This window comes from Serratia ureilytica (assembly GCF_013375155.1).
In the GTDB taxonomy this organism is placed as follows: Bacteria; Pseudomonadota; Gammaproteobacteria; order Enterobacterales; family Enterobacteriaceae; genus Serratia; species Serratia ureilytica.
This window is the reverse complement of sequence record NZ_JABXOF010000008.1, coordinates 1-54624: the sequence shown is the minus strand read 5'-3', so window position 1 is coordinate 54624 and position 54624 is coordinate 1. Positions and strand designations below refer to the sequence as shown.

Annotated in this window: 56 protein-coding genes, 5 tRNA genes and 1 riboswitch (1 of these 62 only partly in view); of the genes, 15 read left to right on the top strand and 46 right to left on the bottom strand. The window is 59.5% G+C overall.

All coding sequences use genetic code 11. The features are described from left to right. From purK to ppiB, 4 genes are all read right to left on the bottom strand, one after another. Nucleotides 1-1052 carry the 5' portion of a 5-(carboxyamino)imidazole ribonucleotide synthase gene (gene purK, locus HWW83_RS15485; RefSeq protein WP_069100256.1) on the bottom strand. The gene continues 16 nt to the left of window position 1, outside the view, so 1052 of the gene's 1068 nt are visible here — the first part of the coding sequence; the start codon lies at nucleotides 1050-1052; the stop codon falls past the left edge of the window. Continuing rightward, on the bottom strand, nucleotides 1049-1573 hold the full coding sequence (purE, locus tag HWW83_RS15480) for a 5-(carboxyamino)imidazole ribonucleotide mutase (protein ID WP_004940188.1): 525 nt from the start codon (nucleotides 1571-1573) through the stop codon (nucleotides 1049-1051). Before purE ends, purK begins: the two co-directional genes overlap by 4 nt. A gap of 149 nt (nucleotides 1574-1722) precedes the next feature. Continuing rightward, on the bottom strand, nucleotides 1723-2445 hold the full coding sequence (locus HWW83_RS15475; RefSeq protein WP_033642139.1) for a UDP-2,3-diacylglucosamine diphosphatase: 723 nt from the start codon (nucleotides 2443-2445) through the stop codon (nucleotides 1723-1725). A gap of 10 nt (nucleotides 2446-2455) precedes the next feature. Continuing rightward, nucleotides 2456-2950: a peptidylprolyl isomerase B gene (gene ppiB, locus HWW83_RS15470; RefSeq protein WP_016928800.1), complete on the bottom strand. Its 495-nt coding sequence runs from the start codon at nucleotides 2948-2950 to the stop codon at nucleotides 2456-2458. A gap of 309 nt (nucleotides 2951-3259) precedes the next feature. Between ppiB and cysS the strand changes: the two genes are divergently transcribed. Next, complete coding sequence (cysS, locus tag HWW83_RS15465; RefSeq protein ID WP_033642140.1) at nucleotides 3260-4645, top strand: cysteine--tRNA ligase; 1386 nt, start codon at nucleotides 3260-3262, stop codon at nucleotides 4643-4645. Nucleotides 4646-4703: 58 nt separating this feature from the next. On the opposite strand, the gene ybcJ is transcribed toward cysS, so the two are convergent. Together ybcJ and folD are read right to left on the bottom strand one after the other, a co-directional pair. Continuing rightward, complete coding sequence (ybcJ, locus tag HWW83_RS15460) at nucleotides 4704-4916, bottom strand: ribosome-associated protein YbcJ (RefSeq protein WP_033642141.1); 213 nt, start codon at nucleotides 4914-4916, stop codon at nucleotides 4704-4706. A gap of 10 nt (nucleotides 4917-4926) precedes the next feature. Beyond that, nucleotides 4927-5793 (bottom strand): bifunctional methylenetetrahydrofolate dehydrogenase/methenyltetrahydrofolate cyclohydrolase FolD, encoded by an 867-nt coding sequence (folD, locus tag HWW83_RS15455; RefSeq protein WP_004940177.1) that lies wholly within the window; start codon nucleotides 5791-5793, stop codon nucleotides 4927-4929. A 205-nt stretch (nucleotides 5794-5998) separates the two neighbouring features. Between folD and HWW83_RS15450 the strand changes: the two genes are divergently transcribed. The 8 genes from HWW83_RS15450 (at nucleotide 5999) to HWW83_RS15415 (ending at nucleotide 14290) form a co-directional block, all read left to right on the top strand. Beyond that, entirely contained in the window at nucleotides 5999-6208 is a 210-nt protein-coding gene (locus HWW83_RS15450; RefSeq protein WP_033642142.1) for a hypothetical protein, read from the top strand. Beyond that, entirely contained in the window at nucleotides 6205-6513 is a 309-nt protein-coding gene (locus HWW83_RS15445) for a hypothetical protein (protein WP_050594405.1), read from the top strand. The genes HWW83_RS15450 and HWW83_RS15445 overlap by 4 nt, the downstream gene beginning before the upstream one ends. A gap of 96 nt (nucleotides 6514-6609) precedes the next feature. Further along, a tRNA-Arg gene (locus HWW83_RS15440) sits at nucleotides 6610-6686 on the top strand. 381 nt (nucleotides 6687-7067) lie between these two features. Next, on the top strand, nucleotides 7068-9026 hold the full coding sequence (locus tag HWW83_RS15435) for an acyltransferase family protein (protein WP_069100254.1): 1959 nt from the start codon (nucleotides 7068-7070) through the stop codon (nucleotides 9024-9026). A 533-nt stretch (nucleotides 9027-9559) separates the two neighbouring features. Beyond that, nucleotides 9560-9703 carry a hypothetical protein gene (locus HWW83_RS15430; protein WP_162837200.1) on the top strand — a complete coding sequence of 48 codons (144 nt, stop codon included), beginning with the start codon at nucleotides 9560-9562 and terminating at the stop codon, nucleotides 9701-9703. A 125-nt stretch (nucleotides 9704-9828) separates the two neighbouring features. Next, nucleotides 9829-11361 carry a glycosyltransferase family 39 protein gene (locus HWW83_RS15425; protein ID WP_046686560.1) on the top strand — a complete coding sequence of 511 codons (1533 nt, stop codon included), beginning with the start codon at nucleotides 9829-9831 and terminating at the stop codon, nucleotides 11359-11361. Nucleotides 11362-11686: 325 nt separating this feature from the next. Next, entirely contained in the window at nucleotides 11687-12238 is a 552-nt protein-coding gene (locus HWW83_RS15420) for a flavodoxin family protein (protein WP_033642149.1), read from the top strand. 603 nt (nucleotides 12239-12841) lie between these two features. Beyond that, complete coding sequence (locus tag HWW83_RS15415; protein ID WP_033644213.1) at nucleotides 12842-14290, top strand: GGDEF domain-containing protein; 1449 nt, start codon at nucleotides 12842-12844, stop codon at nucleotides 14288-14290. 24 nt (nucleotides 14291-14314) lie between these two features. On the opposite strand, the gene HWW83_RS15410 is transcribed toward HWW83_RS15415, so the two are convergent. Then, nucleotides 14315-14794 carry a cold-shock protein gene (locus HWW83_RS15410; RefSeq protein WP_004940042.1) on the bottom strand — a complete coding sequence of 160 codons (480 nt, stop codon included), beginning with the start codon at nucleotides 14792-14794 and terminating at the stop codon, nucleotides 14315-14317. 167 nt (nucleotides 14795-14961) lie between these two features. Here HWW83_RS15410 and HWW83_RS15405 point away from each other — a divergent pair, with 167 nt between their 5' ends. Continuing rightward, nucleotides 14962-15471 (top strand): VOC family protein, encoded by a 510-nt coding sequence (locus tag HWW83_RS15405; protein WP_015376923.1) that lies wholly within the window; start codon nucleotides 14962-14964, stop codon nucleotides 15469-15471. Between the two features lie 36 nt (nucleotides 15472-15507). Here the strand turns inward: HWW83_RS15405 and HWW83_RS15400 are convergent, their stop codons facing one another. The 6 genes from HWW83_RS15400 to HWW83_RS15375 all read right to left on the bottom strand — a co-directional run bounded on the left by HWW83_RS15400 (nucleotide 15508) and on the right by HWW83_RS15375 (nucleotide 21424). After that, a complete protein-coding gene (locus tag HWW83_RS15400) occupies nucleotides 15508-16335 on the bottom strand; it encodes an amino acid ABC transporter ATP-binding protein (RefSeq protein ID WP_015376924.1) in 828 nt (275 codons plus the stop codon). Nucleotides 16336-16344: 9 nt separating this feature from the next. Next, nucleotides 16345-17232: an amino acid ABC transporter permease gene (locus HWW83_RS15395; RefSeq protein WP_176589404.1), complete on the bottom strand. Its 888-nt coding sequence runs from the start codon at nucleotides 17230-17232 to the stop codon at nucleotides 16345-16347. A gap of 30 nt (nucleotides 17233-17262) precedes the next feature. Next, the gene (locus HWW83_RS15390) at nucleotides 17263-17790 is read right to left on the bottom strand and encodes a GNAT family N-acetyltransferase (RefSeq protein WP_060659841.1); all 528 of its coding nucleotides are present in this window, start codon (nucleotides 17788-17790) and stop codon (nucleotides 17263-17265) included. 9 nt (nucleotides 17791-17799) lie between these two features. Next, nucleotides 17800-18720 carry an ABC transporter substrate-binding protein gene (locus tag HWW83_RS15385; protein ID WP_046686561.1) on the bottom strand — a complete coding sequence of 307 codons (921 nt, stop codon included), beginning with the start codon at nucleotides 18718-18720 and terminating at the stop codon, nucleotides 17800-17802. Between the two features lie 26 nt (nucleotides 18721-18746). Next, nucleotides 18747-20072 (bottom strand): LLM class flavin-dependent oxidoreductase, encoded by a 1326-nt coding sequence (locus HWW83_RS15380; protein WP_042783837.1) that lies wholly within the window; start codon nucleotides 20070-20072, stop codon nucleotides 18747-18749. 188 nt (nucleotides 20073-20260) lie between these two features. Beyond that, a complete protein-coding gene (locus tag HWW83_RS15375) occupies nucleotides 20261-21424 on the bottom strand; it encodes a M20 peptidase aminoacylase family protein (RefSeq protein ID WP_033651144.1) in 1164 nt (387 codons plus the stop codon). Nucleotides 21425-21769: 345 nt separating this feature from the next. Between HWW83_RS15375 and cspE the strand changes: the two genes are divergently transcribed. Next, on the top strand, nucleotides 21770-21979 hold the full coding sequence (gene cspE, locus HWW83_RS15370) for a transcription antiterminator/RNA stability regulator CspE (RefSeq protein WP_004940030.1): 210 nt from the start codon (nucleotides 21770-21772) through the stop codon (nucleotides 21977-21979). Between the two features lie 57 nt (nucleotides 21980-22036). On the opposite strand, the gene HWW83_RS15365 is transcribed toward cspE, so the two are convergent. From HWW83_RS15365 to crcB, 3 genes are all read right to left on the bottom strand, one after another. Beyond that, nucleotides 22037-23227, bottom strand: coding sequence for a multidrug effflux MFS transporter (locus HWW83_RS15365; RefSeq protein ID WP_089194379.1), 1191 nt, complete (start codon nucleotides 23225-23227; stop codon nucleotides 22037-22039). 6 nt (nucleotides 23228-23233) lie between these two features. Then, nucleotides 23234-23830 (bottom strand): TetR/AcrR family transcriptional regulator, encoded by a 597-nt coding sequence (locus HWW83_RS15360; RefSeq protein ID WP_033642155.1) that lies wholly within the window; start codon nucleotides 23828-23830, stop codon nucleotides 23234-23236. A 289-nt stretch (nucleotides 23831-24119) separates the two neighbouring features. Beyond that, complete coding sequence (gene crcB, locus HWW83_RS15355) at nucleotides 24120-24503, bottom strand: fluoride efflux transporter CrcB (RefSeq protein WP_016928782.1); 384 nt, start codon at nucleotides 24501-24503, stop codon at nucleotides 24120-24122. A 78-nt stretch (nucleotides 24504-24581) separates the two neighbouring features. After that, nucleotides 24582-24644, bottom strand: a riboswitch (Fluoride riboswitch). Between the two features lie 83 nt (nucleotides 24645-24727). Between crcB and HWW83_RS15350 the strand changes: the two genes are divergently transcribed. Continuing rightward, nucleotides 24728-25156 carry a GNAT family N-acetyltransferase gene (locus HWW83_RS15350; RefSeq protein WP_033651145.1) on the top strand — a complete coding sequence of 143 codons (429 nt, stop codon included), beginning with the start codon at nucleotides 24728-24730 and terminating at the stop codon, nucleotides 25154-25156. 1 nt (nucleotide 25157) lies between these two features. Here the strand turns inward: HWW83_RS15350 and HWW83_RS15345 are convergent, their stop codons facing one another. After that, nucleotides 25158-26225 carry a diguanylate cyclase gene (locus HWW83_RS15345; RefSeq protein ID WP_176589403.1) on the bottom strand — a complete coding sequence of 356 codons (1068 nt, stop codon included), beginning with the start codon at nucleotides 26223-26225 and terminating at the stop codon, nucleotides 25158-25160. Nucleotides 26226-26443: 218 nt separating this feature from the next. On the opposite strand from HWW83_RS15345, the gene tatA reads away from it, so the two are divergent. Beyond that, a complete protein-coding gene (gene tatA, locus HWW83_RS15340) occupies nucleotides 26444-26659 on the top strand; it encodes a Sec-independent protein translocase subunit TatA (protein ID WP_004940019.1) in 216 nt (71 codons plus the stop codon). A 93-nt stretch (nucleotides 26660-26752) separates the two neighbouring features. On the opposite strand, the gene lipA is transcribed toward tatA, so the two are convergent. The 13 genes from lipA to leuS form a co-directional block, all read right to left on the bottom strand. Then, nucleotides 26753-27718: a lipoyl synthase gene (gene lipA / locus HWW83_RS15335; protein WP_004940018.1), complete on the bottom strand. Its 966-nt coding sequence runs from the start codon at nucleotides 27716-27718 to the stop codon at nucleotides 26753-26755. After that, nucleotides 27711-28379, bottom strand: a complete 669-nt coding sequence (gene lipB / locus HWW83_RS15330) for a lipoyl(octanoyl) transferase LipB (protein WP_015376934.1) — start codon at nucleotides 28377-28379, stop codon at nucleotides 27711-27713. Before lipB ends, lipA begins: the two co-directional genes overlap by 8 nt. A gap of 134 nt (nucleotides 28380-28513) precedes the next feature. Beyond that, nucleotides 28514-28780: a DUF493 family protein YbeD gene (ybeD, locus tag HWW83_RS15325; protein WP_004940012.1), complete on the bottom strand. Its 267-nt coding sequence runs from the start codon at nucleotides 28778-28780 to the stop codon at nucleotides 28514-28516. A 104-nt stretch (nucleotides 28781-28884) separates the two neighbouring features. Then, complete coding sequence (gene dacA, locus HWW83_RS15320) at nucleotides 28885-30096, bottom strand: D-alanyl-D-alanine carboxypeptidase DacA (protein ID WP_004940010.1); 1212 nt, start codon at nucleotides 30094-30096, stop codon at nucleotides 28885-28887. Between the two features lie 180 nt (nucleotides 30097-30276). Next, nucleotides 30277-31362, bottom strand: a complete 1086-nt coding sequence (rlpA, locus tag HWW83_RS15315) for an endolytic peptidoglycan transglycosylase RlpA (RefSeq protein WP_033642159.1) — start codon at nucleotides 31360-31362, stop codon at nucleotides 30277-30279. Nucleotides 31363-31372: 10 nt separating this feature from the next. Continuing rightward, on the bottom strand, nucleotides 31373-32485 hold the full coding sequence (gene mrdB, locus HWW83_RS15310; protein ID WP_004940006.1) for a peptidoglycan glycosyltransferase MrdB: 1113 nt from the start codon (nucleotides 32483-32485) through the stop codon (nucleotides 31373-31375). Between the two features lie 8 nt (nucleotides 32486-32493). Continuing rightward, on the bottom strand, nucleotides 32494-34389 hold the full coding sequence (gene mrdA / locus HWW83_RS15305; protein WP_089196717.1) for a peptidoglycan DD-transpeptidase MrdA: 1896 nt from the start codon (nucleotides 34387-34389) through the stop codon (nucleotides 32494-32496). A gap of 38 nt (nucleotides 34390-34427) precedes the next feature. After that, nucleotides 34428-34898: a 23S rRNA (pseudouridine(1915)-N(3))-methyltransferase RlmH gene (rlmH, locus tag HWW83_RS15300; RefSeq protein WP_004940002.1), complete on the bottom strand. Its 471-nt coding sequence runs from the start codon at nucleotides 34896-34898 to the stop codon at nucleotides 34428-34430. 3 nt (nucleotides 34899-34901) lie between these two features. Continuing rightward, nucleotides 34902-35219: a ribosome silencing factor gene (rsfS, locus tag HWW83_RS15295; RefSeq protein ID WP_004940001.1), complete on the bottom strand. Its 318-nt coding sequence runs from the start codon at nucleotides 35217-35219 to the stop codon at nucleotides 34902-34904. Between the two features lie 194 nt (nucleotides 35220-35413). Further along, complete coding sequence (nadD, locus tag HWW83_RS15290; RefSeq protein ID WP_015376938.1) at nucleotides 35414-36076, bottom strand: nicotinate-nucleotide adenylyltransferase; 663 nt, start codon at nucleotides 36074-36076, stop codon at nucleotides 35414-35416. Next, nucleotides 36066-37100, bottom strand: a complete 1035-nt coding sequence (holA, locus tag HWW83_RS15285) for a DNA polymerase III subunit delta (protein WP_129993239.1) — start codon at nucleotides 37098-37100, stop codon at nucleotides 36066-36068. The genes nadD and holA overlap by 11 nt, the downstream gene beginning before the upstream one ends. Continuing rightward, entirely contained in the window at nucleotides 37097-37657 is a 561-nt protein-coding gene (gene lptE / locus HWW83_RS15280) for an LPS assembly lipoprotein LptE (protein ID WP_033633932.1), read from the bottom strand. Before lptE ends, holA begins: the two co-directional genes overlap by 4 nt. Before the next feature lie 14 nt (nucleotides 37658-37671). After that, nucleotides 37672-40254, bottom strand: coding sequence for a leucine--tRNA ligase (gene leuS, locus HWW83_RS15275; protein WP_089194383.1), 2583 nt, complete (start codon nucleotides 40252-40254; stop codon nucleotides 37672-37674). 285 nt (nucleotides 40255-40539) lie between these two features. Between leuS and HWW83_RS15270 the strand changes: the two genes are divergently transcribed. After that, nucleotides 40540-41022 carry a zinc ribbon-containing protein gene (locus HWW83_RS15270; protein WP_025301844.1) on the top strand — a complete coding sequence of 161 codons (483 nt, stop codon included), beginning with the start codon at nucleotides 40540-40542 and terminating at the stop codon, nucleotides 41020-41022. Nucleotides 41023-41062: 40 nt separating this feature from the next. Here the strand turns inward: HWW83_RS15270 and HWW83_RS15265 are convergent, their stop codons facing one another. The 12 genes from HWW83_RS15265 to miaB form a co-directional block, all read right to left on the bottom strand. Further along, entirely contained in the window at nucleotides 41063-41767 is a 705-nt protein-coding gene (locus HWW83_RS15265) for an FMN-dependent NADH-azoreductase (protein ID WP_123061443.1), read from the bottom strand. 147 nt (nucleotides 41768-41914) lie between these two features. After that, complete coding sequence (gene rihA / locus HWW83_RS15260) at nucleotides 41915-42847, bottom strand: pyrimidine-specific ribonucleoside hydrolase RihA (RefSeq protein WP_176589402.1); 933 nt, start codon at nucleotides 42845-42847, stop codon at nucleotides 41915-41917. 113 nt (nucleotides 42848-42960) lie between these two features. Beyond that, a complete protein-coding gene (locus tag HWW83_RS15255) occupies nucleotides 42961-43686 on the bottom strand; it encodes an amino acid ABC transporter ATP-binding protein (RefSeq protein ID WP_004939983.1) in 726 nt (241 codons plus the stop codon). After that, nucleotides 43686-44360, bottom strand: a complete 675-nt coding sequence (gene gltK, locus HWW83_RS15250; protein ID WP_015376945.1) for a glutamate/aspartate ABC transporter permease GltK — start codon at nucleotides 44358-44360, stop codon at nucleotides 43686-43688. The genes HWW83_RS15255 and gltK overlap by 1 nt, the downstream gene beginning before the upstream one ends. Further along, entirely contained in the window at nucleotides 44360-45100 is a 741-nt protein-coding gene (locus tag HWW83_RS15245) for an amino acid ABC transporter permease (RefSeq protein WP_004939979.1), read from the bottom strand. Before HWW83_RS15245 ends, gltK begins: the two co-directional genes overlap by 1 nt. Nucleotides 45101-45316: 216 nt before the next feature. After that, complete coding sequence (locus HWW83_RS15240) at nucleotides 45317-46213, bottom strand: amino acid ABC transporter substrate-binding protein (RefSeq protein ID WP_033642166.1); 897 nt, start codon at nucleotides 46211-46213, stop codon at nucleotides 45317-45319. 395 nt (nucleotides 46214-46608) lie between these two features. Next, complete coding sequence (gene lnt / locus HWW83_RS15235) at nucleotides 46609-48138, bottom strand: apolipoprotein N-acyltransferase (RefSeq protein WP_176589401.1); 1530 nt, start codon at nucleotides 48136-48138, stop codon at nucleotides 46609-46611. A 7-nt stretch (nucleotides 48139-48145) separates the two neighbouring features. After that, nucleotides 48146-49024 carry a CNNM family magnesium/cobalt transport protein CorC gene (gene corC, locus HWW83_RS15230; protein WP_004939973.1) on the bottom strand — a complete coding sequence of 293 codons (879 nt, stop codon included), beginning with the start codon at nucleotides 49022-49024 and terminating at the stop codon, nucleotides 48146-48148. Nucleotides 49025-49108: 84 nt separating this feature from the next. Beyond that, on the bottom strand, nucleotides 49109-49582 hold the full coding sequence (ybeY, locus tag HWW83_RS15225; RefSeq protein ID WP_004939970.1) for an rRNA maturation RNase YbeY: 474 nt from the start codon (nucleotides 49580-49582) through the stop codon (nucleotides 49109-49111). Beyond that, complete coding sequence (locus HWW83_RS15220; protein ID WP_170853105.1) at nucleotides 49579-50610, bottom strand: PhoH family protein; 1032 nt, start codon at nucleotides 50608-50610, stop codon at nucleotides 49579-49581. Before HWW83_RS15220 ends, ybeY begins: the two co-directional genes overlap by 4 nt. A gap of 258 nt (nucleotides 50611-50868) precedes the next feature. After that, nucleotides 50869-51204, bottom strand: coding sequence for a zinc ribbon domain-containing protein YjdM (locus HWW83_RS15215; RefSeq protein WP_004939967.1), 336 nt, complete (start codon nucleotides 51202-51204; stop codon nucleotides 50869-50871). A gap of 119 nt (nucleotides 51205-51323) precedes the next feature. Further along, entirely contained in the window at nucleotides 51324-52748 is a 1425-nt protein-coding gene (gene miaB / locus HWW83_RS15210) for a tRNA (N6-isopentenyl adenosine(37)-C2)-methylthiotransferase MiaB (RefSeq protein WP_047025704.1), read from the bottom strand. Nucleotides 52749-52945: 197 nt separating this feature from the next. Between miaB and ubiF the strand changes: the two genes are divergently transcribed. Next, complete coding sequence (gene ubiF, locus HWW83_RS15205; protein ID WP_047025703.1) at nucleotides 52946-54127, top strand: 3-demethoxyubiquinol 3-hydroxylase; 1182 nt, start codon at nucleotides 52946-52948, stop codon at nucleotides 54125-54127. 88 nt (nucleotides 54128-54215) lie between these two features. Here ubiF and HWW83_RS15200 read toward each other — a convergent pair. The 4 genes from HWW83_RS15200 to HWW83_RS15185 all read right to left on the bottom strand — a co-directional run bounded on the left by HWW83_RS15200 (nucleotide 54216) and on the right by HWW83_RS15185 (nucleotide 54606). Further along, nucleotides 54216-54290: transfer RNA gene (locus tag HWW83_RS15200), tRNA-Gln, on the bottom strand. A 4-nt stretch (nucleotides 54291-54294) separates the two neighbouring features. Next, nucleotides 54295-54371: transfer RNA gene (locus HWW83_RS15195), tRNA-Met, on the bottom strand. 41 nt (nucleotides 54372-54412) lie between these two features. Continuing rightward, nucleotides 54413-54487: transfer RNA gene (locus HWW83_RS15190), tRNA-Gln, on the bottom strand. 44 nt (nucleotides 54488-54531) lie between these two features. Beyond that, nucleotides 54532-54606 (bottom strand) — tRNA-Gln (locus tag HWW83_RS15185). Nucleotides 54607-54624: the final 18 nt, after the last annotated feature.

The following is a 54624-nucleotide window of genomic DNA, read 5'->3' as shown; positions in this document are numbered from 1 at the left end:
TGTGCCCAGGCCAGCCCGCTTTGGTATTCGCCCGGCAGCAGCGGCGCCAGCGCCTGCAGCGCCTGATGCAGATCGGCGGCGCTCGGGTCGTTCAGATTGAGGTGGCCGACCTTGCGGCCCGGGCGCACCTCTTTCTCATACCAGTGCAGATGCACCAGCGGCAGCGACAGCCACTGTTCGTTGACGGCGGTGCCGATCAGGTTGACCATCACCGACGGTGTGCTCACCACCGGCTGCGGCAGCGGCAGGCCGAGGATGGCGCGCAGGTGCAGCTCGAACTGGCTGATGGATGCGCCGTTTTGCGTCCAGTGGCCGCTGTTGTGCACGCGCGGCGCCAGTTCGTTGATCAACAGCCGATCGCCGACGATAAAGCATTCCATCGCCATCACGCCGACGTAGTTCAGCTCGTTCAGGATCGCCGCCAGCATCTGCTCGGCCTGTTGCTGCAGCGCCGGATTGGGCTGCGGCAGCGCCACGCTGGCGCGCAGGATGCCGTCTTCATGCAGGTTGTGGGTCAGCGGGTAGAAGACCGAACGGCCGTCGTGGCCGCGCGCGCCCACCAGCGACACTTCGCCGGAGAAATTGATGCCTTGCTCGACGATGCACTCGCCATAGGCATCGGCCGGCAGTTCGGCTTCCTGCCCCGGACGCAAGCGCCACTGGCCGCGGCCGTCATAGCCGCCGACCCGGCGTTTGACGATCGCCAGCTCGCCCAGCGCAGCGAACACCTGCGGCCATTCGGCGGCGCTCGCCAGCAGCTGCCACGGCGCGGTCGCCAGGCCGAGTTGATCGAGCAGCTGCTTTTGCGTCAGGCGATCCGCCAAACGCGGGAAGATGTCACGGTTGACGAAGGCGCTGTGAGTCGCCAGTTCGCGCGTCAGCGCGGTTTCCGGCCAGCGTTCAATCTCGGCGGTAATGACGCTGTTCTGATACGGCACCGCCTCGGGTTCAGCATCGATGCCGACAGGGTAGACGGCGATGCCCAGCGGTTCGCCGGCCTGGCGCAGCATGCGCCCCAGTTGGCCGTTGCCCAGTACGCAAACCGGCTTCATGCGTCCTCCCGCGGATCGGGGTGGTTCAAAACGTCTTCAGTCTGCGCCTGACGCCAGTCCGCCAAACGCTGCGCCAGCGCGGCGTCGTGCAGCGCCAGGATCTGCATCGCCAGCAGCCCGGCGTTGGCGGCGCCGGCTTTGCCGATCGCCAGCGTCCCCACCGGAATGCCGCGCGGCATCTGCACGATGGAGTAGAGGCTGTCCACGCCGCTCAGCGCGGCGCTTTGCACCGGCACACCCAGCACCGGCACCAGCGTTTTCGCCGCCAGCATGCCCGGCAGATGCGCGGCACCGCCGGCGCCGGCGATGATCACGTCAAAGCCGTTGGCGGCAGCCTGCTCGGCGAAGCTGAACAGCTTGTCCGGCGTGCGGTGAGCGGAAACGACTTCGACATGGAAGGGGACATCGAGCTGGGTCAGGACTTCGGCGGCGAACTGCATGGTGGCCCAGTCACTTTTCGATCCCATTACAATTGCGATTTTAGCCCCGGCATTGGCGGCTGAAGCGGCGTTGGCTCCCATGGGTGTAAGGCTCCTGTGATTTGTCTGGCGTCGGCTGAGGGCCGAATGAGGGCGTAGAGCATACCATGAGCGCACGGCGAGGAAAACGGTTGCGTCGCCGGTTTTCACCGGCGAAAGCGCGAATTTTCACCCGCGCGCCAGTGCGGAACTCAGAACGGGAATTGGATCAGCTCGACGGCGTCGGCGCTGACTTTGATCATCGATCCTTCGACGTGCCAGGCGCCCAGCACCGCGCGATGGGCTTCGCCGTTGCTCAACGCCAGCCGATGCACCGCCGGGCGATGGGTATGGCCGTGGATCATCCAGTGCACATCGTGGCGCAGCATCGTTTGCTCGACCGCCTGCGGGTTGACGTCCATGATGGCGTCCGACTTGTACTGGTTGGATTGCTGGCTGCGGGCGCGCATCTTGGCGGCGATCTTCAGTCGCCAGCGCAGCGGCAGCGCGAGGAATAGTTTTTGAATCAGCGGGTTGTGCACTTTACGGCGGAATTGCTGATAGGCTTGATCGTCGGTGCACAGGGTGTCGCCGTGCAGGATCAGGATCCTGCGGCCGTACAGCTCCAGCACTTTTTCTTCCGGCAGCAGCTGCATGCCGCTGGCGCGGGCGAAGCGCTTGCCGAGCAGAAAATCGCGGTTGCCGTGGATGAAATAGCAGGGCACGCCGGCCTGTTGCAGCGCTTTCAGCGCCGCGGCGATCTCCGCGTGCAGCGGCTCGGGATCGTCGTCGCCGATCCAGGCTTCAAACAGGTCGCCGAGGATGTACAGCGCGTCGGCATGCACCGCTTCGCGCCGTAAAAAACGCAGAAAACCGGCAGTGATTGCCGGTTCCTGTGCGCACAAGTGCAGATCTGCGATGAACAGCGTACTCATGCAGCCGCGATTACTCGCTGACGGTCACGCTGTTGATCACCACGTCTTCTACCGGTACGTCCTGGTGCATGCCGCTGCGGCCGGTTTTCACGCCTTTGATCTTGTTGACCACGTCCATGCCTTCAACCACTTCAGCAAACACGCAGTAGCCCCAGCCCTGCACGTTTTCGCCGCGGAAGTTCAGGAAGTCGTTGTCAGCCACGTTGATGAAGAACTGTGCGGTGGCGGAGTGCGGATCGTTGGTGCGCGCCATTGCCAGGGTGCCGATGGTGTTTTTCAAACCGTTGTTGGCTTCGTTCTTGATGGCCGCGTTGGTCGCTTTCTGGTTCATGCCCGGCTCGAAACCGCCGCCCTGGATCATGAAGCCGTTGATCACACGGTGGAAGATGGTGTTGTCGTAGAAACCGGCGCGGCAGTAGTTCAGGAAGTTTTCAACGGTAACCGGCGCTTTGTCAGCAAAGGTCTTGATAACGATATCGCCGTGATTGGTGTGGAAAGTAACCATAGTTTTAATCCTAACAAGGTGAAGTGAGACGTCACGTAAAGCGAGTGAACATTCAGACCGCCCTTATAACATATCCGCCCCAGCGAGTCAGCAGCGGGTCAACCGCGCACTGTCTGTGGTAATTGTATTTATGTTATATTATAACAATTGCGCCGGCCGGCGAATTTTGCGCTTTTTCTTCGCGTGAAGTCAGCAAAGCATGGCCTTAACCTTGCAATAGATCAGGCTTCAGGTTTCAATACGCTACCGGGCGTTAAACCTGAAGCCCGGTTATCTTTTTTGTTATCACGCACACCACGGAATCTCCCGATGCTAAAGATTTTTAATACCCTGAGTCGTCAAAAAGAGGAATTCAAACCCATTCATGCCGGGAAAGTGGGCATGTACGTGTGCGGGGTAACCATCTATGACCTGTGTCACATCGGCCACGGTCGTACCTTTGTCGCTTTCGACGTGGTGGCGCGTTACCTGCGCTATCTCGGCTATTCGCTGAACTACGTGCGCAACGTCACCGACGTGGACGACAAAATCATCCGCCGCGCGGCGGAAAATCATGAGACCTGCGACCAGCTGACCGAACGCATGCTGGCGGAAATGCATGCCGACTTCGACGCGTTGCTGATCGATCGCCCGGACAGCGAACCGCGCGCGACCCAACACATCGCCGAGATCATCGAGATCACCCAGCGCCTGATCGATCGCGATCACGCCTATGTGGCCAGCAACGGCGACGTGATGTTCTCCATCGACAGCGATCCGCAGTACGGGCTGCTGTCGCGCCAGGATCTGGAGCAGCTGCAGGCCGGCGCGCGCGTAGAGATCGACGACGTTAAGCGCAACCCGATGGACTTCGTGCTGTGGAAAATGTCCAAGCCGGGCGAGCCGAGCTGGCAGTCGCCGTGGGGGCCGGGCCGTCCGGGCTGGCACATCGAATGCTCCGCCATGAACTGCAAACAGCTGGGCACCCACTTCGACATCCACGGCGGCGGTTCCGATCTGATGTTCCCGCACCACGAGAACGAGATCGCGCAGTCGAGCTGCGCCCACGACGGCCCGTACGTCAATTATTGGATGCACTCCGGCATGGTGATGATCGACAAAGAGAAGATGTCCAAATCGCTGGATAACTTCTTTACCATTCGCGACGTGCTCGGCCATTACGATGCGGAGACGGTGCGTTACTTCCTGATGTCCGGCCACTATCGCAGCCAGCTGAACTACAGTGAAGAGAATCTCAAGCAGGCGCGCACCGCGCTGGAGCGCCTCTATACCGCGCTGCGTGGCACCGACGCCAATGCCGCGCCGGCCGGCGGCGAAGCGTTCGAAGCTCGCTTCCGCGAAGCGATGGACGACGACTTCAACACCCCGGAAGCCTACTCGGCGTTGTTCGATCTGGCGCGCGAGGTTAACCGCCTGAAGGGGGAAGACATGGCGGCGGCCAGCGGCATGGCGGCGGAACTGCGCAAGCTGGCGAACGTGCTTGGCCTGCTGCAGCAGGAGCCGGAGCAGTTCCTGCAAGGAGGCGCACAGGTTGACGACGGTGAAGTGGCGGAGATCGAAGCGCTGATCAAACAGCGTAACGAAGCGCGCGCCGCCAAGGACTGGGCGCTGGCGGATGCCGCGCGTGATCGCTTGAACGAGATGAACATCGTGCTGGAAGACGGCCCGCAGGGCACCACCTGGCGCCGTAAGTAATCCGGCAGAAGGAAATAAAAAAGGCGCTGAATTCAGCGCCTTTTTCTATGGCTGCGGGTTAGGGTTTAACCATGACCTTGCCGCCGCCGAACTCCACCACCTGATCGGCGACGATCTTGCAGCGCTTGCGGGTTTCGACCTTACCGTCGACTTTCACCTGCCCTTCGGCGATGACTTCTTTGGCGGCGCCGCCGCTTTCACACCAGCCCTGGAACTTCAGCAGATCGCACAGTTCGACATGGGGATGATTGTCCAGATTGAAAATTTCCATACTGCCTTACTTATTTAGGTTGAACGTCGTGATATTCCTCGCAGGCCTGCAAGGTATTTTGGATCAGTGTAGCCACGGTCATCGGGCCAACGCCACCCGGCACCGGGGTGATGTAAGCGGCGCGCTCGCTGGCGGCGTCGAAATCGACATCGCCCACCACTTTACCGCTTTCCAGGCGGTTGATGCCGACGTCCACTACGATGGCGCCCGGTTTGATCCAGTCGCCCGGAATGAAGCCCGGTTTGCCGACCGCCACCACCAGCAGATCGGCATTCTCGACGTGGTGGCGCAGGTTTTTGGTGAAGCGGTGGGTGACGGTGGTGGTGCAGCCGGCCAGCAGCAGCTCCATGCTCATCGGGCGGCCGACGATGTTGGACGCGCCGACCACCACGGCGTTCAGGCCGTAGGTATCGATGTTATAACGCTCCAGCAGGGTGACGATGCCGCGCGGCGTGCATGGGCGCAGCTTGGGCGCGCGCTGGCACAGGCGGCCGACGTTGTACGGGTGGAAGCCGTCGACGTCTTTGTCCGGATGGATGCGTTCCAGCACCTTGACGTTATCGATGCCGGCCGGCAACGGCAGCTGCACCAGAATACCGTCGATTTCCTCATCGGCGTTCAGCTGGTCGATCAACGCCAGCAGCTCGGCTTCACTGGTGGCAGCGGGCAGGTCGTAGGAGCGGGAGAGGAAGCCGACTTCATCGCAGGCGCGGCGCTTGCTGGCGACGTAAATTTGCGAAGCCGGATTCTCGCCGACCAGCACAACCGCCAGCCCTGGCGCGCGCTTGCCGGCCGCCAGACGTTGTTTCACTTGCTCAGCCACTTCGTTTCTAACCTGCTGCGCAATCGTTTTACCATCAATAATCTTTGCTGACATCAGTGTGGAAATCCATCAATTAAGAAAAGCGGGGATGCCGCTATTCTGGCAGAAGCTGAGCGCGCTGTCAGGCGCAGAATCACCCTCGCCGCCGTTGGCGAGACCGATTTACGCTTTTTTTATGCCGGCTTCAGGAACCTCTACGCCATTTTTACCGGCATTTGCATACGCTGGGGCCATACACAGGGCGAAAGAGGGCAGGATCATGAGAGCGATAACCCGGCTTTATCCGTTGCATCATCAGCCTGATCGGCAACCGGCGCAGCCTAAGCACGTTGGCGAGACGGTGTTCGATTCTTCGCTGCATCCGGCGGACAGTGAGCAACTCAACGCGCTGCATCAGCTTTGTCAGCACCAGGCGACGCCGTCGTGGCGGGCGCGCCTGAGCGCCCTGTGGCGGAAGCTGTGCGCATGAACGGCAGCGCATGGGTAGGGTGCGCGCTATTGCTGGCTTGGGCGCCGTGGAGCCAGGCTTCTTTAAACAGCGCACGCCCTGACTCCGCTCCGGGGAAAAGAGGGGAGGCGACCTGCAACATGCAGGTGGTTGAGCATGCCGATTGGGGCGACATTACGGCGGTCGTTCAGTCCGTGCGCCTTTGCCTGCGGCGGGGCGATGGGCGGCAAGGGGCCGGACGCACGCCAGGCGATACCGCTGTCGGCCTGGCGCAACGCAGCATAGCGCGGGCCGCCGCACGGGCGCTGGCGGAAAAAACGCCATAAAGCACCGTCGCCGCCGTAACGTCATGAAAAGGCATTGACTCGCTAACCTCTGACCGTATAATCGCAACCCGCAACCACAGGTTGCCGCATCTCAATGCGCCCTTAGCTCAGTTGGATAGAGCAACGGCCTTCTAAGCCGTAGGTCATAGGTTCGAATCCTATAGGGCGTGCCATTTTGAAGTCAACACATCTCTACGAAGCCTTCTTATCCTTATCTTTCCCTCAACTTATTGTATTTTCTGTTAGTAACCCTACTGGGAACTCGGTTATACCCAAATAAACTTATCGCTGATGTCTCTGAGGGAGGAGCACTTCGTCGAAGTCTTTTATGCAGCGCCATACGCGAGCAGAGAGAGAGTTAGGAGAAAACCTCACTAAGAGGATGCCCTTATTCTCAGACGAGGCTCCATTGCCATGCTGCCTCTATCAAAAGTGGTTCCCTGCGGAGTGGTAAAAATCCGATTAATGGAGGGCTACTATAGGTAAAATTCTACTCATGGTGCAAAATGCGACGTCTTCGCTATCTGCATAAATCTTCATTAATGAGTGTTGCTATGTCTTCTAATGCAAGGGTTTTCCGGCATGATATCAATGGGCTTCGCGCTTGGGCAGTAATCGCTGTCGTTCTGTTCCATTTTGGCGTTCCTGGCTTTGTTGGTGGTTTTGTAGGGGTGGATGTGTTTTTTGTGATCTCAGGTTTCCTGATGACGCAAATAATTGTTTCTGGTATAGAAAGTGGCAACTTCTCCCTTTGGCGTTTCTATCTGGCTCGCGCACGCAGAATCATTCCCGCATTGTTGGCTTTGAGTTTTACCCTACTGATTCTCGGTTGGTTTTTCCTCACCTCTGTAGACTACAATACCCTTTCAAAGCATGTGTTAGTTGCCGTACTGTTCATTTCAAACGTAAAGTTTTGGAAAGAATCTGGCTATTTTGATGCTGCATCGCATGAAAAGTGGTTGCTTCATACCTGGTCATTATCGGTTGAATGGCAATTCTATATTGCACTTCCCGTCGTTTTGTTGGTTGTGTGGCGTTTTTGGAAAACGTCAGGGGTGAAATTCACCCTGTTTGGTGGTTTTTTGCTCTCCTTTGCTCTCGCTTGCTATTTAGCTGTCACCTTACCCAGCGCCGCGTTCTTTTTGTTGCCGACAAGGGCGTGGGAGATGTTGGCTGGTGGAGCAGTATGGTGGTTGACTCGGAATAGTCACTTCTCGAAAATTAAAGCTCAAATAATGGAACTGGTGGGTTTCATCCTAATCGTTGTTGCAATCGTGTTTTTCACACCTAAGCTTGCGTGGCCGGGGGCTTATGCGATGGTTCCAGTAGCAGGGGCGATGCTGGTGCTCGCTGCGGCCAGACAGGGATCAATTTTTACATCTAACTATATTGCAGAGCGGGTGGGCGTTTCGTCGTACTCTATTTATCTTTGGCATTGGCCCATAGTGGTTTTTCTTGCTTACAACAACACCGCGGGAGATTGGCGATGGATGCTGGGGGGATTGCTGCTCAGTTTGGTTTTAGGTGAGCTTTCTCTGCGTTTTATTGAAAATCCGGCTCGTAAGAAATTAGCTAAGCAAAGCGATTGGGGGAATGTTTTCAGTATCGGTTCCTGTATGGTGATTATCTGCGCCGCTACTGTCGTCATGTTTAAACACCATTTTATCAACCGCGTACCGGAACAGATCGATCTTATCGCTAATGAAAGTCTCAATTCCAACCCCAAGCACGCCGACTGCTTCGCTACGACGGGCACGACCTCCCCGGGATGCATATTCGGCGGCAGTGAAATTAAGGCGGTAGTCGTCGGTGATAGCCATGGTAATGCTATGGTTACAGCCGTGGAAGCGGCATTGCCAAGCAAAGACGATGGCGTGTTGAATCTTACCTATGCGGGTTGTCCTACGCTCTACCGGGCAAAAACAGTACCTGGTGAAGCTGAGGATCATCAGGATTGTTATGGCTTCAATCAATGGCAACGGAAAAAACTGGCAAGCCTGGATAGTTCTATTCCTATCGTGATCATCAACAGAACCTCGGTATATGCCTTTGGACGGCATAATGTCGAAGAAAAAATGCGTACGCCGATCGTCTATTTCTCTGAGGTCAGCTCGAATCCGAAGCCTGAATTCCTCGCGGAATTCAAGTCATCTTTGGTTGAGTCTGCCTGTGAGTTAGCGGCCAAACATCCTGTTTTCATGATGCGGCCTATGCCGGAAATGATGTCTAATGTCCCTAAAACCCTGTCACGGGCCATGATGTTTGGGAAGGATGCTCCGCATATTTATCTGTCGGAGGCTGACTATATGAAACGTCATTCGTTCGTATGGCAAGCACAGGACGAAGCTGCAGAAAAATGTGGCGTGAAAATTCTGAATCCATTACCACTAATTTGTAGTGGTGGGAAATGTGAAAGCACATATAGCGGGCGCCCTATTTATTATGATGATAACCATGTAAGTGAATACGGGAATAAACTGTTGGTGCCGATGTTCAAAACGATTTTTGATTGATTCGTTGTCGTATGATACTGGCCGGAGATATCAGGTATACAAAGATGTCTCCGGCACAAGGTAGAGTGATGTTGTGTTCAAAGTCATTTTGACGAGGTAACTTAATCTTTCTTCACGAACGAGACGCGTTCGTTGTCATGTTGTGTTACTTCGCTAACTTTCAGTGAGTAGCGGAGAGAAAAATGCGTACATTATGGAAGCGATCGGCGGCTCGTTGCTTAACGAAGGTTGGAGCAACGAAATGGGCTCCCAGGCGTTGGGCTGGATAACAGCAACAATCGAGAGAACGGTTTTCTGTTCCGCTCTATGAACCTCGTGAAGCACTGACCGACTCTTGGTACGTTTGAAGACGATGGCTATGAACGGAGGGCTGCCAGCGTTACCATTGCCGGGGTGACGCCTTATCTACATGCTGAAGATATGGCGTGCTGCCGTCTCTCTGAATGAGCGTGAGGCAAACGACCCGCCGCCAATTGAACCTTCGTTTATTTTGCCGCGTTACAATAGGTGAAAATTTCCCCATGGAGCCTATCGTGCGCAAATCCAGATTCTTTCTCGTGACCTTGCTGTGCCTGTGCGGCGCCGCCGTGCTGTACGTCATGGCTTACCGGGCGTTGGGGCATTACCTCAGCGACGGGGAGAAGGCCTACCCGGACATCACCGTTGAAATCCGCTGAGGGCCGTGCGCCGCCGCGGTGATTGCGCCGATTTTTTCGCACTGATTTACCCGCCATTTACCCGCCGTCGGCAATGATGACGCCGCGTCTCCACACTGTGTGGTTCTCTTGGGCGGAATGCGGTTATGTCACTGCAACAGGTATCGAATGTTTCTTTGAGCAATAACGGCTTAAAAGGCATCGGTTACAAACATTACGCGTTGGCGATCGTGGCGTTTTCGGCGATCGTGCGGTTTATTTCCTTAACGGATCGGTATTTTTGGTGCGACGAGGCCTCCAGCGTGCTGACCAGCCGCTATGATGTGGGCGCTTTGCTGTACCATGCTTCCTTCGATGTTCACCCGCCGCTTTATTACCTGCTGCTGCATGGCTGGATGGTGCTGTTTGGCGACGGCATTATGGCGGCCCGCGCGCTGAGCCTGGTGTTCGGCGTGATGACGGTGGCGCTGGCGATGCGTTTTACCCGTTGGTTGGCCAACGAGCGGGCGGCGCTGACCGCGGGATGGCTGATGGCGATCATGCCGATGGCGGTGCGTTACAGCCAGGAGGCGCGCATGTACGCGCTGATGGGGCTGCTGGCGATCGCCGCCGCCATGGCGCTGGCGAAGTGGCTGAAAACGCCGGATAACCGCCGCTATCTGGCGCTGTATGCGCTGTTGATGACGCTGAGCTTTTATACTCACTACTTCACGATTTTCACGCTGATCGCGCACTGGCTGGTGGTGTTGGCGCTGTCGTGCCGCCGCGAAGGCGAGTGTTACATCAGGCTGCCGGCGTGGTGGGGGGCCAATGCGGCGATTGGAGTGGCCTATATTCCCTGGCTGCTGGTGCTGCTCAATCTGCTGGCGCATATTGCCGAACTGCGGGTCGGCGGCGACGTCGGTTGGATCCCTCAGGTTGCCTGGGGCGATCTGCCGGCGATGTATTGGCGTTTTCTCACCGGGCATGATGGCAGCAACTATCCCACGATCATTCTCTGGCTGCTGCCGGCGATGTTTGTCGCCTTATGTTCACTGCTGCTGTGGCGGCGCCAGATGCCGAGAAAATATGCGCTGCTGCTGCTCGGCGGCATGCTGATCCCGGTGACGTTGGTATTCGCCATTTCCTGGCGTTCGCCGCTGTTTGTCGATCGCTACCTTTATTCCGCCGCGCTCGGCATTCCGCTGGTATTGGGCGTGCTGATCGCCGGTACGAAAAGCCGGGTGCGCGGGATCTCTTTGCTGCTGTTCTTCAGCCTGCTGTTCGGCTGCGGCGTGCGCAACGACTATCCGGTCGAGAAAGATGAATTCAAGGTGATGGTGCACTACATCAACAGTAACTATCAGCCCAACGATGCGGTGGTGGTCAGCAACATGTTCAACTACCTGAGCTATGTGTATTACAACAAGAAGGGCTATCGCGCCTTGCTGTATACCCCCGCCAGGCCCAACGGCATTTCGGGCAAGCCCAATGCCTATGGTTTCGGCACCTTTTTCCACGATCGGGCGGCGCAGACCTACGTCGATAACCTCAGTGCGTTAGCGAAAGGCTATCGCCGGGTCTGGCTGGTCAGCGGCGGGGATTTCAATCAGGACTTCGGCCGTTCGCCGCCGGGGTGGGTCAATACCGGCACCTTCAAAAGCGGCGGTTTCGAGTCGAGGCTATTCGTGGTGCCTTGAGCGGAATGTCATATTTCCCATTCGGCGTTACATCTGGCCGAGCAAACTTACGCGGGGATGACAGTTCTATACATTGGGATTGGTACTGTAGCTCTACCCGATGATGTTGTGTGTTATCCATTCCCTGTAGTGTATTACCCCATCCCTGTTAAGTTTATCCCGCCTTGTGCGGGATTTTTTTATCTGCACATACCCGGCGGCGCGTAGCGCGATTTTTTTGAATAACACCGTCAGTTTTATTCAGTATTCAGCCGTTGCGCGCTTGATTAGATTGAACGCGAGATGGGCGTCGTCGGCGCCTCTGTGCAATGAGTGGAGAATTTCTATGGCGAAGACAGTAGTGGTGTTTCATTCCGGCTACGGCCATACCGAGCGTTTGGCGAAAGTGGTGGCGGAAGGCGCAGGGGCCGAACTGATCGCTATCGATCAGGAAGGCGATATCAGCGATGAAGCGTGGCAGAAGCTGGATGAGGCGGACGCCATCATCTTTGGCTCACCGACCTATATGGGCGGCCCGTCCTGGCAGTTCAAGAAATTCGCCGACGCCAGCTCCAAAGCCTGGTTCGGCCGCAAGTGGCAGGACAAAGTGTTCGGCGGCTTTACCAACAGCGCCAGCCTGAACGGCGACAAGCAGGTTACGCTGATTGCGCTGCAAACGCTGGCTTCTCAACATGGCGGCCTGTGGGTCAGCTTGGGGCTGCTGCCGGCCAACACCAAATCGGCGCAGCGTACCGATGTCAACAACCTGGGCGGGTCGGTGGGGCTGTTGGTGCAGACGCCGTCGGATGCCGGCGTGGACGAGATGCTGTCGGGCGATTTGGCGACCGCCAAGCTCTATGGCCAACGCGTGGCGGGCTTTGCCGCCAAACTGGCGTAAGGCCTTGCCGCGTGCAGCGTTCATTTTCTCTGCACATTTGGCGTGTAAGCTGCGAAATGTTATTAGCCTGCTTGGGCTAACGCTGCATTTCGTACAAATATTCCCGGTTCCTAGGCCGGGTTTTTTGTTGCTAAGGTCTGCTTAAGCTTTCGCCGCTACACTGCATGGCAGCACAGGCATGCAATGAATGGCTGTGTCGTAACTGTCGATTTGCTGTTGTTCAAGCAAGCCCGCTTTAGGCGGGCTTTTTTTGGGTTGTTATTGCACGGGCGGCCCAGTTGCAGGAAAATAATCGCGTAGTTATTCAAATATCATTCAACGAGCAATAACCACAATCTTATTAATGTAATTAACGTCGGTCGGCGGCCTATTACGCTTTGCGCTATGCTGTCAGCAGAGCTGAGCATTATTTTCCGACGGTATGCGGGGGAGTCCGCCGCCGCCACATTAGGTTAAGAAAAGTCTGTTAATTAATTGTTAATGCTTTTTATTATTGATTTGTCTGGCTTTTTTGGTTGAAATCCGGGTTGATTATCCCTCACTGGCCGGGCGAGAGAGTATGCACATTATTATTCTGGTTATTAGCAAAATATGGGCGAGGCGATGAACGCCAGAATAAACGCCAGGCATGGCCTGCCGCTTACGGTTCAGCTTATCAATCTTTTCATGCTGGCCTTTTTACTTTCCCTGGTGGGCATTCTTAGCCGGCCGATTGGCTCGCTTTCTTTATTTTGGCCGGTGAATGCGATTCTGCTCGGCCTGCTGCTGCGGAAACCCGCTTACGCCACGCCGCTCGGCTGGCTCACGACCTATCTGGGCATGGTTGCCGCCGATCTCAGCACCGGCGAGGGCTGGTCTTTGGCGCTGTGGCTGAACGCCTGCAACATGTCGCTGATCGTCGTCGGTTACGGCATCATGCTGATGCTGCCGCAATCTCAACGGCGCATGGGTAAACCCCAGGCGATACTCTATATGTTCAGCGCCAGCCTGGCCGGTGCGGCGGTGGCGTCGACGCTGTCCGTGCTGCGCAACGATAGCCTGTACAACAACACGGTGGTGGTCGCCTGGCTGGCCTGGTTCAGCGAACAGTTTTCGACGACCCTGCTGCTGTTGCCGGTGCTGATGGCGGCGCCGCGGTTGAAACAGCTGTTGCGCATGCAGGTGCGTTGGCGCTTGAAAGGCTGCCTGCCGCTGCTGGCGCTGCTGCTGTCACTGGCGTTCAGCGTCTATATCGGCGGGCCGGGCGCGATCGCCTTCCCGATCCCGGCGCTGCTGTGGTGCGCGGTGCGCTACCAGCTGTTCCCGGTGACGTTGCTGACGCTGTTGACCGGTATGTCTGAGATCAGCAGCATCTCCGCCAACCTGGTGCTGTATGAAACGCCGAACAACCATAATGCCTTCCTCGACACGCTGATGTCCGCCCGATTGGGTATCGCCATGCTGGTGATGGGGCCGCTGATCCTCGCCAGTTCCATCGCGGCCAACCGTAAGCTTATGCGGCGTCTGGAGCACAGCGCCAACCACGATTTCCTGACCGGCGTGCTGGCGCGCAGCGCGATGACGCGCAAAGCGGGCGAGCTGTTGGAGCACAAGCACCGTTCCAAAGAAGCGGTGTCGTTACTGCTGATCGATATCGATCATTTCAAGCAGATCAACGATACGCACGGCCACAGCGCCGGCGATCAGGTGCTGGCGTCGTTCGCGCACATCGTGCGGCGCGAGCTGCGGCACGATCAGCTGTTCGGCCGCTTGGGCGGGGAAGAGTTCGCCATCATGCTGCCGCGCGCGTTGGCGGCGCAGGGCGTGGCGCTGGGGGAGCATCTGCGCCGGTTGGTGGAGCAGACGGAGCTGCAGGCGGAAGGCAAGCAGACGTTGAAAATCACCATCAGCGTCGGCGTCGCCAGTTTGGCGATGAACGAGGTGAAATCGCTGGAGCAGTTGATGAACATGGCGGATATCGCGCTGTATCGTGCCAAATCGCAGGGGCGTAATCGGGTGGAGTCGTTCAACGTGGTGAACGGCAACAGCGTCGAGCATATCCTGTTCCGCTAGGGCTCGACGCTGGGCAACCGGCGCTTACAGGCTTTTCAGCGCCTTGATGGTCTCATCCATGTCGATCTCGTGCTCGGAGAAGGTATGGGTGGTGTTCTGGAAGGTGGTGATGGTCAGCATGCGCAGCGTTTGCATGGCCTGCGCCTGGTCTTCGGACTGCGGGCGAATGCGGTTCATCAGCAGGCCGACTGACAGCACGGTGTTCTCTTTATCCACGTCGGCTTTGACCGGCACTTCCTTGGTGAAGGTATTGAAAGACTTGATGCTGGTGATCTTGATTCTTTCATTGGCGATAATGATGTATTTGCTGGGCGCCAACACTTTGACCGCATAAGCCGACGGGCCTTTGGTGTTGTTGGTCGGTTCGAAGGTCACCGCCGCGTTTTTCTTAATCAGCTCCGGGTTTTGCACTTTAATCACGTGAAAATAACGATTTTCTCCGTTCTCGTCGGTAATAAAGCCGAAGCCTTTGTCTTCAAAAAAAGTCGTTATCTTGCCGTTCATCGCTATTCTCACAAAAAGGTTCAATACAGCGCTTATGATAGCGCGGAATGCCTTGCAGCGACAGATTGCGCGGGCGGCATTTAGTCATGCGATAACGGCATTTAGCGGCTTCCCAGCGACATGCTATGTTCATGCTGACTTTATTCAATGCGCAAAAAGGAATAGCGATGGGCATCAAACGTCTCAATCACGCCGTGCTGTACGTCAGCGACGTGCGGCAGAGCGCCGACTTTTATCATCAGGTATTGGGCTTCAAGCTGAAGCCGTCCGACAGCCCCGATCGGGCGGTATTTACCCAGGCCGCCGACTCGGACAACGATCACGATTTGGCGTTGTTCAGCAAGAACCTGGGCCAGCAGCGCGCCGGGGTGTTTCGCGCCAACGGCGAGCCGCCGGCGGAGCATGAGCCGCCGGCCGGGCTGTATCATCTGGCCTGGGAAGTGGACAGCCTGGAAGAGCTGGAGCGCATTCGCCATCAGCTGGCCGAACGCGGCATTCTCGGGTTGGAAGAGGATCACGGCGTGCACAAAAGCATTTATGGTCACGACCCGGACGGGCTGCTGTTTGAGGTGACCTGGTTTATTCCCCCGGCGTTGCTGACCGAAGAGGACAAAAACCAGCAGGGGATCCGCCCGTTGGATTTCGCCGCCGAGAAGCGGCGTTTCGCCGGCCTCTAACCTGCTCCTGCGCGGGGCGCATCGGCGCCCCGACGCTCACAGTACTTTGTTGAGGAAGTTGACGGTGCGCGGGTGCTGCGGCTGAGCCAGCACCTGTCTGGCATCGCCCTGCTCGACGATCTGCCCGTCGACCATAAACACCACCCGATCCGCCGCTTCGCGCGCAAAGCCGATTTCATGCGTCACCACCACCAGCGTGACGCCCAGATCCGCCAACCCTTTAATCACGTCCAGCACTTCGCCGACCAGCTCGGGATCGAGCGCGGAGGTCGGCTCATCGAACAGGATCACCTTCGGGTTCAGCGCCAGCGCGCGCGCGATGGCGATGCGCTGCTGTTGGCCGCCGGAGAGGTGGCGCGGGTAGGCGTCCGCCTTGTGGCGCAGCCCGACCGTATCCAGCAGCTCATAGGCCACCGCTTTCGCCCGTTCGCGGGAGTGGATCTTGTGCACCACCGGCGCTTCGATGATGTTTTCCAGCACCGTCAGATGCGGGAACAGGTTGAAGTTTTGGAACACGTAGCCGACGTTGATGCGCTGCCGGAGGATGGCCTTTTCCTTCAGCTCGTACAGCCGGTTGCCCTTGCGGCGGTAGCCGACGTAGTCGCCGTCGATGCGGATAAAACCCTCGTCGACGCGCTCCAGATGGTTGATCGCCCGCAGCAGCGTCGATTTTCCGGAGCCGGAAGGCCCGAGGATCACGGTCACGGTGCCCGGCTGCAGCGTCAGGCTGACGTCGTCCAACGCCTTGTGTTTGCCGAAGAATTTGCTGACGTTGCTGATTTCGATCAGGCCGCGCGCCGGCACCGGGGTGAGGTTGCGTGCCGGCTGTTCGGGCAAGGCGTAATAATCAATGGCTTCAGACATGCGGGTCTCCTAACGTTTTAGCCAGCCGGCCAGTTTCTGCCAGGGCGTCGGCGGCAGTTCGCGCACCGCACCCCGGGCGAAATAGCGTTCGATGTAGTATTGGATCACCGACAGGGCGGTGGTGATGAACAGATACCAGACGGTGGCCACCATCAGCAGCGGTATCACCTGCTGGGTGCGGTTATAGATCACCTGGATGGTGTAAAACAGCTCCGGCAGCGCCAGCACATAAACGATTGAGGTGCCTTTCGCCAGACTGATGATCTCGTTGAATCCGGTCGGAATAATGGATCGCAGCGCCTGCGGCAGAATGATGCGGAAGGTGCGGCGATAGCCCGGCAGGCCCAGCGCTGCCGCCGCTTCGTGCTGGCCGTAATCCACGCCCAGGATGCCGCCGCGGATGATCTCGGCGGTATAGGCGGACTGCACCAGCGTCAGGCCCAGCACCGCCACGGCGAACTGGCCGAGGATATCGATGGTCGGGTAGCTGGCGAACACCACCGAGGTAAAGGGAATGCCCAGCGAGATGGCGTCGTACAGATAGGAAAAGTTATACAGGATGATCAGCACCAGGATCAGCGGCAGCGAGCGAAACAGCCAGATATACCCCCAGGCCAGCGACGCCAGCAGGTAAGAGCGCGACAGCCGCGCCAGCGCCAGCAGGGTGCCGAACAGAATGCTGAACAGCGTGCCGAGCAGCGTCAGCAGCAGGGTCTGTCCCAGCCCCGCCAGCACCGCCGGGGCGAAGAACCACTCGGCGAACACGCCCCATTCCCAGCGCGCGTTGCCCGCCACCGATTGCACGATGGCGACCAGAATAAACAGCGAAAACAGCGCGCCGATCAGCCGCAGCGGATAGCGGGCGGGCACCACTTTCAAGACTTCTTGTTTGGACATGTCATGTCTCCTGATACAGATAAAGGGGCCTTAGGCGATTTTCCTTTCCGACGCGCAACAACAGGCGTCCTCTGCAATCAGGCTTTTGCGGAACGGCAGGCGGCCATCGTAGGGCGGGCGGCTGTAAACCTCGCTGTCGACGGTGGGATCGAACTGCGGCTGATAACCGTTGCTCAGGTACAGGCCCACCGCTTCGGGCTGGCGAAAGCCGGTGGTCAGATAGAGCCGGCGATAACCCTGCGCCAGCGCCAGCGCTTCCAATTGCTGCAACACCCGTTGCGCCAGGCCCTGGCGGCGCAGATCGCCCCGCGTCCAGATACGCTTCAGCTCGGCGGTTTGCCCGTCATAGCGCTTGAAGGCGCCCATGGCGATCGGCGCACCGGCGCGCAGCAGCACGATGAAGGCGCCCTGCGGCGGCGCGTACAGGTCCAGCGGTTCCGGTTCCTGGTCACCAAAATAGTCGCCGTAGCGCTGACGATATTCGCCGAACAGCCCCTCGATCACCGGGGCGATCAGCGGGTCGGTCGGCAGCGTCTGAATGAAAGTGTCTTGCGTCATCGCGCGCTCCTAATCGCCCAGACCGGGCGGGTTGATTTCCGACTGTGCAAGGCGTTCGACGCTCTCGCCCCAGCGGTTGAGCACCTGATCGTACTGTCCGCTGCGGATCGCGCCGTTCAGCGCTTCATTCACCGCCTGCACCAGCCCGTTGCCTTTACGGGTGGTGACGGCGATGTGCGCCGCCTTGGGCCAACCGCCTTCCACCGTGCCCGCCAGCCGGGTACGGCCATTCAGCGCCGCTTTATAGGCGCCCAGCACGTTGGGCCCGAAATAGGCGTCGGCCCGGCCGGACTGGATCGCCAGCGTGGCGGCCGCATCGTCGGTCACGTAGATCGGCTGGAAGGGTTTGAGCCCCTGCTGCCGATTCTGCTTGTCCCATGCCAGCAAGATGGCTTCCTGGTTGGTGCCGGAGCCGACGATGATCTTTAATCCGGCGATATCGGCAGGCTGTTTGATCGTCGCTATCTTGCCGCCGGTTTTGACATAAAAGCCGAGCGAGTCGATGCGATAGGTAGCGAAGTCGAAGCGGGTTTTGCGCTCTTTGGTGACGGTGACGTTGGTGATGGCCGCGTCATACTTGCCGGAAACCACCCCCAGCGGCCAGTCTTCCCACGAGGTTTGCACTACGTTCAGTTCCAGCCCCAGGCTGTCGGCCACCAACTGCGCGATATCCACTTCGCTGCCGATAAGCCGCCGGTTGTCGGCGGCGAACAGCGCCAGCGGCGGCGTGTTGAGCGCGGCGATCGCGACGGTGAACCGGCCCGGCTTCACGAAGCGGAAATCGGCCGGCAGCTTGGCGATCGCCTGCGGGTTTTTCGGCGCATGGATAGGGGTTTCATTGGCCTGCAAATCGATGCCGGTGCCCGCCTGCGCGGCGCCGGTCAGGCTCAGCAAGGCCGCCACGAGAGCGGCGGTAACGGTTTTCTGCATAGCGGGTATCCCTGAAAACGATCTTATTATTGGGTGAATCTGTTCAACGGACGCTTCAGGCCCAGGTGCTCGCGCAGCGTATCGCCGTGGTACGCCTGGCGGAACAGGCCGCGCCGTTGCAGGACGGGCACCACCCGATCGACGAAGTGCCCGAAGGCGTTGGGCGTACCGCCGCTGATGATGAAGCCGTCGGCGGCTTCGCCGTCGAACCAGCGTTGCAGGCCGTCCGCCACCGCTTCCGGCGTGCCGCTGAACACCGGGCGCGGCGAGGCGGCTTCCAGCGCCACCTGGCGCAGCGTGAGGTTACGCTCGCGGGCGTTGCGCTTGATGGCGTCGGTGGTGCTGCGGAAGCTGTTTTGCCCCAGATCGCCGATGTCCGGGAAGGGCGCGTCCAACGGATGGCGGGAAAAGTCGTAATGTTCGAAGTAGCGGCCCAGGTAGTTGAGGGCGTTCTCGATGCTGACCAGACGGGCGGTCTCCTGGTACTGGCGCTCGACGTCCGCATCGTCGTCGCCGACGATCACACTCACGCCCTGGAAGATGCGCAGGTCGTCCGGTTCGCGCCCCTGTTCCACCAGCTGCCGCTTCACGTCCTGGTAGAAATCCTGCGCCTGCTCCAGCGTGTCGTGATGGGTGAAGATCGCATCGGCGTGCTTGGCCGCCAGCCGTTTGCCGTCTTCGGAGGCGCCGGCCTGGAACAGGATCGGGCGGCCCTGCGGCGTGCGGCCGATGTTCAACGGCCCCTGCACCGAGAAGAACTCCCCCTGATGATTGAGGGTGTGCAGTTTCCCGGCGCGGAAAAATTCGCCGCTGGCCTTATTGCGCACGAAGGCATCGTCCTCCCAGGAGTCCCACAGTCCTTTGGCGACGTCGAGAAACTCGCCGGCGATGCGGTAACGCAGGCTGTGCTCCGGGTGTTCGGCGCGCGAGAAGTTTTTGGCCGAACCTTCCAGCGGCGACGTCACCACGTTCCAGCCCGCGCGGCCGTTGCTCAGGTGATCGAGGCTGGCGAACTGGCGGGCGACGGTGAACGGATCGCTGTAGGATGTGGAGAGCGTGCCCACCAGGCCAATTTTGTCGGTGGCGGCGGACAGCGCGGCCAATAAGGTCAACGGCTCGAAACGGTTAAGAAAATGCGGAATGGACTTTTCGTTGATATATAAGCCATCGGCGACGAAGACGAAATCGAATTTCCCCTGTTCGGCTTTTTTCGCCGAGGCGATATTAAATTCGAGGTTGATGCTGGCGTCGGCGGTGGCGTCCGGGTGGCGCCAGGCGGACATATTTCCCGATGCGCCGTGCAGAATGGCGCCCAGCCGTAATTGCCGTTGATTATTCGCGTTGTCGCTCATCGTGATTATCCTGTCATGCGCCGAAAGGCGCGCGGTGTCTGATGCGTCCACTATTGATGAGCGCTGGCGGGATGTAAAACAACAAAACAGCATATTCAAATGTTGAAAACTGCAAATATCACGGCGAGCGAAAATAATAATCCCCGGCGCGGCATCAGCGGCGTCGGGGAAATACTATTTCACGTTATTCAGGCGTTGCTGAGGGCTTTTTTCGCTGCGGGGGTTAATTGCTGCAGCGTGCGCTCCGCCAGCAGCGAAAAATAGTGGGCGGCAGGAAAGAGGGCGCGCTCATCGGGATTGAAACGCGGATGGTGCAGGCCGAATTCGCTGGCGGAGCCGATGCTGACGAACGCGCCCGGCACGTGATGCAGATACAGCGCGAAATCCTCGCCGCCCATTTGCAGCTCCGCCTCTTCGACCCGGTAGCCGGCCTCGGCGGCGACGGTTTTGCTGAACGCCGCCCAATGGGCGTCGTTGATCACCGCCGGCGGCCCCGGCTGCCAGTGGAGTTCGGCCTGCGCGCCGAGCGCGGCGGCAACGCCGTCGATCACCTGGCGAATTTTATCCGGCACTTGGCGGCGCACCGCATCGCTGTGGGTGCGCACCGTGCCTTCCAGCTCGACGGTTTGCGGCAGCACGTTCCAGGTATTGCCGCCTTCGATGCGCGTCACGCTCACCACCAGCGATTCCAGCGAGCTGAAGCTGCGGCTGGGCAGCGTTTGCAGCGCGCCGACGATCTGGCTGGCGGTGACGATGGTATCGACACCCTGTTCCGGTTTGGCGGCGTGGGCGCCTTTGCCGGTGATGCGGATCTGGAAGCGATCGACGTTGGCGTAGAACGGCCCGGCGCGGGTGGCGAAGGTGCCGGTGGGCAGCTCCGGCGCATTGTGCAGGCCAAATATCGCCGCGACGTTATCCAGCGCGCCGGCGTCGATCAGGTGTCGGGCGCCGTTGAAGGTCTCTTCCGCCGGCTGGAAGAAGATGCGCACCGTACCCGCCAGTTCGGCTTCACGCGCTTTGAGCAGGTGTGCGGCGCCGAGCATTACCGAGGTGTGAAAGTCGTGCCCGCAGGCGTGCATCACGCCGCTGTTTTGCGAACTGAAGGGCACGTCGGCGATTTCGTCGATCGGCAGGGCGTCGATGTCGCCGCGCAGCGCGATGATCGGCCCCTGGCCGCTGCCGATCTCCGCCACGACGCCGGTTTTCAGCGCCAACGGCAGAAGGCGAATGCCCGCCTCTTGCAGCCAGCGGGTCAGGCGGGCGGTGGTGGCGAATTCATGATTGGAAAGCTCCGGGTTTTGGTGCAGTTCACGCCGATAGGCGATGATCTTGTCTGCCAACTGGCTGGTCATAGGCTTGGCTCACAGTGGGAAATAAACCCTAACCCTAGTGCAGGGGCCGCCGAAGCAAAAAGACCATCTGGTTATATTTCATAGCGATTGTGTCTGCACGGCGCGTCAACGATGGGGGGAAGGGGCAGGTTTAGGCGTTCGCGCGTTGTTCGCCGGCGCAGGGAGAGGATTGACCTGGAACGGTAACTTACTGCAACCGGTGTCATTCATTTACACCGGACAACACGGATTTTTTCACTCTTTATCGGATTTCTGTGATCGCGGTGGTGGACAAAATCCTGCCTGCTTGCTGTACTGTAATCGACACAGGTTTTGTGTCTTTCATTCACGTTAAAGGTAAGTTTGATGTCTAAGATTAAAGGTAGCGTTAAGTGGTTTAATGAATCCAAGGGCTTCGGTTTCATTACTCCGGAAGATGGTAGCAAGGACGTTTTCGTTCACTTCTCTGCCATCGTTAGCAACGGTTTCAAAACGCTTGCTGAAGGCCAGCGTGTAGAATTTGAAATCACGAACGGTGCCAAAGGCCCATCTGCCGCTAACGTTACTGCTATCTAAGCTGCGTAGCTGAATTTCTTAAAACCCGCTCATTGAGCGGGTTTTTTATTGGGCGCGTTATGCGTCGCTGCGGCGGGCCAACAGGCTGAACAGCAGGATGGCGATGGCGTAGCAGCCGACGATGGTCAGCGCCATCGACAGAGCCGAGGTGCCGCCCAGCCCGGTGAGCGGCACGGCGCAGGCGCCGAGCGCGAACATGCACACGCCGATCAAGGCCGACGCGCTGCCGGCTTTGTCCCCCTGGCTTTGCATCGCCAGCGACGAGGCGGTCGGGCCGACGATGCCGATCACCGCCACCGAGAAGAACAGCGGCACCAGCAACACGACCAGCGGCGCATGCAGCGCGGCGGCCAACAGCAGCAACAGCGATGCGACGGCCGCCAGCGTTAACCCGCCCCTCAATACCCGGCGTTCCCCCCAACGTGAACTGAGACGGCTGGCCAGCTGCGCCGCAATGATCAGCCCGACGCCGTTAATGGCGAAGCACAGGCTGAACATCTGCGGGCTGAGGCCGTAGATCTGCTGCAAGACGAAAGGCGAAGCGCCGATATAGGCGAACATGCCGGCCATTACGAAGCCCTGCGTCAGGCACAGGCCCATGAAATAGCGCTGGGTCAGCAACCCGCCGAGCGACATCAGCATCGCCAGAATGCCGCCCTGGCTGCGGCGCTCGACCGGCAGGGATTCGCGCAGCTTCAGCGCCGACAGGCTGAACAGCAGCACGGCGATGGCCGCCAGCACGCCGAAGATGCCGCGCCAGTTCATCACCTGCAGCATGACGCCGCCCAGCACCGGCGCGACGATCGGCGCCAGGCCGTTAACCAGCATCAGCAGGGCGAAGAAACGGGTCAGCTCGTGGCCGGCGTACAGATCGCGAGCAATGGCGCGGGAAATCACCGCCCCGCCGGCGCCGGCGATGCCCTGGAGCAGGCGGGCGATCAGCAGTTGGTCAATGGTGGGCGCCAGCGCGCACCACAGCGAAGCGCCGAGCAGCAGGATCAGCGACAGCAGCAGCGGGCGCATACGGCCCAGTTTGTCGCTGTAAGGGCCAAAAATCAGCTGGCCGACGCCCAGGCCGAGCAGCCCGGCGGTCAGGCTGAGCTGCGCGGCGGCGGTGGAGGTATTCAGCTCGCCCGCCATTTCCGGCAGAGCGGGCAGATAGAGATCGGTGCACAGCGGCCCCAGCGCGGCCAACAGGCCAAGCACGACGGCGTACACCAGACGTTGTCTGGCTAAGTGTTTGGTCATGGGAGATTAAGATTTCCTGAACAGGTGAGAAATGGCCTGCTGATACAGATCGCGCAGCAGGGACGCATCGGCTTTTTGCGTGGTAAGGATACGGTAACCGGTGCCTTCGCTCATGACGGCGATAAACTCCACCCGCGCGGCGATCTCTTCCGCGCTGAAATCGGGATACAGCCGCTGCAGGTTGTGGCACACGTGGCGAAACAGTCGCGCCTCCGCATCGCTGAGCAGTTTGGCCACCACCGGGTTGCGCGTGGCCTCGGCGGTCACTTCCAGCATCAGCATGTGATCGGTTTCGCTCTCGCCCGGTTGCTGAAACAGCGTGCGCGCCGCCAGCGTGCCGGCGATCAGGTTGATGTGATCGCCAAGGTTTTCCAGGCGCTGCATCTTGCTGGTGATGATGCGATTGACGATCTCTTCGATAATCGCGTCTTTATTGGCGAAATAGCGATAGATTTGCCCGACGCTGAGCTGCGAGCCCTGGGCAATCTCCGCCATGCTGGCGGCATGGAAGCCGTGGCGGCGGAAGCTGGTTTTCGCCGCTTCGACGATCTGATCGCGGCGCGCCTGCACTTTGGCCTGTTTACTGTCGTTGGGGGAGAGCATCTGCCCGATCCTTTGCTGCGCGTGAGCCGGGTTCACAATTTTGGGTGTGAACGTTCATTCTCAATTGTAGTGTAACGGATGGGGAGGACGCAAGATGAACGCGCGTTGCGGGGAAAAGGTGTTTAGGCGAACAGGTAGGCGTTGATAAAGGCGGCGACGATCAGGACGCACAGCGCAACGGCAATCGCTTCGGCGGCGGTTTTCGGCAGGCTAAACATAGCGGTTTCTCATCCAGTCAGGGGTACTGGATGAGATTATGCGCATGCAAGATTAAGGAAACATTAAGGGCTTAGCGCCCGTTGAGCCACATCACCAGCATAAAGGCCAGCAGCGTCATCGCCAGCGAGCCGGCCAGGTTGAGCAGCATGTTGGCCAGCGCCCAGCCGAAGCGGCCATCCTGCATCAGGTATACCACCTCCAGCGAAAAGGTGGAGAAGGTGGTCAGGCCGCCGCAGAAGCCGGTGGTGATCAGCAGTTTCCAGGTGGGATCCAGGTGTGTCATGCGGGTGAAAATCGCCATCGCCAGACCGATGATAAAACCGCCGATCAGATTGACCATCAGCGTCCCTAGCGGAATGTGGGCGTTCAGCGGATTCATTTTCATGCTTACCGCCCAGCGCAAAACGCTGCCGACGCCGCCGCCGATAAAGACGGCCAGTAAAGAACTCAACATGGGGCAACTCCCTTTCAAACAGAGAAATTCACGGGCTCGGAAAGGGACAGGCGTAACGCTACGCGCCTCTCTCCGAGAGGTTACGTAGACATCATCAGCCTGTGAAGGCGGTTAGGGAGGAATGTCATCTCCAGCGTGCCGCACGGCCTTTTTCACCGTACCCGATGGATGTTACACCTAACGCCGTCTATTTTGTAGTATCGACCCCCTGCGAGGTAAAACCGATGGAAATCAGAGCGGCGCGTCTGGGCGACCGGCACGCTATCGCCGAATTGATGACGGCGTTGGGCTATCCCGGCACCGAGGCGTTTCTGACGCAGCGCATGCAGCAACTGTTGGCGCACCCGGACGAGGCGCTGCTGGTGGCGGCGGACGGGGCGCAAGTGCTGGGCGTGTTGTCGCTGCATTTCCTGCCGCAGCTGGCGTTGGCCGGCGACATTGGCCGCATCAGCTATTTTTGCGTCGACGATCGGGCGCGCGGCGCGGGCGTGGGGCGGCGGTTGTTGGCGGAGGGAGAGGCGTTGGCGCACCGTCGCGGCTGCGATCGGTTGGAGGTTCATTGCCACAGTCGCCGCGAGCGGGCCCATGCGTTTTACCTGCGCGAAGGCTTTGTTGAAGCGCCGAAGTATTTTGCCAAGTTATTAAGTCAGTAAGTTACTCCCCTGGCGGCACTGCCGTTTCCAGCCGGTTGCGGCCGTTTTGCTTCGCCCGATAGAGCGCGCTGTCGGCCGCTTTCAGCCAGTCCAGATAGCCGCCCAACGCGGGGTGGTAGTTGGCGATGCCGGCGCTGATCTGCAGCCGCAGTTGCGGCGCCTCCTTGAAGCTGACCGCATCCAGCCGCTGTTGGATGCGTCGCAGGACGATTTCCGCCTGCTCGGCGTTGGTGTTCGGCAGCAGCGCGCCAAACTCGTCGCCGCCGTAGCGCCCGACGATATCCACGTTACGCAAGCCGATCAGCAGCTCTTCCGCCAGCGCCGCCAGGGCCTCATCCCCCAAAGCATGGCCGAAGGTGTCGTTGATGGTTTTGAAGCGGTCGATATCCATCAGGATCAGCGTGGCGTTATCCTGGTAGCGACGGCAGCTGTCGAACTGGCGATGCAGCAGATGCTCCCAGTGGCGACGGTTGTATAAGCCGGTCAGCCCATCGCGGGTGCTGATGCGCTGCAGCTCCTGTTTCTTTTCCGCCAGCCGCTTGGCGGTGCGGTAAGTCACCAGCCCGAGCAGCGTCGGGTAAAGGTAGATCATCGGCAGGCACAGATAGACCTGCAACGGCGTGCTGTAGGGGTGAAACGGGAAGCCGAGCAGCGCGGCGGTGAACGCCGCCGTGGCCAGTTGCATGGCCAATCCTTTTACAAACAGCGCTTTGCCGGCTGAAGCGATGTTATTCATGCTCATCATCGACAGGATGACGATGGCGGGCAGCGCGTTGAACGCCATCATCGCCGCCCAGAAGCCGCCGAAAGCGGAGTCGATCAACAGGTTGCGAATTTCGGCTTTGAACGGATCTTTGGCGCGGCGGGCCAGGCGGTAGGCGAGATGCGGCCAGAGAAAGCCGTGAAAGGCCAGCAATAGCCAGACCGCCGCGGGCGGAGCCAGGGAGTAGAGCGCGGCGCAGACGCAGATAAAGCCGAGCCCCAGACCGACGGCGCGGGGCAGGTAGGTGCGTTTGGCGAAGCTGAGGCCGGATTTTCGGGCATCGAAAATGGGTGGGGCAATATACATCCGGCATCTCCCTGATGAGTATCATGGCAGCGTATCATGCGGGTGATAAACTAAGAATAGTCTGGGATTCACGTCCAGAGGCCCTGTGGCATTACTGCGACCGATCTCACTCTGTTACATGTTGCGGTTGTGCGAGCCGAAGGAAAGTCGCTAAATATTCGCAGGCAAGGTCAGTTTTTCTCGCTGTTCACGCAGCGCTCTATGATAAGAAGGTGAGTATGGAAGGTATCAGCATTACCAAACTTCTGGTGATTGCGGTGTTGGTGATTTTACTGTTCGGCACCAGCAAACTGCGTACGCTCGGCGCCGATCTTGGCGCGGCGCTGAAAGGCTTTAAAAAAGCCGTGGGCGATGACAGCACGCCGCCGGCCGCCGGCAACAACGCCGCCGAAAGCCAGTCCGCTCAGCAGAGCGTCGAAAAGAAAGACGTTTAACCCCGTCTGACTGCGCGCAATAAAAAACGGATGCCTTGCGGACATCCGTTTTTTGGCGTTTCCGCCGTCTATAGCGTAACAAACTATTACGCGTTATTTCACTTCCATCCCTTTGGCCTGCAGATCGGCGTGGTAAGACGAACGCACGAACGGGCCGCAGGCGGCGTGGGTGAAGCCCATCGCCATCGCTTCTTCTTTCATCTCGTCAAACTCGGCAGGGCTGACGTAGCGCTGCACCGGCAGGTGGTGACGGCTCGGCTGCAGGTACTGACCCAGCGTCAGCATGGTCACGCCGTGGCGACGCAGATCGCGCATCACTTCAATGATTTCCGCGTTGGTTTCGCCCAGGCCGACCATCAGGCCGGATTTGGTCGGGATATCCGGGTGCGCTTCTTTAAAGCGCTCCAGCAGCTTCAGCGACCATTCGTAGTTGGCGCCCGGACGCACCTGGCGGTAGACGCGCGGCACGTTTTCCAGGTTGTGGTTGAATACGTCCGGCGGCGTGGCGGTGAGGATCTCCAGCGCGCGGTCCATACGGCCGCGGAAGTCCGGCACCAGCGTTTCAATTTTGATGTTCGGGCTTTTGGCGCGGATGGCGGAGATGCAGTCGGCAAAGTGCTGAGCGCCGCCGTCGCGCAGATCGTCGCGGTCAACCGAGGTGATCACCACGTAACGCAGCGCCATGTCGGCGATGGTTTGCGCCAGCTTTTCCGGCTCGTTGGCGTCCGGCGCGATCGGGCGGCCGTGGGCCACATCGCAGAACGGGCAGCGGCGGGTGCAGATGGCGCCGAGGATCATAAAGGTAGCGGTACCGTGGTTGAAACACTCGGACAGGTTAGGGCACGAGGCTTCCTCACAGACGGAGTGCAGGCCGTTCTTGCGCATCGCGGCTTTGATGCCCTGAATGCGCGTTGAGTCGGCAGGCAGTTTGATCTTCATCCACTCGGGTTTACGCAACAGCTCCTGCCGTTCGGTGACCACCGTTTTGACCGGGATCAGCGCCATTTTGTCAGCATCGCGGTATTTGACGCCGCGTTCCATCTGAATTGGTTTACTCATAATCGTGCAGGTTCCAGTTACGAAGCTCGACCGTCTGGTAGCCGAGTAAATGAACAAATTCCTGTACCAGGATTGGGTGTATGTCTTCAATGCCAACGCCGGGCGCCAGCGCGCTGACCTGCGTCATCTGCATACCGGCGTAACCGCAAGGGTTGATGCGTTGGAAGGGGCTGAGATCCATTGCCACATTCAGGGCCAGGCCGTGGAATGAGCTGCCTTTGCGGATCCGCAAACCCAACGAACAGATTTTCTGCTCCCCCACGTACACGCCGGGCGCATCCGGACGGGCGCGCGATGCGAGGCGGAAGTGGGCGAGAGTGTTGATAACCGTATCTTCTATCGCCGTGACCAACTGACGTACGCCGACCTTGTTGCGTTTCAGATCGACCATCACGTACATCACCTGCTGACCCGGCCCGTGGTAGGTCACCTGGCCGCCGCGATCGCTCTGGACAACCGGGATGTCGCCGGGCATCAGCACATGTTCGGCTTTGCCGGCCTGACCCTGGGTGAACACCGGGTGATGCTGCACCAGCCACAGCTCGTCCGGCGTGGTCTCGGTACGACTGTCGGTGAAGTTATGCATGGCTTGGGATACAGGCGCGTAGGGCTGCAACCCCAGCTGACGCAAAATGATCTTGTCTGGTTGCAAAAGAGTCATCGTCAGGTTACAGAAGTGGTAAAGCCATTATACCGGGCGCTCCGGCCTGCGACCAGCCTTTCGCTGACCAAAAATGCGCAACCCGGGAAGACGCTGCGCCATCCCGGGTTGATAAGCAGGGGTTTATGCTGGAATTACAGCACCATGCGAACAATTTCAATGTTGCCCAACTCTTCGTACAGGGTTTCGACCTGCTCGATGTGAGTGGCATTGATGGTGATGGAGACGGAGTGGTAGTTGCCTTTGCTGCTTGGCTTGACCTGCGGGTTGTAATCGCCCGGCGCATGGCGCTGCACCACTTCAACCACCTGGTCAACCAGCTCAGGCTGCGCCAGGCCCATTACCTTGTAGGTAAACGAGCAAGGGAATTCGAGCAGTTCGTTCAGTTTAGTTTTTTGCATGTGCGTGCGCTCCAGAGTGCTAGCTAATCTATAAAGTATAACTCCCGCCGGGGCGGGAGTTAGTGTTATTCACTATATGGGGACGATTTCGCCCGTTTCAACCGTTAACCGAACCAGTGGTGGAACATCAGTTTGATGTAGTCCACGATGCGGCTGAAGAAACCGCCTTCTTTCACTTCGTTCATCACCACCAGCGGACGCTGGTCGATGGTTTTGCCGTCCAGCTGGAAGTTGATGCTGCCCACCACCTGGTTTTTCGCCAGCGGCGCGTGAATTTCCGGGGTGTTCAGCACGTAGCTGGCCTTCAGATCTTTCATGCGGCCGCGCGGGATGGTCAGGTAGACGTCTTTGTCCACGCCCAGCTCAACGCGGTCGGCATCGCCGAACCAGACCGGCTCGGAGGCGAACTCTTTACCGACTTTCAGCGGCGCCACGGTTTCAAAGAAGCGGAAGCCCCAGGTCAGCAGTTTCTTGCTCTCGGCTTCGCGGCCTTTGTAGGTGCGGCCGCCCATTACGGCGGAGATCAGACGCATCTGGCCTTCGGTCGCCGAAGCCACCAGGTTGTAACCCGCCGCATCGGTGTGGCCGGTTTTGATGCCGTCGACGTTCAGGCTGTTATCCCACAGCAGACCGTTGCGGTTCATCTGGCGGATGTTGTTGAAGGTGAACTCTTTTTCTTTGTAAATCGCGTACTCTTCCGGCACGTCGCGGATCAGCGCCTGGCCGATCAGCGCCATGTCGCGCGCCGAGCTGTACTGGCCCTGGGCATCCAGGCCGTGTACCGTCTGGAAGTGGGTGTTCTGCAGGCCCAGCTTGCTGACGTAGGTGTTCATCAGGTTGACGAACGCGTCCTGGCTGCCGGCGACGTAGTCGGCCATCGCCACGCAGGCGTCGTTACCGGACTGCAGGTTGATGCCGCGGGTCAGTTTGGAGACCGGCACGCGATCGCCCGGCTTCAGGAACATCAGCGAGGAGCCTTTGAACACCGGGTTGCCGGTCGCCCAGGCGTCCTGGCCGACGGTCACCAGATCGTCCTGGCCGATTTTGCCCGCTTTCAGCGCCTGGCCGATGACGTAGCTGGTCATCATTTTGGTCAGGCTGGCCGGATCGCGACGCGCATCGGCGTTCATCTCGGCCAGCACCTTGCCGGAGTTGTAATCAATCAGGATGTACGCTTCCGCATCGATCTGCGGGACACCTGGGATCATGGTTTTGATGTTAACGTCATCGGCGTGCGCAACGGAGGCTGCGCTCATTGCGATAACGGTGCCGAGGGCGATGCTTTTGATTAAGCGAAAAGAAGTTACTTGTTTCATGATCGGGACTACAACATCCGTGAAAGTAAAGTTAAAAAACGAGCCACACTATAGCAGATGCGATCCCGGCAGGCATTACCCATTCATCTGACTAATTGCGGTTAGTGCCCTTTTAGCTGCAAGAAAATGTTTCAGCTAAATAACCGCTTATCGGCCGTGAATGCCCGCCGGGCTTAACGCTCAGGGTGCAGCAGTAACGAAAGACTGTTGTTGCGCTTCGCTCGCCAGGCGTTGCTGCAGCTGGGCCGCCTGTTGACGGCTGCTGAACGGGCCAAGCTGGACGCGGTAAACGTTGCCGTTAGCCGCCACTTTGCCCGGGACGCCAAACTGTTGGCTCAGGCTCTGTTGCCAGCTCTGGGCGCGTTCGGCGCTGCTCAGCGCGCCGACCTGCACCACGTAGCCGCCGGAAGAAGCGGCAGCAGCCGTGCCGACAGCCGCCGCGCCGGCCGCGACCGGTGCGGCTACCGCGGCGGCTTCAGGTTCGGAACCTTCCAGCACCCCGGCCGGCACCGCGCTCGGCGCGCCGAGGAAACCGCTGCGGCCGTTGGCGGCATTGCCGCCGGCAGCTGGGGCGCTGTTGTCGTCGGTGCGCAGAGTGCTGTTATCGATCGGGCGCACCGCCGCGCCGCTGGCGATCGGCGCCTCCTGTTGAATAGGGGTGCCCATGCCGCTGGAGCCGAGATCCGGGCGCGCCGGCAGGGCGTAGCTCTGTTTCGCCACGATGGTGCCGATGGTGCCGGGGCCGCTCAGCGTGCCGTCCGGCGCCACGTTGATGAAATCTACCTTGACCTTGGTGTTGTTGGACAGGTTGAGGCGGTCGGCGGCGGCTTTCGACAGATCGATGATGCGGCCCTTGGTGTATGGCCCGCGATCGTTGACGCGCACCACCAGCTGACGGCCGTTGGCCAGGTTAGTGACGCGCACATAGCTTGGGATTGGCAGGGTCGGATGCGCCGCCGTCAGGCCGTTGGGGTCAAACTGCTCGCCCAGCGCCGTGGTGTTGCCGTTGGCCTCTTCGCCATACCAGGCCGCCAGGCCGGTCTGCGAGAAGTTCTGCGGATCTTTTACGATGCGGTAAGTATCGCCATTAACCTTATAATCCTGCATGTTATTAGGGTTATAGGGTTCATATTGAGGCTCGACGCCGCCGATTTCCACCACCGGGCCGTTGTACGGCTGCGGAGGGGCTTGCTGTTCCGTGGTCGGGGCGGTACAGGCGGAGAGCAACACCGCCGCGACGCCGATCCAAAGCCATTCCTTACGCATTACTCACCTCTTATAAACTTTTAGACAGCATTTTCCGATGCGTGTGGATCGACATGATGATGCCGAAACCGGCCATCAACACTATCAGCGCCGAACCCCCGTAACTGACCAGAGGCAAAGGTACGCCAACTACCGGCAAAATGCCACTGACCATACCGATGTTAACAAAGACATAAACGAACAAAATCAGCATCAAGCCGCCGACCATGACGCGGCCAAAGGTGGTTTGCGCCTTGGCGGCGATCATCAGCCCGCGGATGATCACCAGCAGGTAAAGCGCCAGCAGCACCAGTACCCCGATCAGCCCCAGCTCTTCGGCCAGGACGGCGAAGATAAAGTCGGTATGGCGCTCCGGCAGAAACTCCAGCTGTGACTGGGTGCCGTGCAGCCAGCCCTTGCCGGACAGGCCGCCGGAGCCGATGGCGATCTTGGATTGAATGATGTGATAACCGGCGCCGAGCGGGTCGCTCTCCGGATCGAGCAGCATCATGACGCGGTCGCGCTGATAGCCGTGCATCAGGAAGAACCACAGCACCGGGATGAAGGCCGCCAGCGCGACGGCGGCGACGGCGATCAGCTTCCAGCTCATGCCGGACAGGAACAGTACGAACAGGCCGGAAGCGGCGATCAGGATAGAGGTGCCCAGATCCGGCTGCGCGGCCACCAGCAGCGTCGGCAGGAAGATCAGCACCAGCGCGATGGCGGTGTTTTTCAGCGAAGGCGGGCAAACGTCGCGGTTCATAAAGCGCGCCACCATCAGCGGCACGGCGATCTTGGCGATTTCCGACGGCTGGAAGCGCACTACGCCGAGATCCAACCAGCGCTGCGCGCCTTTACTGATCTGCCCGAAGGCGTCCACCAGGATCAGCAAAATCACGCAGAAGATATACAGATAGGGCGCCCAGCTTTCGTACACGCGCGGCGGGATCTGCGCCATGACGGCCATCACGATCAGCCCCATGACGATCTGCCCGATCTTGCGCTCCATCATGCCGATATCCTGGCCGCTGGCGCTCCACATCACGAAGGCGCTGTAGACCAACAGGGCAAGGATCAGCAGCAGGAACGTCGGGTCAATGTGGATTTTGGTCCAGATCGAGCCTTTTTGTTGGCTTTCAGTCATGTTCTACCTTAGTCACCTTCTACGCCAGGCGGCAGCGGGGCCTCGCTTGGCAATTGCGTATTGTTGTCGCCCAGCAGAATGTGGTCGAGGATCTGGCGGGTGATGGTCCCCACCGCCGGACCGGCGCCGCCGTTTTCCAGAATGATGGCGACCGACACCGTCGGGTTGTTGAACGGTGCGAAGGCGGTCATCAGTTTGTGATCGCGCAGGTGCTCCGCCAGTTTGTGGGCGTTGTAGGTTTCATAGCCGAATACCTGTGCGGTACCCGATTTCGCCGCGGCTTTATAAGGTGCGTCCGCAAAGTATTTGCGCGCCGTCCCGTTCGGACGGTTGGCCACACCGTACATGCCGTCTTTGGCAATTTCCCAGAAGCCGGAGTGAATATCGCCGATCTGCGTGTTTTCTTCCTGTTTGAACGGCACCAGCGCGCCGTTGATGCGGGTGCTCTGCAGCAGGTGCGGCGTTTTGACGGTGCCGTCGTTGATCAGGGTGTTCAGCGCCTTGGCCATCTGGATCGGCGTCGCGGTCCAGTAACCCTGGCCGATGCCTACCGGAATGGTGTCGCCCTGATACCACGGTTTTTTATAGCGTTTCTGCTTCCATTCGCGCGTCGGCATCAGGCCGGAGCGCTCTTCGGACAGATCGATGCCGGTGTACTGGCCGTAACCGAATTTGGTCAGCCAGGTCGACAGCCGATCGATCCCCATGTCATAAGCGACCTGGTAGAAATAGGTATCTGCGGACTCTTCCAGCGCCTTGGTGACGTTCAGGCGGCCGTGGCCCCATTTCTTCCAGTCGCGAAAGCGTTTTTCCGAGCCGGGCAATTGCCACCAGCCGGGATCGAACACCACGGTGTTTTTGGTGATCACCCCGGCGCTCAGCGCCGACACCGCGATATAAGGCTTCACCGTCGAGGCGGGCGGGTAGACCCCCTGGGTGGCGCGGTTGATCAGCGGGCGATTCGGATCGTTCAGCAACCCCTGATAGTCCTTGCTGGAAATGCCGTCGACGAACAGGTTCGGATCGTAGCTCGGGTTGGAGACCATCGCCAGGATGGCGCCGGTGCGCGGATCGCTCACCACCACCGCGGCGCGGCTGCCGACCAACAGCTGTTCGATATAGCGCTGCAGGTTAAGATCGAGCGTCAGGTAGACGTCCTGACCGGCGGAAGGCGGCTGTTCGTGCAATTGGCGGATCACCCGGCCGCGGTTGTTGACCTCGACCTCTTCATAGCCGGTTTTGCCGTGCAGCGTGTCTTCGTAATAGCGTTCGATGCCCAGCTTGCCGATATCGTGGGTGGCGGCGTAGTTGGCCAGTTTGCCGTCTTTGTCCAGCCGCTCGACGTCGCGATCGTTGATCTTGGACACGTAGCCAGTGACGTGGGTGAGGGCGGAGCCGTAGGGGTAGTAGCGGCGCTGGTAGCCTTTCACTTCCACACCCGGGAAGCGGAACTGATTGACCGCAAAACGGGCGACTTGCACCTCGGTCAGCGCGGTTTTCACCGGAATGGAGACGAAACGGCGCGAGCGCTTGCGCTCTTTTTCGAAATTGGTGATGTCGTCATCGGTCAAGTCGACCACCGGGCGCAGCGCCTGCAGCGTGGCTTTGAGATCGTCGACCTTTTCCGGCATCAGTTCCAGCTGATAAATGGTGCGGTTGAGCGCCAGCGGAGTGCCGTTGCGATCGTAGATAATGCCGCGGCTGGGCGCGATGGGCACCAGCTTGATGCGGTTTTCGTTGGAGCGGGTGCGGTAATCCTCGACGCGGACCACTTGCAGATTATACAGGTTGGCGATCAGGATGCCGGACAGCACCAGGATGACCAAGAACGCCACCAGGGCGCGGCGTACAAACAGGGCGGATTCAGCCGTATAGTCGCGAAAAGGGTTACGTTCTATTTTCATCCCGCTGCTTTATTTCACTCTGTCACGGTCACCACCGGCTATTCCCGGTGGTAAGGATGATTTGTAGTAATACTCCAGGCGCGGTAGAGGCTTTCGGCCACCAGGACGCGCACCAAAGGATGCGGCAGTGTCAACGGAGAAAGCGACCAACTCTGCTCGGCAGCGGCTTTGCAGGCGGGCGCCAGCCCTTCCGGGCCGCCGATCAGCAAGCTGACGTTGCGGCCATCCTGCTTCCAGCGCTCAAGCTGCTGCGCCAGCTGCGGCGTTTCCCACGGCGTGCCTGGGATATCCAGCGTAACGATGCGGTTGCCTTTGCCCACCGCCGCCAGCATTTGTTCGCCTTCCTTGTCCAGAATGCGTTTGATGTCGGCGTTTTTGCCGCGTTTGCCGGCCGGGATCTCGGTCAGCTCAAACGGCATATCTTTGGGAAAGCGGTGCAGGTAATCCATAAAGCCGGTTTGCACCCAGTCTGGCATTTTGGTGCCGACCGCCACCAATTGCAGTTTCACCGCTTAGCTCCAGAGTTTTTCCAGCTCGTACAGGCGACGGCTTTCTTCCTGCATCACGTGCACGATCACTTCGCCCAGATCGACCACGATCCAGTCGGAGGCTTCCTGGCCTTTCATGCCAAACAGTTCCATGCCCGCAGCGCGGGATTCCTGCACCACGTGGCTGGCGATCGACATCACGTGGCGAGTCGACGTGCCGGTGCAGATGATCATGCAATCGGTGATACTGGATTTGCCCTGTACGTCCAGAGCGACAATGTCTTGGCCTTTGAGGTCATCGATTTTATCGATGACGAAATCTTGGAGCGCTTTACCTTGCAAAGGTTCCCCCTCGGGTGTGTTCTGTTCAGTCGGCTGCGGCGGGCAAAATGCGCGCGCCGCGGCGTAACCGGATAAAGGTTTCGGCAGGCTGCCGCTGAAAGCCAGCTAACTGGTGACTGCCCGGCCAGCTAAGGTTTCCGGGGTTTTCAGCGGATACCTGAAAAATAGCGGCGCAGTATATCACGCACCTTTCGCTAGCGATATAAACCCTGCAACTCGATATAGCGCTGCACCGGGCGCGGCAGCAGATCGTCGCAGTTGAGGCCCTGATGGCGGCGCTGGCGGATCTCGGTGGCGGAAATTTCCAGCTCCGGCGTATCGGCCAGATAGATATGGCCGTGCGGGCGGCGGCTGAGCAGCGCCGGGTCGGCGGTGCGATGACGTTCCAGCCACTGCTGCAGTTCCGGCGTGTCCATGCGATCGTTATAGCCCGGGCGCGCCAACACCAGCAGATGGCAGACGTCCAACAGCGCCTGCCAACGATGCCATTTATGCAGCGTCAGCAGCGAGTCCTGGCCAATAATAAACGCCAGCGGCTGGGCGGCGCCACGCTCTTTACGAATCGTTTCCAGCGTCTCGATGGTGTAGGAGGGGGTGGTGCGATGCAGTTCGCGATCGTCGACCGCGAACAGCGGATTGCCGGCGATCGCCAGCTCGACCATCTTCAAGCGCTGCTGTGCGTTGGCCTCGGGCTGCGGGCGGTGTGGCGGCACGTGGTTAGGCAGCAGCGTGACGCGATTCAGGCCCACTTCGGCGGCCAGCGCCTCCACCGGCCGCAGATGGCCGTAGTGGATCGGATCAAAGGTGCCGCCAAACAGCGCGTGCAATACGGTGGGGTGTTCCGGATTAGTGGGCATCGGTAAAACTCGTGGCCAGGGGTTTGCCGCACAGCAGCATCGACAGGGTTTCCAGTTCCGGCCAGACCGACTGGCCATAGTCCTGCTTGAGGGTCAGCTCTATTTGCGTCAGCAGCTGTACCGCTTGCTGCAGCTGGGCGCTGGACAGGCGTTGCAGCGCCTGGGTCACCAGCGGGCGGCGGTTCTGCCAGACCTTGTGCTGATCGAACAGCGTGCGCAGTGGCGCGGACGCCATGCGGCGCTGCAGCGTCAGCAACAGCAGCAGTTCGCGCTGCAGGGTGCGCAACAGGATCACCGGCTCGACGTCCTCTTGCTGCAGCTGCTGCAAAATATGCCAGGCGCGCTTGCTCTTGCCGGCCAGCAAGGCGTCCAGCCAGTGGAACGGCGTGAAGTGGGCGGCGTCGTTCACCGCCTGCTCGACGCGCGGCAGGGTGAGCTTGCCGTCCGGGTGCAGCAGCGACAGCCGCTCCAACGCCTGCGACAGCGCCAGCAGGTTGCCTTCGTAGCAGTAGCACAGCAGCTGATTGGCGGCGTCGTCCAACTCCAGCTTCATCGCCTTGGCGCGCGCGGCGACCCAGCGCGGCAGCTGTGCCTGCTCCGGCGTCTGGCAACTGACGAGGGCGCCGTGCGGGCTGAGCGCCTTGAACCAGGCGCTGTTTTCCTGCGCTTTGGTGAGGCGCGGGCCGCGCAAGATCAGCAGGATGTCGTCGTGCAGCAGGGTGGCGAGCTTGGTCAGCTGTTCACCGATCGGCGCCGTCGGGCCGTTTTCCGGGAAAATCAGCAGCAGCGTCTGGCGGCTGGCGAACAGGCTCATCGCCTGGCAGATGCCGAAGATGGCGTCCCAGTCGGTGTGGGCGTCGAGGGAAATGCTGTAGTGCTCGCTGAACTGCTGCTGTTGCGCGGTCTGCCGGAGCAGATCCTGGCTTTCCTGCAGCAGCAGCGGTTCATTGCCGCTCAATAAATAACAAGCGCGCAGCCCCTCTCGGAGCTGCGCGGCAAGTTGTTCCGGATAAATGCGGATCATTGTGCGGTTTGGCTTGCCGCTCGTTCGCCGACGGCAGCGGCTTTCTGCCGGTTTTCTTCTTCCGCCGCGTGCACGGTCAGCAGTTTGCGCACCAGCTGTTGCGCCGCCTGCTCACGCATTTCCTGGCGAATGATCTCCTGCTCGGAGTCTTTGGCCAGCGCGGTCAGCGGGTTGTCGAAGAACGAACGGAACACTTTCACCGACAGCGGATACAGGTCATGCCCCGGGATCAGCACCTGGGCCTGCACGGTTAGCACCAGCTGATACTCGGCGGTTTTACCGTCCTGGAAGATCGAGGCGGTATCCTGGCTTTCCGTCGCGCCGACGATGCGCAGAGAAGGCACGTCTTTACGCTTCGGATCGCTGACGATGGTCACGGCGTTCAAACGCAGTTGCTCACGCACCGCGCGCGTCAATGGCCCGTAAGGATCCGAACTGTCCAGGATCAGCGTTTTCATTTCATTAGGCACCTGCGTGGTGCCACGCAGGTGAAAACCGCAGCCGGCGGTGACCAGCACCGCCAACCCCAGCAACAGCGTCAGAATACGTTGTCGCACAACTCCTCCTTGTGTTAACCCACAACCAGGTTAAGCAGTTTGCCCGGAACATAGATCACTTTGCGAATCGTGACGCCGTCCAGATATTTAGCCACCAGATGCTCTTCGGCAGCGCGCGCGCGCACTTGCTCTTCGGTCGCATCGGCAGATACGGTGATTTTAGCGCGAACCTTGCCGTTCACCTGCACCACCACCAGCTTGGAGTCCTCGACCATCGCCTGCTCGTCGGCAACCGGCCATGGCGCGGTGTCCACGTCGCCTTCGCCGCCCAGCGCCTGCCACAGGGCGAAGCACACGTGCGGGGTGAACGGATACAGCATGCGAACGACGGCCAGCAGCGCTTCCTGCAGCAGCGCGCGATCCTGCTCGCTCTCCTGCGGCGCGCGGGCCAGTTTGTTCATCAGCTCCATCACGGCGGCGATCGCGGTGTTGAAGGTCTGGCGGCGGCCGATATCGTCGGTCACTTTGGCGATGGTTTTGTGCAGATCGCGGCGCAGCGCTTTCTGCTCTTCGTTCAGCGACGCCACGTCCAGCGGCTGCACCGCGCCTTTTTCCACGTGATCGTAGGCCAGTTTCCATACGCGCTTCAGGAAGCGGTTAGCCCCTTCCACGCCGGATTCCTGCCACTCCAGCGTCATTTCTGCCGGTGAAGCGAACATCATGAACAGACGCACGGTGTCCGCGCCGTATTTTTCCACCATCTCCTGCGGGTCGATGCCGTTGTTCTTCGACTTCGACATTTTGCTCATGCCAGCATAGACCAGTTCACGGCCTTGCGGATCGGTGGCCTTGATGATGCGGCCTTTGTCATCGCGCTCGACGGTGGCGTCAACCGGGGATACCCAGACGCGCTCGCCGCTGTTGCCGGTGTAGTAGAAGGCGTCGGCCAGCACCATGCCCTGACACAGCAGGCGCTTGGCCGGCTCATCGGAATCCACCAGGCCCGCATCGCGCATCAGCTTGTGGAAGAAGCGGAAGTACATCAGGTGCATGATGGCGTGTTCGATGCCGCCGATATATTGATCGACCGGCAGCCAGTAGTTGGCGGCGGCCGGATCCAGCATGCCCTGGTCGTACTGCGGGCAGGTATAGCGCGCGTAGTACCAGGAAGACTCCATAAAGGTGTCGAAAGTGTCGGTTTCACGCAGCGCCGGTTGGCCGTCAACGGTGGTCTTCGCCCACTCAGGATCGGCCTTGATCGGGCTGGTGATGCCATCCATGACCACGTCTTCCGGCAGGATCACCGGCAGCTGGTCTTCCGGCGTCGGCATCACGGTGCCGTCTTCCAGGGTCACCATCGGGATTGGCGCGCCCCAGTAACGCTGACGGGAGACGCCCCAGTCGCGCAGACGGTAGTTGACCTTGCGCTGGCCGACGCCTTTGGCGACCAGTTTGTCGGCGATGGCGTTGAAGCCCGCTTCATTGTCCAGGCCGTCGAACTCGCCGGAGTTGAACAGTGCGCCTTTGTCGGTCATCGCTTCGGCGCTCACGTCAGGCTGGCTGCCGTCGAGGTTCAGGATCACCGGTTTGATCGGCAAATCGTATTTGGTGGCGAATTCCCAGTCGCGCTGGTCGTGCGCCGGTACCGCCATCACGGCGCCGGTGCCGTATTCCATCAGCACGAAGTTGGCGACCCACACCGGCAGCTTCTCGCCGCTCAGCGGGTGGACAACGAACAGGCCGGTCGGCATGCCTTTCTTCTCCATCGTCGCCATTTCGGCTTCGGCCACTTTGGTGTTGCGGCATTCGTCGATGAAGTCGGTCAGCGCCGGGTTGTTGCGCGCGCCCTGTTGCGCCAGCGGGTGGCCCGCGGCGACCGCCACGTAGGTGGCGCCCATGAAGGTGTCGGGACGGGTGGTGTAAACCGTCAGCTTCTCTTCGCTGCCAGCCACGTCGAAGGTGATTTCCACGCCTTCGGAGCGGCCAATCCAGTTGCGCTGCATGGTTTTCACCTGCTCCGGCCAGCTTTCCAGCGTGTCCAGATCGTTCAGCAGCTGATCGGCGTAGGCGGTGATTTTGATGAACCACTGCGGGATCTCTTTACGCTCGACCTTGGTGTCGCAGCGCCAGCAGCAGCCGTCGATAACCTGTTCGTTGGCCAGCACGGTCAGATCGTGCGGGCACCAGTTCACCGCCGAGGTCTTCTTGTAGACCAGGCCTTTTTCATACAGCTTGGTGAAGAACCACTGTTCCCAGCGGTAGTATTCCGGCTGGCAGGTGGCGATTTCGCGATCCCAGTCGTAGCCGAAGCCCAGCAGTTTCAGCTGGTTCTTCATGTATTCGATGTTGTCGTAGGTCCACGGGGCCGGCGCGGTGTTGTTTTTCACCGCCGCGCCTTCCGCCGGCAGGCCGAACGCATCCCAGCCGATCGGCTGCAGTACGTTTTTGCCCAGCATGCGCTGATAGCGCGAGATCACGTCGCCGATAGTGTAGTTACGAACGTGGCCCATGTGCAGTCGGCCGGACGGGTAAGGCAGCATGGATAGGCAGTAGTACTTTTCCTTGCTGTCGTCTTCGGTAACTTTGAAAGTCTGCTTCTCTTGCCAGTGAAGCTGTACGTTCGATTCTATGTCTTCTGGACGGTATTGCTCTTGCATGGCGGCCGGTGGTCCTGTAGGTGTAAACCGTTGCCCCGGTCAGAGGCAACGCAATGAACATTTAGTATTCGTAGATCCGCATAGCATAGCTGATAAGACCTCCCGGCAACAACTCCAAGCGCCTGACTCGGCGCATTTAAAAAAAACGCCGCCATGACGCGGCTCACAACCTGCGGATCCCGCGTCTTGCCAAGTGACATCAGTCATTTACGGCTAAAATAAGAACAAGTAGCTTAAGGGTATCCCCATGGCCAAGTCCGGCGCAGCGTTTATCGAGGAGAGTCTATGAACAAGGTTGCTCAGTATTACCGCGAATTGGTGGCATCGCTGACCGAACGTCTGAAAAACGGCGAACGCGATATCGACGAACTGGTGGCCAGCGCGGAGCGGCGGTTGAACGAGGCCGAAGATCTGACGCGCGACGAGGTGCGGCAGGTGACGCAGGCGGTGCGGCGCGATCTGGAAGAGTTCGCCCGCAGCTATCAGGAAAGCCGGGACGAGTTTACCGACAGCGTGTTTATGCGGGTGATTAAGGAGAGCCTGTGGCAGGAACTGGCGGATATTACCGATAAAACCCAGTTGGAGTGGCGCGAGGTGTTCAAGGATGTCAGCCACCACGGCGTGTACCACAGCGGTGAAGTGGTGGGGCTGGGCAATCTGGTGTGCGAGCAGTGCCATTACCACCTGGCGTTCTACACGCCGGAGGTGCTGCCGCTTTGCCCGAAATGCGGTCACGACCAGTTCCAGCGTCGGCCATTTGAACCCTGATGACGTCCCCCGCCGCGGCGGGGAACGCTGACGTTTACCGTTAACGGAACAGTTTCTTCAGCAGGTTGCTCAGGAAACCGCCGCTGACGGCTTCTTGGGCGACGTTTGCCGGCGCCGGTGCGCTGGCCGGGACGGCGACGCCGGCCGGGATTTTCTGCGCGACCGCGAGGCGGCTGTCCTGGGCGGCTTTCTCCGCCGCTTCCGGGCCGTAGGCGAAGCCTTCCGCCAGCACGAATTCAACGTCGGTGATGCCGATAAAGCCCAGGAACAGCTTCACGTACGGGGTGATCAGATCCGTCGGCGTGTCGGCGTGGATGCCGCCGCGGCTGGAGATGACGATCGCTTTTTTGCCCGTCACCAGCCCTTCGGCGCCGGCGGAGGTGTAGCGGAACGTCTGACCGGCGCGGGCGATCAGATCGAAGTAGATCTTCAGCTGCGTCGGGATGTTGAAGTTGTACATCGGGGCGCTGATGATCAGCGTGTCGTGCGACTTCAGCTCGGCAATCAGCTCATCGGACAGCGCCAGGGTGCTTTGCTGATGCGGCGTCAACGGTTTGTCGCCGGCGGTAAAGCCGGCCATCACTTCGCCATCCAGCTCCGGCAGCGTTGGGTTGGCCAAGTCGCGCACGGTGAAGGTGTCTTCCGGGTGAGCTTCTCGCCATTGTTCAACAAAAAAATCGACTAATTTTCCAGACTGGGAATATTCACCCAGAATACTTGATTTCAGGACCAGTACGCGGCTCATTGGCTTATCTCCAGGCGAAGTGTAATCGGTAACGATGTCAATCGGTGTAAACGCATGGTAGAGGCAAGCTATCAACAGTGATAGCGCAAAAATTCGCTGAGTTAAATCAAAAAAGTTGAATGAGGGCGCGAGCGCGCCCCGAGAGGATTAATAACGCGCGACGCGCTCGGCCAGCAGATCGATAAAGCCTGCGCGATCGATGCCGGTCAGCACTTCCACGTTGGCCGCGTTGCCGGTTTGCTGGAAATAGTCCACCACCGTCATGCCGACGGTGTACTCCCCTTTGGTTTCCACACCGACCCAGCGTTCAACGCCGGTAAACAGCTGCGGCGCCAGCAGCCAGGCGATGGTGCAGGGATCGTGCATCGCCGCGCCAGGCAGGCCGCGCGGGTGGCTGAGATACAGCGGCAGGTAAAAATCGAGCATCTCCGCCACCGCCTGCGCGACCGGATTGGCTATCTGACGAATGCGCTCGATATCCTGCGGCAGCACCAGCGCCTGATGGGTGACGTTCAGCCCGGCCATGGTCAGCGGCACGCCGGATTTCAACACCATCTCGGCGGCTTCGGGATCGACGAAGATATTGAATTCCGCCACCGGCGTGGTATTGCCGGCATTCATGCCGCCGCCCATAAATACGATGCGCTCGATACGGCTTTTCAGCTCGGCGTGCTGGGCCAACAGCAGGGCGATGTTGGTCATCGGGCCGGTCACCACCAAGGTGATTGGCTGCGGGCTGGCGCGCAGCAGGTCGGCGATCAGCTCGACGGCGCCGCGGGGATCGGATTTGAGGGTCGGCGTCGGCAGGTGGGTGTTGCCCATGCCGGTTTTGCCGTGGACATAGTCGGCGATCACCAGCTCGCGCATCAGCGGGCGAGCGGCGCCGGCGGCGACAGGGATGTCCTCGCGCTGCATCAGGGTCAACAGACCCAGCGCGTTATGCAGGGTTTTCTCCGGCGTCTGGTTGCCGGCGGAGGTGGTGATGGCTTTGACGTCCAGCTCCGGCGAGCGCAGCGCCATAGCCAGCGCGATGGCGTCGTCGAGGCCGGGATCGCAATCGATGATAATAGGGCGGGGCATGTTCTTTCTCCTCTGTTTGTTATCCGGCGAGCATCGGATCAAAAACGAGGAGATACAAGCGCTTTTCGTGCCGGGAGAAAAGATGCGCCCCAGGCGGGGCGCATAGCGAGAACTTAGTGCAAGATCTTGGCGAGGAAGTCCTTGGCGCGATCGGACTCGGGGTTGTTGAAGAAATCGTCTTTGTTGCGGTCTTCGACGATTTTGCCTTCGTCCATAAAGATCACGCGGTTCGCCACCTTGCGGGCGAAGCCCATTTCGTGGGTCACCACCATCATGGTCATGCCTTCGTTCGCCAGCTCGACCATCACGTCCAGCACTTCGTTGATCATTTCCGGATCGAGCGCCGAGGTCGGTTCGTCGAACAGCATGGCGATCGGATCCATGCACAGCGCGCGGGCGATGGCGACGCGCTGTTGCTGGCCGCCGGAGAGCTGACCGGGGAACTTGTTGGCATGGGCGGACAGGCCGACGCGTTCCAGCAGCTTCAGGCCCTTCTCGCGTGAGGCGGTCTTGTCGCGCTTGAGCACTTTTACCTGCGCCAGCGTCAGGTTGTCGATAATGGACAGGTGCGGGAACAGTTCAAAGTGTTGGAACACCATGCCGACCTTGGCGCGCAGCTGCGCCAGGTTGGTTTTCTTGTCGTTGACGGGCGTGCCGTTCACCAGGATGCTTCCCTGCTGGATCGGCTCCAGGCCGTTGACGGTTTTGATCAGGGTGGACTTGCCGGAGCCTGAAGGACCGCAGACGACGACCACTTCGCCTTTTTTCACTTCGGTGGTGCAATCGGTCAACACTTGAAAGTGACCGTACCACTTGGAAACATTTTTCAGGGATATCATCAAACAGTCCTTTTCTTCAAATAGCTTACCAGCGCCGAGGCGGCGAGGCTGATAACAAAATAGACAAAGCCGGCGAACAGGATCATTTCAACCTGGGTGCCGTCGCGTTCGCCGATGGTCGATGCGGTGCGGAAGAAGTCGGCCAGGCTCAGTACGTAAACCAGCGAGGTATCCTGGAACAGGACGATGCCCTGGGTCAGCAGCAGTGGCACCATGGCGCGGAACGCCTGCGGCAGGATCACCAGCCGCATGGATTGCCAATGCGTCATGCCCAGCGCCAACGCGGCGGAGGATTGGCCGCGCGAGATGCTGATGATACCGGCGCGGATGATTTCCGAGTAATAGGCCGCTTCAAACAGGGAAAAGGCTACCATAGCCGAGATCAGGCGAATATCGGTTTTCGGCGACAGGCCTAGAACCTGTTGTAATAAGCTTGGAACCACCAGATAGAACCACAGCAGCACCATCACCAGCGGCACCGAGCGGAACAGGTTGACATACAGGGTGGCGAACCAGCTGATGGGCTTGAACGGCGACAGACGCATCACTGCCAGCACGGTGCCCCACAGAATGCCGACCACGATGGCGGTCACGGTGATCTTCAGCGTGATCGCCATGCCCTGCAGCAGATAAGGGAAGCTTGGGACGATCGACGCCCAGTCAAATTCGTACATTATTTACTCCCCAGGTTGCCAGGCAACTGCACTTTCTTTTCGACCAGACGCATAAACAGCATGATCACGGCGTTGATGCCGATATAAGCCAGCGTAATGGCGGTAAAGGATTCATAGGCGTGTGCGGAGTAATCCAACAGCTTGCCGGCCTGTGCGGCCATGTCCACCAGGCCGATGGTGGAGGCGATGGCGGAGTTTTTGACCAGGTTGAGCATCTCCGAGGTCATCGGCGGCACGATAACCCGGTAGGCGTTCGGCAACAGCACGTAGCGGTAGGTTTGCGGCAGCGTCAGGCCCATCGCCAACCCGGCGGCTTTCTGGCCGCGCGGCAGGGATTGAATGGCGGCGCGCACTTGCTCGCAAACGCGGGCGGCGGTAAACAGCCCCAGACAGAGCATGGAAGAGACGAAGAACTGCACGTTGGGATCCAGCTCGGTCTTGAACCAGGTGCCGATATTGGCCGGCAGCAGCTCGGGGATCACCAGATACCAGGTAAAGAATTGCACGATCAGCGGCACGTTGCGGAACAGTTCGACGTAACAGGTGCCGAGAGTGGAAAGAAAGCGGTTGGGCACGGTACGCAAGATACCGAACAGCGAACCGACGAAGAAAGCGATAATCCATGCACAGACGGAGAGGGCCACCGTGACCTGAAAGCCGGACCAGATCCAGCCGAGGTAAGTGGTGTTCCCAAACGGGGCCTGCTGCAGGAAGATACCCCAGTTCCAATCTATTGACATAACAAACTCCGATAAACGGGCGCAGGGCGCCGAAAAGTGATGACTTGATAGGCGCCGATCGCCGCGCGGCCAGTCGGGCTGGCTTGTTGTGTGCGGAGATCGGTGACGCGCCTTGGGGAAAATGAGGGAGGGGAACGGCCCCCCTCATTCCTGTCTGTCCCAGTCATCAACTGGGCCGGTTTGGCTTGGCGGCCGCCCCGGCTTTATTCTATTGAGTCAGTTCAACGCTTTGTCGTTAGGCGCTTTGAACAGTTGCTTCATGTCGTCCGACAGCTCGAAGTTCATGTTGAGGTTTTTCGGTGGGATAGGCTGCTTGAACCATTTATCAAACCACTTGGCCGCTTCACCGGAGGTTTGCGCCTGGGCGATAGTGTCATCGACCAGTTTCTTGAACTCAGGATCGTCTTTACGCAGCATGCAACCGTAGGCTTCTTTCGACTGCGGCGTGCCGATGATTTCCCATTGATCCGGCTTCTTGGCTTTGGCGCGCTCGCCCGCCAGCAGGGCGTCATCCATCATGAAGGCCACCGCGCGGCCGCTTTCCAGGGTGCGGAAGGAGTCGCCGTGGTCTTTGGCGCTGATGATGCGCATGTTCATTTTGTCGCTGTCGTTCAGTTTGTTCAGCAACACTTCGGACGTGGTGCCGGAGGTGACCACCACCGGTTTGCCGGCCAGGTCTTTAAAGTCTTTGATGTCGGAGCCTTTCTTCACCAGCAGGCGGGTGCCGACCACAAAGATGGTGTCGGAGAAGGCGGCCTGTTTCTGGCGCTCTACGTTATTGGTGGTAGAGCCGCATTCGAAGTCATAGGTGCCGTTTTGCAGCAGCGGGATGCGGTTCTGCGAGGTAATCGGCAGCATTTTCACCTGCAGATTCGGTGCATTCAGCTTTTTCTTAACGGCTTCAACGATTTGGTTGGAGTAGTCCTGAGAGTAGCCCACAACTTTTTGCTGGTTGTCGTAGTAGGAAAAGGGCACAGACGATTCGCGGTGGCCGACAACGATAACGCCGTTGTCTTTGATTTTCTTCAGCGTACCGGTCAGGTCTTCCGCGTGCGCCACGCTACCTGCCATACCGAGCAGCAGTAACGATAACGCCAATTTACGCATTTGCATGGTCCAACTCCTTTGCTGTTGTGGTGGCTCTGACTAAAGAGCGTCAGGTTTAAATCGACTATTTATTGCTCAGGTTATAAAGATAGTCTTAGAACGGATAGCCGTTAAAAAATAACCGATTGTGAATATCTTGAAACTAAAATGTTTCATTTTTTGAGACGCCGCGCGCACCAAATCAATGCAATCAAACCCCGACGCACCTGCATGGTGCGTTCGGTGCCTCCAAAATGTGCACGGGTGCGACAAAACGTCAGCAAAAGTTAGCCGACGTGCGATGTCACCTTAGATAAAGCAAGGAGTGTGCCAGTCGCGTTGATTTAACGACGTTTTCTGACCGAGGTGGGGGAACGTTTACGCAAACGCGGGGCGCGGCGGGCGCGCCCCGGCGAAGAGGACTATTTGCGGCGCAGGCCCAACATCAGCGCCCAACCGCCCAGCAACAGGGTGATCACCCACAGCGGCGTGGCGCCGAAACGCGCGTAAGGCGTGACGCCGGTGGTCGGTGTGACCTTCACTTCAAGCACCTGACGAGTGAACTGCGGGATCTCGGCGATCACGTCGCCGTTCGCGTCCACTGCGGCGGTGACGCCGTTGTTGGTGCTGCGCAGCAGCGGCCGGCCCAGTTCCAGCGCCCGCATGCGCGCCATCAGGAAGTGCTGCCATGGGCCGATGGAGTGGCCGAACCAGGCGTCGTTGGAGATGGTCAGCAGGAAGTTGGTGTCCGGGCGGAAGTTATCGCGCACCTGCTGGCCCAACACGATTTCGTAGCAAATGGCCGCCGTCAGGTTGTAGCCGCGTACGCTGAGCTGCGGTTGTACGTAGTCGCCGCGGCTGAAGGAGGACATCGGCAGGTCGAAGAACGGCGCCAGCGGCCGCAGCAGCGTCTCCAGCGGCACGAACTCGCCGAACGGCACCAGGTGGTGCTTGTTGTAGCGATCGTTGGCCGGGTACCTGTACGGCGTCGGTTCACCGAGCACGATGGCGCTGTTGTAGATTTGCTGGCCCTGCGGCGTGGCGCGCACGTCGACGATGCCGGTGATGAGGCTGCTGTTCTTCGCCCGCATCAGGTCGTCCATCATCGTCAGGAAGCCGTTCTGATTGGCTTCATAATCCGGGATGGCGGATTCCGGCCAGATGACGATCGGCGCCTTGCCCATGTAGGGACGGGTTTCGTCCAGATAGGTTTGCAGCGTGCTGACCAGCGCTTTCGGATCCCATTTCATCGATTGAGCGATGTTGCCTTGCACCATGGCGACATTCACCGCTTTATCCGTCTGCGGAGTAAACCACTGCAGCTGGCGCAGCGGCCATGGCAACAACAGCAGCGCGGCGGCGATCACCGCCGCCGAGAGGCGGCGCTGATTGACGGCGTACACCAGCAGGCCGGCGATGGCCATCAGCACAAAGGTGATGGCGTCGACGCCCAGCAGCGGCGCGATGCCTTTCAGCGGGCCGTTGATCTGGCTATAGCCGAACTGCAGCCATGGGAAGCCGGTCAGCACCCAGCCGCGCAGGAATTCCGTGACCTGCCACAGCGCCGGCGCGGCGATGGCCAGCCGCCACCAGCGGGTCGCCGGCCACAGGCGGGTCAGCAGCCCGGCGAACAGCCCGGTATACAGCGACAGGTAAGCGGCGAGCAGCGCCACCAGGAAGACGTTGACGGCGAAGGGCATGCCGCCGAAATCGGCGATGCTGACATACACCCAGTTGATCCCGCTGCCGAACAACCCGAAGCCCCAGACAAAGCCGAGCAGGGCGGACTGTTTGGTGGTGCGATTGAGGGTAACGGCCAGCAGGCCGAACAGGGAGACGATGGCCGCGGGCCAGAAATCGTAGGGCGAGAACGCCAGCGTCCCGCTGGCACCTGACAACAGCGCCAGCAGGGCGCGAACCCACTGGCGTTCAAGTAATGAGGCTTTAGCCATGTTGGATTTAATCTTCCAGTTTCGGTGGTGGAGAGTCGTCCGGAATTTTTACATGAACCTGGATGATACGTCGACTGTCTGCCATGGCAACTTTAAATAGGTAACCTTCGATTTCAATGGTTTCCCCGCGCGCAGGCAGATGGCCGAAGGCTTGCATCACCAAACCGCCGATGGTATCGACCTCGTCGTCGCTGAAATGGGTGCCGAAGGCTTCGTTGAAGTCTTCGATCGGTGCCAGCGCGCGTACGGTGTACATGTGGCGGCTGAGCTGGCGGATATCCAGATCGTCTTCGTCGTCGTATTCGTCTTCGATCTCGCCGACGATCAGTTCCAGAATGTCTTCGATGGTGACCAGGCCGGACACGCCGCCGAATTCGTCAATGACAATCGCCATGTGGTAGCGCTGGGAGCGGAACTCTTTCAACATCCGGTCGACGCGCTTGCTTTCCGGCACCACCACCGCGGTGCGCAGCACTTTGTCGATGCTGAAAGGCTCGGAGTCTGCGCGCATGAACGGCAGCAGATCCTTGGCCATCAGGATGCCTTCGATGTGATCTTTGTCTTCGCTGATCACCGGGAAGCGCGAGTGGGCGGAGTCGATAATCACGTCCAGGCACTCTTCCAGCGTCTGGTTGCGCTTGAGCGTCACCATCTGGGAGCGGGGGATCATGATGTCGCGCACGCGCTGTTCGGCGATATCCATCACGCCTTCCAGCATGTCGCGGGTATCGGGATCGATCAGGTCGTTTTGTTCGGAATCACGGATCAGCTCGACCAGATCGCCACGGTTTTTGGGCTCGCCGTGGAACAGCTGGTTAAGGATAAGAGTAAAGAACCCCTTCTTGGGACTGGGGCTGTCATTGCTTTGTGAATGGTCGTCGCTCATGGCGTTTTCGTTACTGTCACTCATGTCAGAGTTAAGGGGCGTCAGCGACAGCCCCGTTAGGGGCTGTAAGGTAAACGGCTGACGTCAGACGGGGTCTTTTTCCGCCAGGTACGGATCAGGGTAGCCCAGTCCGTGCATGATTTCGGTTTCCAAAGACTCCATTTCTTCGGCTTCATCGTCTTCGATGTGGTCATACCCTAGCAGATGAAGGCTGCCGTGGACAACCATATGCGCCCAGTGGGCCTCCAGCGCCTTGCCTTGCTCAATCGCTTCCTGTTCAACCACCTGGCGGCAGATGATCAGATCGCCGAGCAGCGGCAGCTCGATGCCCGGCGGGGCCTCGAACGGGAAAGAGAGCACGTTGGTCGGCTTGTCTTTGCCGCGATAGGTCAGGTTCAGCTCGTGGCTTTCCGCTTCGTCCACCAGACGCACGGTGACCTCGGCCTCTTCCTGAAATTGCGGCAGCACGCCTTCCAGCCAGCGCTGGAACGTGGCTTCATCCGGCAGGCCATCGCTGCTTTCACAGGCAATCTGCAGATCCAAAATCACCTGACTCATGGTGTCTCCTGCTCGGAGGCGGCGAGCGCCTCGCGCTTACGTTGTTCGGCAATTGCGTCTTTGCGTTTCTGTTCGGCCGCTTCCCAGGCCTCATAAGCGATGACCACGCGGGCCACCACCGGGTGGCGCACCACGTCTTCGCTGTGGAAGAAGTTGAAGCTCAGTTCTTCCACGTCCGACAGCACTTCCACCGCGTGGCGCAGGCCGGATTTCTGGTTGCGCGGCAGGTCGATCTGGGTGACGTCGCCGGTGATGACCGCCTTAGAGTTGAAGCCGATGCGCGTCAGGAACATCTTCATCTGCTCGATGGTGGTGTTCTGGCTCTCATCCAGAATGATAAAGGCATCGTTCAGCGTACGGCCGCGCATATAGGCCAGCGGCGCGACTTCGATCACGTTGCGCTCAATGAGCTTCTCCACGCGCTCGAAGCCCAGCATTTCGAACAGGGCGTCGTACAGCGGGCGCAGATAAGGATCAACCTTCTGGCTCAGATCGCCCGGCAGGAAGCCCAGCTTTTCGCCGGCTTCGACCGCGGGACGGGTCAGCAGAATGCGGCGAATTTCCTGGCGTTCCAGCGCATCCACCGCGGCGGCGACCGCCAGGTAGGTTTTGCCGGTACCGGCCGGGCCGATGCCGAAGGTGATGTCGTGATCGAGAATGTTGGCGATGTACTGCGCCTGGTTAGGCGTGCGCGGTTTCACCATGCCGCGCTTGGTTTTGATGGTGACCGCCTTGCCGTAATCCGGCACGCTGTCCGCCACCTGTTCCAGCACCCGGCTCTCTTTGATAGCCAGATGGATTTGCTCCGGATCGATATCCGGGATCACACCGCGAATCGGCGCGGTATCCACGTACAGATGGCGCAGGATATCGGCGGCGGCGACCACGCACAGGTTTTTGCCGACCAGCTTGAAGCGGTTGTCGCGACGATTGATTTCGATGCCCAATCGGCGCTCGAGTTGCTTGATGTTGTCATCAAACGGGCCGCACAGGCTGAGCAAACGCTTGTTGTCTGCGGGCTCCAACATAATTTCTTGTGTTGCGACGTTCAAACTATTCCTCTAGGTCACATCGGGCCTGGTTGATGTCACATAGCGCGTCCGGGACGCGCGCGTTCAGGGCGAGCCTGAATACTCTCTTTCTTGAATTATTCATGGTGCGCCGCAACGGCGCAAGTTTACCGCTGATCTATCTGTGCGCCGTCGGCGGAATTCAAGGGAAGATAAGGAAAAAACGCGGCGGGGCGCAAAGCCCGCCGCGTCATCACAGGACAAGGCCGCCGAGAATCAGTTCTTTTTCACGAACTCGGATTTCAGTTTCATCGGGCCGAAGCCGTCGATTTTGCAGTCGATGTTGTGGTCGCCTTCCACCAGACGAATGTTTTTCACCTTGGTGCCGATCTTCAGCATCGAGGAGCTGCCTTTAACCTTCAGGTCCTTGATCACGGTGACCGCGTCGCCGTCCGCCAGCAGGTTGCCGTTGGCGTCTTTGACGATCAGCGCGTCCTGATCTTCCGCCGGGGCGCTGTCGCTCCACTCGTGGGCGCACTCAGGGCAGATGAACAGGGCATTGTCCTGGTAGGTGTATTCGGAGTTGCACTTCGGGCAGTGTGGGAGTTGCATGTTATGTCGCCTCTTCAACAATAAAAAATAAAAAAAGAACATCACCGGGCGCGGACGCCCGGCGGAGAAACGGTAAGGAGTAGCGCGAACGGGCGGCGATAAGGCGGGCCGCCGCGGCGTCAGGGCTGGTAAATGCCGACGCCCAGCGCGTTTTCTTTGCGGGTACGGGCGATCACCGACTGCGGGGATTCATGTACGCGCAGATCCATCTGCTGTTCGGTGCGCACCACTGCGCCACGCAGGGTGTTGGTCAGCACCTCGGTAATTTCCACGTCGACAAACTGGCCGATCATGTCGGGTGTGCCTTCGAAGTTTACCACACGGTTGCACTCCGTGCGCCCGGCCAGCTCCATCACGCTTCTGCGCGAGGTGCCTTCCACCAGAATGCGCTGGACGGTGCCGAGCATGCGGCGGCTGAACTGCAGCGCCTGCTGGTTGATACGATCCTGCAGAATATACAGCCGCTGTTTTTTCTCTTCTTCGCTGACGTCGTCAACCATGTCCGCCGCCGGCGTACCGGGGCGCGACGAATAGATGAAGCTGAAGCTGACGTCGAAGTTGATGTCGGCGATCAGGTTCATGGTTTGTTCGAAGTCGGCCTGGCTCTCGCCCGGGAAACCGACGATGAAGTCGGAGCTGAGCTGGATGTTCGGGCGCGCCTGGCGCAGCTTGCGGATAATCGCCTTATACTCCAGCGCGGTATGGGCGCGTTTCATCATGGTCAGGATGCGATCCGAACCGCTCTGCACCGGCAGGTGCAGGAAGCTGACCAGCTCCGGCGTGTCTTCGTACACCGCGATGATGTCGTCGGTGAACTCGATAGGGTGGCTGGTGGTGAAGCGAATGCGATCGATGCCGTCGATGGCGGCCACCAGGCGCAGCAGTTCGGCGAACGAGCAGATATCGCCGTCATGCGTGGCGCCGCGGTACGCGTTGACGTTTTGGCCGAGCAGGTTGACTTCGCGCACGCCCTGCGCCGCCAGTTGGGCGATTTCGAACAGCACGTCGTCGCTCGGGCGGCTCACTTCCTCGCCGCGGGTGTATGGCACCACGCAGAAAGTGCAGTATTTGTTGCAGCCTTCCATGATCGACACGAACGCGGTCGGGCCTTCGGCGCGCGGCTCCGGCAGGCGGTCGAACTTTTCGATCTCAGGGAAACTGATATCGACCACCGGGCTGCGGGTGCCCTGAACGTGGTTGATCATTTCCGGCAGGCGGTGCAGGGTCTGCGGGCCGAATACCACGTCGACGCAAGGCGCGCGGCTGCGGATCAGTTCGCCTTCTTGCGAGGCCACGCAACCGCCGACGCCGATGATGACAGACGGGTTCTTCTCTTTCAGCAAGCGCCAGCGCCCCAGCATGGCGAAAACTTTTTCCTGCGCTTTTTCACGGATCGAGCAGGTGTTCAGCAACAGCACGTCCGCTTCCTCGGCGTTGTCGGTCCACTCGAAGCCGTGCGTGCTGTTCAACAGGTCGGCCATTTTCGATGAATCGTACTCATTCATCTGGCAGCCCCAGGTTTTGATATGTAGTTTTTTCGTCATTGACTTGCCATTACTCAGTGCGGAGCGAAAGTTGCGTTACGCGACATGCAGGGCGTGTATTGTAATCATTTGCCGCCGTTGTGACCAGCGCGGGGGAAAATGGCATGCAACCTGAAGCCGAAGCGAAAATCCGGTACACTGCGCAAAACGCCATGTCGGGTGGGATGGCGAGCATTCACATAGAAAACATAGCCAATATGAAGACATCTCAAAATCGGTACGACGCGGTGGTGGTGGGCGGCGGCATGGTCGGCGCGGCGGCGGCTCTGGGCCTGGCGCAGGCGGGCTGGTCGGTGGCGTTGCTGGAACATCAGGCGCCGCAGGCGTTCGAGGCGCAAAGCCCGCCGGACCTGCGCATTTCCGCTATCGGCTGCACCTCGGTGGGGCTGCTGAAACAGCTCGGCGCCTGGCCCGCCGTGACGGCGATGCGCACGGCGCCGTATCGCCGGCTGGAGACCTGGGAATGGGCGTCGTCGCGCGTGGCGTTCGATGCGCTATCGCTGGGGCTGCCGGAGTTGGGCTTTATGGTGGAAAACCGCATTTTGCAGCTGGCGCTGTGGCAGCAGTTCGCACAGTGCGCCAATTTGACGCTGCTGTGCCCCGCCAGGCTGCAATCGCTGCAGCGGGCGGACAAGGCCTGGCAACTGACGCTGGACAGCGGTGAAACGCTGCAGGCGCGGCTGGTTGTCGGCGCCGACGGCGCCAACTCTCAGGTGCGCAAGCTGGCGGCGATCGGCACCAACGGCTGGCAGTATCGTCAGGCGTGCATGTTGATCACCGTCGATACCGGCGCGCCGCAGCAGGATGTGACCTGGCAGCGCTTCTTCCCGTCAGGGCCGCGCGCTTTCCTGCCGCTGTACGACAGCTGGGCGTCGCTGGTGTGGTATGACAGCCCGCAGCGCATTCGCCAACTGCAGGCGATGCCGCCGGCGCAGCTGGAGCGCGAGATCGCCGCTGCTTTTCCGGCGCGACTGGGCCCGGTCAAGGTGCATGCCGCCGGATCGTTCCCGTTGACGCGCCGTCATGCGCAGCGCTACGTGCTGCCGGGCCTGGCGCTGCTGGGCGATGCGGCGCATACCATCAATCCGCTGGCCGGGCAGGGCGTCAATCTGGGGTATCGCGATGTGGATGCCTTGCTGAACGTGCTGAGCGAGGCGCGGGAGCAGGGAGAAGACTGGTGCGGCGAGGCGGTGCTGCTGCGCTATCAACGCCGCCGCCGTACCGACAATCTGTTGATGCAGAGCGGCATGGATCTGTTCTATACCGCCTTCAGCAATAACCTGGCGCCGCTGACCGTGGCGCGCAATCTGGCGCTGATGGCCGCGCAGCGGGCGGGCAAGCTGAAAGAGCATGCGTTGAAGTACGCCTTGGGATTGTAACCGACAGGGCTCAGCGGTGGCTGGGCCTATTTAAGGTTGGCTGAACGGCAGACAGCAAAAAGCCCGCCGAAGCGGGCTTTTCTAAATATGGCTGGGGTGCCAGGATTCGAACCTGGGTATGCTGGTATCAGAAACCAGAGCCTTACCGCTTGGCGACACCCCAATTATGGTGGCTACGACGGGATTTGAACCTGTGACCCCATCATTATGAGTGATGTGCTCTAACCAGCTGAGCTACGTAGCCGATGTTACTTTTTACTTCTTTGATTTGCAAGCAGTTTGTTATGGCTGGGGTACCTGGATTCGAACCAGGGAATGCCGGTATCAAAAACCGGTGCCTTACCGCTTGGCGATACCCCACCTGCAAACAAATCTTATGTTGAAACCCCATTCCCGAAAGAATATGGCTGGGGTACCTGGATTCGAACCAGGGAATGCCGGTATCAAAAACCGGTGCCTTACCGCTTGGCGATACCCCATCAACATACTGCGCCGAC

Excerpts from the sequence above, each read along its gene's own strand:
- HWW83_RS15415 (WP_033644213.1), top strand. The coding sequence starts at position 12,842 with ATGAACGCCAGAATAAACGCCAGGCATGGCCTGCCGCTTACGGTTCAG.
- HWW83_RS15450 (WP_033642142.1), top strand. The coding sequence starts at position 5,999 with ATGAGAGCGATAACCCGGCTTTATCCGTTGCATCATCAGCCTGATCGG.
- ybeY (WP_004939970.1), bottom strand. The coding sequence starts at position 49,582 with ATGAGTCAGGTGATTTTGGATCTGCAGATTGCCTGTGAAAGCAGCGAT.
- HWW83_RS15425 (WP_046686560.1), top strand. The coding sequence starts at position 9,829 with ATGTCACTGCAACAGGTATCGAATGTTTCTTTGAGCAATAACGGCTTA.
- HWW83_RS15215 (WP_004939967.1), bottom strand. The coding sequence starts at position 51,204 with ATGCAACTCCCACACTGCCCGAAGTGCAACTCCGAATACACCTACCAG.
- rlpA (WP_033642159.1), bottom strand. The coding sequence starts at position 31,362 with ATGCGTAAGGAATGGCTTTGGATCGGCGTCGCGGCGGTGTTGCTCTCC.
- HWW83_RS15420 (WP_033642149.1), top strand. The coding sequence starts at position 11,687 with ATGGCGAAGACAGTAGTGGTGTTTCATTCCGGCTACGGCCATACCGAG.
- miaB (WP_047025704.1), bottom strand. The coding sequence starts at position 52,748 with ATGACGAAAAAACTACATATCAAAACCTGGGGCTGCCAGATGAATGAG.
- ybeD (WP_004940012.1), bottom strand. The coding sequence starts at position 28,780 with ATGCAAAAAACTAAACTGAACGAACTGCTCGAATTCCCTTGCTCGTTT.
- lipB (WP_015376934.1), bottom strand. The coding sequence starts at position 28,379 with ATGACTCTTTTGCAACCAGACAAGATCATTTTGCGTCAGCTGGGGTTG.
- HWW83_RS15410 (WP_004940042.1), bottom strand. The coding sequence starts at position 14,794 with ATGAACGGCAAGATAACGACTTTTTTTGAAGACAAAGGCTTCGGCTTT.
- holA (WP_129993239.1), bottom strand. The coding sequence starts at position 37,100 with ATGATCCGCATTTATCCGGAACAACTTGCCGCGCAGCTCCGAGAGGGG.
- dacA (WP_004940010.1), bottom strand. The coding sequence starts at position 30,096 with ATGAAACAAGTAACTTCTTTTCGCTTAATCAAAAGCATCGCCCTCGGC.
- HWW83_RS15345 (WP_176589403.1), bottom strand. The coding sequence starts at position 26,225 with ATGTATATTGCCCCACCCATTTTCGATGCCCGAAAATCCGGCCTCAGC.
- folD (WP_004940177.1), bottom strand. The coding sequence starts at position 5,793 with ATGTCAGCAAAGATTATTGATGGTAAAACGATTGCGCAGCAGGTTAGA.
- HWW83_RS15445 (WP_050594405.1), top strand. The coding sequence starts at position 6,205 with ATGAACGGCAGCGCATGGGTAGGGTGCGCGCTATTGCTGGCTTGGGCG.
- HWW83_RS15390 (WP_060659841.1), bottom strand. The coding sequence starts at position 17,790 with ATGACGCAAGACACTTTCATTCAGACGCTGCCGACCGACCCGCTGATC.
- nadD (WP_015376938.1), bottom strand. The coding sequence starts at position 36,076 with ATGCCCACTAATCCGGAACACCCCACCGTATTGCACGCGCTGTTTGGC.
- HWW83_RS15405 (WP_015376923.1), top strand. The coding sequence starts at position 14,962 with ATGGGCATCAAACGTCTCAATCACGCCGTGCTGTACGTCAGCGACGTG.
- cspE (WP_004940030.1), top strand. The coding sequence starts at position 21,770 with ATGTCTAAGATTAAAGGTAGCGTTAAGTGGTTTAATGAATCCAAGGGC.
- HWW83_RS15240 (WP_033642166.1), bottom strand. The coding sequence starts at position 46,213 with ATGCAAATGCGTAAATTGGCGTTATCGTTACTGCTGCTCGGTATGGCA.
- crcB (WP_016928782.1), bottom strand. The coding sequence starts at position 24,503 with ATGTTGAGTTCTTTACTGGCCGTCTTTATCGGCGGCGGCGTCGGCAGC.
- HWW83_RS15380 (WP_042783837.1), bottom strand. The coding sequence starts at position 20,072 with ATGAGCGACAACGCGAATAATCAACGGCAATTACGGCTGGGCGCCATT.
- lipA (WP_004940018.1), bottom strand. The coding sequence starts at position 27,718 with ATGAGTAAACCAATTCAGATGGAACGCGGCGTCAAATACCGCGATGCT.
- rihA (WP_176589402.1), bottom strand. The coding sequence starts at position 42,847 with ATGCCCCGCCCTATTATCATCGATTGCGATCCCGGCCTCGACGACGCC.
- lnt (WP_176589401.1), bottom strand. The coding sequence starts at position 48,138 with ATGGCTAAAGCCTCATTACTTGAACGCCAGTGGGTTCGCGCCCTGCTG.
- mrdB (WP_004940006.1), bottom strand. The coding sequence starts at position 32,485 with ATGACTGAAAGCCAACAAAAAGGCTCGATCTGGACCAAAATCCACATT.
- HWW83_RS15400 (WP_015376924.1), bottom strand. The coding sequence starts at position 16,335 with ATGTCTGAAGCCATTGATTATTACGCCTTGCCCGAACAGCCGGCACGC.
- ybcJ (WP_033642141.1), bottom strand. The coding sequence starts at position 4,916 with ATGGAAATTTTCAATCTGGACAATCATCCCCATGTCGAACTGTGCGAT.
- corC (WP_004939973.1), bottom strand. The coding sequence starts at position 49,024 with ATGAGCGACGACCATTCACAAAGCAATGACAGCCCCAGTCCCAAGAAG.
- HWW83_RS15350 (WP_033651145.1), top strand. The coding sequence starts at position 24,728 with ATGGAAATCAGAGCGGCGCGTCTGGGCGACCGGCACGCTATCGCCGAA.
- HWW83_RS15265 (WP_123061443.1), bottom strand. The coding sequence starts at position 41,767 with ATGAGCCGCGTACTGGTCCTGAAATCAAGTATTCTGGGTGAATATTCC.
- ppiB (WP_016928800.1), bottom strand. The coding sequence starts at position 2,950 with ATGGTTACTTTCCACACCAATCACGGCGATATCGTTATCAAGACCTTT.
- HWW83_RS15365 (WP_089194379.1), bottom strand. The coding sequence starts at position 23,227 with ATGACCAAACACTTAGCCAGACAACGTCTGGTGTACGCCGTCGTGCTT.
- HWW83_RS15270 (WP_025301844.1), top strand. The coding sequence starts at position 40,540 with ATGAACAAGGTTGCTCAGTATTACCGCGAATTGGTGGCATCGCTGACC.
- HWW83_RS15375 (WP_033651144.1), bottom strand. The coding sequence starts at position 21,424 with ATGACCAGCCAGTTGGCAGACAAGATCATCGCCTATCGGCGTGAACTG.
- leuS (WP_089194383.1), bottom strand. The coding sequence starts at position 40,254 with ATGCAAGAGCAATACCGTCCAGAAGACATAGAATCGAACGTACAGCTT.
- tatA (WP_004940019.1), top strand. The coding sequence starts at position 26,444 with ATGGAAGGTATCAGCATTACCAAACTTCTGGTGATTGCGGTGTTGGTG.
- mrdA (WP_089196717.1), bottom strand. The coding sequence starts at position 34,389 with ATGAAAATAGAACGTAACCCTTTTCGCGACTATACGGCTGAATCCGCC.
- ubiF (WP_047025703.1), top strand. The coding sequence starts at position 52,946 with ATGAAGACATCTCAAAATCGGTACGACGCGGTGGTGGTGGGCGGCGGC.
- HWW83_RS15475 (WP_033642139.1), bottom strand. The coding sequence starts at position 2,445 with ATGAGTACGCTGTTCATCGCAGATCTGCACTTGTGCGCACAGGAACCG.
- HWW83_RS15395 (WP_176589404.1), bottom strand. The coding sequence starts at position 17,232 with ATGTCCAAACAAGAAGTCTTGAAAGTGGTGCCCGCCCGCTATCCGCTG.
- HWW83_RS15360 (WP_033642155.1), bottom strand. The coding sequence starts at position 23,830 with ATGCTCTCCCCCAACGACAGTAAACAGGCCAAAGTGCAGGCGCGCCGC.
- HWW83_RS15435 (WP_069100254.1), top strand. The coding sequence starts at position 7,068 with ATGTCTTCTAATGCAAGGGTTTTCCGGCATGATATCAATGGGCTTCGC.
- purE (WP_004940188.1), bottom strand. The coding sequence starts at position 1,573 with ATGGGAGCCAACGCCGCTTCAGCCGCCAATGCCGGGGCTAAAATCGCA.
- HWW83_RS15255 (WP_004939983.1), bottom strand. The coding sequence starts at position 43,686 with ATGATATCCCTGAAAAATGTTTCCAAGTGGTACGGTCACTTTCAAGTG.
- gltK (WP_015376945.1), bottom strand. The coding sequence starts at position 44,360 with ATGTACGAATTTGACTGGGCGTCGATCGTCCCAAGCTTCCCTTATCTG.
- HWW83_RS15385 (WP_046686561.1), bottom strand. The coding sequence starts at position 18,720 with ATGCAGAAAACCGTTACCGCCGCTCTCGTGGCGGCCTTGCTGAGCCTG.
- cysS (WP_033642140.1), top strand. The coding sequence starts at position 3,260 with ATGCTAAAGATTTTTAATACCCTGAGTCGTCAAAAAGAGGAATTCAAA.
- HWW83_RS15245 (WP_004939979.1), bottom strand. The coding sequence starts at position 45,100 with ATGTCAATAGATTGGAACTGGGGTATCTTCCTGCAGCAGGCCCCGTTT.
- HWW83_RS15220 (WP_170853105.1), bottom strand. The coding sequence starts at position 50,610 with ATGTTGGAGCCCGCAGACAACAAGCGTTTGCTCAGCCTGTGCGGCCCG.